This is a genomic window from Pseudomonas sp. MWU12-3103b (assembly GCF_023100615.1).
Classification (GTDB): Bacteria; Pseudomonadota; Gammaproteobacteria; order Pseudomonadales; family Pseudomonadaceae; genus Aquipseudomonas; species Aquipseudomonas putida_A.
The window spans coordinates 1-57,671 of the sequence record NZ_JALMEY010000010.1 but is presented as its reverse complement, the minus strand read 5'-3'; the positions used below and the strand labels follow the sequence as shown (position 1 = coordinate 57,671).

Genomic DNA, 57,671 nt, shown 5'->3' with positions numbered 1-57,671 from the left:
GGATAAATCCCCTCACCACAAGAATTCCCCTCACCATAGTGAGTCGGGGCGACGCTGGACCTGTAGGAGCTGCCGCAGGCTGCGATCTTTTGATCTTTAAACGCAAAAGATCGCAGCCTGCGGCAGCTCCTACGCGGGATTGTATTGTCATGGGGGGAGGGTGTAGATGAGTTCACTGCCCTACGCCTGGGCCAAGGCCCAGCGCATTCTGCTGTGCGACGGTGTGTTGACCGTGTGCCCGTCGACGCCGGGCTGGTCGATCAGCGAGGTGCGGCGGCAGTTCGGTGAGACGTCGCTCAAGCGTGTGCGCGACGACGAACTCGACGGCCTGCTCGCCACGGCCTACGCCGACACCGGCAGCGCCGCCGCTGTGGTTGGCGCAGCAGAAAACGAAGTCGACCTCGACCGGCTGATGCAGGACATGCCGGAAATCACTGACCTGCTCGACACCCAGGACGGCGCGCCGGTGATCCGCATGATCAACGCCTTGCTCACCCAGGCCGCACGCGATGAGGCCAGCGACATTCACATCGAACCGTTCGAAACCCATTCGGTGGTGCGCTACCGGGTCGACGGCACCCTGCGCGACGTGGTTTCGCCGCGCAAGGCGCTGCACGGTGCGCTGGTGTCGCGGATCAAGATCATGGCCCAACTCGACATCGCCGAAAAACGCCTGCCGCAGGACGGTCGTATCGCGCTGCGCGTGGCCGGGCGACCGATCGATATTCGCGTGTCGACCGTGCCCACCGGGCATGGCGAGCGGGTGGTGATGCGTTTGCTCGACAAACAGGCCGGGCGTCTGCACCTGGAAACCCTCGGCATGGACGCGCAGGTGCTGGCGAAACTCGATCACCTGATCCGCCAGCCCCACGGCATCGTACTGGTCACCGGCCCCACCGGCAGCGGCAAGACCACCAGCCTCTATGCCGCGCTGGCACGCCTCGATGCCAGCACCAGCAACATCCTCACCGTCGAAGACCCGGTGGAATACGACTTGCCGGGGATCAGCCAGATTCAGGTCAACGCCAAGATCGACATGACGTTTGCCTTGGCCTTGCGGGCGATTCTGCGCCAGGACCCGGACATCATCATGATCGGCGAAATCCGCGACCTGGAAACCGCCCAAATCGCCGTGCAGGCGTCGCTCACCGGTCACTTGGTGCTGGCGACGCTGCACACCAACGACGCGGTGTCGGCGGTCAATCGCTTGATCGACATGGGTGTCGAGCCGTTTCTGCTCGCGTCGTCGATGCTCGGTGTACTGGCGCAACGCTTGGTGAGACGCCTGTGCAATCAGTGCAAACAAGAGGATCCCGCAGCGCCTGGGACGTGGCGTCCAGTGGGCTGCACCGCCTGCAATCACACCGGTTACAGCGGCCGTACCGGCATCCACGAATTGTTCTGTATCGACGACGACATCCGCACCCTGATTCACCAAGGGGCAGGGGAGCAGGCCTTGCGTGCGGCGGCGGCGAAGGCCGGGATGTTCAGCCTGCGCGAGGACGGCGAGCGCTGGATTCGCAGCGGCGCCACCGCGCCTGAAGAAATCCTCCGTGTGACCCGAGACGCCTGATGAATCGCTATCGTTTTGAAGCCGCCGACGCTACCGGCAAGATCGAGTCCGGGCATCTGGAAGCGGACAGTCAGGGCGCGGCGTTCGGCGTGTTGCGCAGCCGTGGCTTGACCGCGTTGTCGGTGCACAAGGAAAGCAACGTCGCCCAGCATGGCGGCGGAGGTCTGTTCAGTGCGCGTATGTCGGACAACGACCTGGCCTGGGCCACCCGGCAACTGGCGAGTCTGCTCGGCGCCAGCCTGCCGCTGGAAGCAGCGCTCAGCGCGACGGTGGAGCAGGCCGAGAAAAAACACATCGCCCACACCCTCAGTGCGGTGCGCGCCGATGTGCGCAGCGGCATGCGTCTGGCCGAGTCGTTGGCCGCACGGCCACGGGATTTTCCGGAGATCTACCGCGCGTTGATCGCTGCGGGGGAGGAGTCCGGCGATCTGGCGCAGGTGATGGAGCGGCTGGCGGATTACATCGAGGAGCGCAACAACCTGCGCGGCAAGATCCTCACCGCTTTCATCTATCCGGGTGTGGTCGGGCTGGTGTCGATCGGCATTGTGATTTTTCTGCTGAGTTACGTGGTGCCGCAGGTGGTCAGTGCGTTTTCCCAGGCGCGGCAGGACTTGCCGGGGTTGACCTTGGCGATGCTCACCGCCAGCGATTTCATTCGGGCGTGGGGCTGGTTGTGTGCGGCGCTGATCGCCGGTGCTTTCTGGAGCTGGCGCCTGTATCTGCGCAATCCGGCGGCGCGGTTGAGTTGGCATCATCGGGTGTTGAAACTGCCGCTGATCGGACGGTTCGTGTTGGGCCTGAACACTGCGCGATTCGCCTCGACCCTGGCGATTCTCGGCGGTGCCGGGGTGCCGTTGTTGCGGGCGCTGGAGGCGGCGCGGCAGACGCTATCCAATGATCGGCTCAGCCTGAGTGTCAGCGACGCCACGGCCAAGGTTCGCGAAGGGGTGAACCTCGCGGCGGCGTTGCGGGTGGAAAACGTGTTTCCGCCGGTGCTGATTCACCTGATCGCCAGTGGTGAGAAAACCGGCGCACTGCCAGCGATGCTCGAACGTGCGGCGCAAACGCTGTCCCGCGATATCGAACGGCGGGCGATGGGCATGACCGCGTTGCTCGAACCGCTGATGATTGTGGTGATGGGCGGGGTGGTGCTGGTGATTGTGATGGCGGTGTTGTTGCCGATCATTGAGATCAACCAGTTGGTGCAGTAGCTGATTCCGAGGTCGTCTGGTCTGGCCTCTTCGCGAGCAAGCCCGCTCCCACAGGGGACAGAGTTGTTAATGCAATATATGTCACACCGCAAGAACCTGTGGGAGCGGGCTTGCTCGCGAAGGCGCCCGTCAGAACAGCAAATAATTCAGAATTTTTTCCAATACTTCAGCATCACCCGACCCTCAAAAGAACCATCCTCGGGTTCTCCTTTCTGTCATCTGCAACCAGCCTTCAACGGCTGTAGCCTGATTGCGCCAAACCGCTGATCCAGACACCTCGCAATCCCCCGCAAACACCCGAGAAAAGCGTCGGAAAATCAGCGCGCAGCTCCCGAGGTTTTTTCCTTTATCTGTCACCGGAAACTGCGAATTTCTCAGTGCGACTTAACCACGGACCCCGCTTGCGAAGGTCAGCGGTGAGTCTTCCCAGTGTCATGCAAGACCCCTGAAAACCTGTGTTCACAACCATCGTTGAAAAGGAGATTCTTCATGTTCAAGCGCACTCTGATCGCCGCTTCCCTGACCGTCGCCGCCCTGGCTTCCGCTCAAGCCATGGCCGTTACCGGTGGTGGTGCAACTCTGCCAGCCGCTCTGTACAAAGGTTCGGCCGACAGCATCCTGCCTGCCAACTTCAGCTACGCGGCCATCGGCAGCGGCGGTGGCAAGACCGCTTTCCTGACCAACAACCCGGCCGGCTTCAGCACCACCGGCACCGTGCACTTCGCCGGTAGCGACTCGATCCTCAGCGCTGCGGAACTCAGCACCTACAAGAACACTTACAACGCTTCGTACGGCCCGTTGATTCAACTGCCGTCGGTGGCCACTTCGGTTGCCATCCCATACAAAAAAGCCGGCCAGACCGCGCTGAACCTGACCAGCGCTCAGCTGTGCGAAGTGTTCTCGGGCCAGAAAACCACCTGGGGTGCTCTGCTGGGTACTTCCGACGCGACCACGATCCGCGTTGTTTATCGCAACGTTTCCAGCGGCACTTCGGAAATCCTGACTCGTCACCTGAACTCGGTCTGCCCGACTCAGTTTGCGACCAACTCCACCTTCACCAGCGCTCGTATCGGCGGCATCGCTCTGCCTTCGAACTGGGTCGGCGTCGCCAACACTTCCGAAGTTGCCACTGCCGTGAACGCGGTTGACGGTTCCATCGGTTATGTAGGTCCGGACGGCGTCGATGCCACCAGCAACGCTGTTGTTGCTCGCGTCAACGGTGTTCAGCCGACTGCGCTCAACGTGACGCTGGCGCTGTCGTCGGTCAATCCTCCGGCGAATGCTATCGATGCTGCCGATCCGTCCAAGTGGTCGCCAGTGGTTGCTAACCCGGCTTCGGGTTACAAACTGGCTGCCTACACCAACTTCATCTTCGGTCAGTGCTACAAGGATGCAGCCGTGGCCGCGGACGTCAAAGCCTTCCTGACCCAGCACTACAGCAACCCGGGCAACAACACTGCGACTCAGGCTCACAAATTCGTCGCTGTACCTAACGCCTGGAAAACCGCTGTGACCGCCAACTTCATCACCAACACTTCGGGCAACAACCTGGACATCAACAACGCCAGCGTCTGCAACGCTATCGGTCGTCCTTTGTAAGCTCGCGCGGTCGTAACACCGATGACGGCAACCTTCGGGTTGCCGTCATTTTTTTTGGCTCGAATACACGCCGAACATGAAGTTTGTGTGACATCCGTTCGGTCGCGCCCTCCGCCAACGGCCTATGTCGTAACAGCAGGTTTTTGCGCGCCTGCGGCCATATGTGGCAATCAAAAAAGGATCTCGTAGTGATGCCCGCTCGCCCATCCCGTCGTCGTACCCACGTTCAGTCCTTCCAGCGTGATGCCGTGGAGCCGGCGCTGTGGCTGCTCAAGCCATTGGCGCACGCGGTGGCGTTGTGTCTGGTGGCGGGCAGTGCGCAGGCGCAGACGGCGTTCAGTTCGGGCTGGTTTGCGGCAAAGGGCGCAGCGCAACAGGCTGCGGCGGCGCGTCCGAGCGTGGGTGGCTTGCCGGGCATGACACCGCCGCTGGCCCAGCAGCAGAAGGCCAATGCGCAGTTGCAGCGCTCGATTCAGACGCTGAACAACACGGTTGCCGCGATTGCCGCACAACAGGCGGCGCAGGCGGCCGGGAGAGCCGCCGCATTGGGCACGGTGCAGTTCGTGCCGGACGGCCTGGGCGAGGGTGGCTTGAAGGTCGACAACAGCCTGACTCAAGGCTGGCAGAACGCGAAGGGCCCGCAGCAGACCCAGGTCGATGGCAAAACCACAGTGACAATCGAGCAGACCGCCGACAAGGCCATTCTCAACTGGGAAACCTTCAACGTCGGTCGCAATACCACGGTCGATTTCGCCCAGCAGTCGAACTGGGCGGTGCTCAACCGCGTCAACGATCCGAATGCCCGGGCCAGCCAGATCCAAGGCCAGATCAAGGGCGACGGCACGGTGATGCTGATCAACCGTAACGGCATCGTGTTCAGCGGCAGCAGTCAGGTCAACGTGCGCAACCTGGTGGCCGCTGCCGCCAACATCACCGATATCCAGTTTCGCGATCGGGGTCTGTATTTCGACAGCACCGGCACCCAGCCGACCTTCACCGATGCCGCCGGCAAGGTGTTGGTGGAACGCGGTGCCTCCATCGACACCCACAAGCCGGCATCGTCTACCGCTGCCGGTGGTTATGCCTTGCTGCTCGGCAGCGACGTACAGAACGACGGCAGCATCAGCACCGCCAAGGGCCAGACCGTGCTCGCCGCCGGTGACCGTTTCTACATCCGCAAGGGCTCGGGCACCGAAGGCAATGCGCTGTCCACCACATTCGGCAGCGAAGTCATTCCGGGCTTCAAGACCGGTGCCGTGGCGGGCAATGTCACCAACAACGGCTTGATCCAGTCCGCCACCGGCGACATCACAATGGCTGGGCACGAGGTCGTGCAAAACGGCGTATTGCTCGCCAGCACGTCAGTGGCGACGCGGGGCACGATTCACCTCTTCAACCCGAGCACCGATGCTAACGGCAGCGTGACGCTGGGACAGGGCAGTGCCACGGCGATCATGCTCGACAGCAGTGACCTGACCGCCCTCGACAGCCAGCATCAGGCCGCGCTGACGGGCGTCACGGCCAACAACCGGATCCGTGGCGATCAGTCACGCGTCGAGATTCAGAGCGGCGGCAGTGTCGAGTTCCAGAATGGCTCGATCACCCTGGCCACCGGCGGCCAGATCGCGGTCAATGCACAACGCCGCAGCCTGGTGCGCGACGGCGCAATGATCGATGTATCTGGTGCCCTCGGCGTCAAAGTGGCGATGGAAAACAACAGCATCAAGATCAACGTGCAAGGCAATGAGCAGCGCGATGCCTCGGTCAACCGCGAGAAAGGCGCGCTCAACAGCAATGACATCTGGGTCGATGTGCGCGATCTGGTGTATGTGCCGGCCGGCACCAACGGCTACGCCACGGATCGCTGGTACACCGCCGGTGGCCTGTTGGAAGTCGGTGGTTATCTCGGCACTCAGGGCCACAGCGTCGGCGAATGGATGGCTCAGGGTGGCACGGTGAGTTTTGCCGGCAACGACGTGGTCACGGAAAAAGGTTCGTTGATCAACCTGTCCGGCGGCACCCTGGATGTGCAGAGCGGCGAGATCCGCCAGAGCTGGCTGCGTGGCGCCGACGGCAAGTTGTATGAAGTGTCGCGCGCGCCGGGGGACCTGCTCTACACCGGCCTCTACAAAGGCTATGAAGACAGCAGTCAACGCTGGGGCCAGACCCGTTATTACTACAGCCCGCTGATTGCCCCGCGTTCACGTTTCGAGTCGGGTTACACCGTGGGTCGTGACGCCGGACAACTGGTGATCGCCACGGCCAACGCCGTTCTCGACGGGCAAATGATCGGCGAGGTGTATCAGGGCGAACGGCAGAACCAGGCGCCGAAACCGGTGCTCGACGGCTATCAGCAGAGCCAGAGCGCGTTGGCCCGGCGTGCGCAGTTGATCGTCGGCAGTTACGACCCGACCTTCGTCGCGGCGTCGAATGGCCTGCTCTACACCCTCAATCCGACGCTGGATCAGGTGCAGATTGGTGGCGAGCGTCCGCTCGCCGGCAGTGATCTGAACCTGAGCGCCGCAGTGTCCGAGTCGCGCAAGGGCAAGTTGTATCTCGATAACGATCAACTCAACGGCGTCCGTCTGGGTGCCCTCAAGGTTGCAGCCAGGGATCAGGTGGTTGTTGACGGCGCGCTGACGGTCGATAACGGTGGTGACATCACCCTGTATTCCCCGGATGTGCAGATCGGCGCCGACCTGAGCGCGCGTGGCGGTAGCCTGCGTCTGGGCAACGTGCTCAATCAGTTTCTCAGTAGCGACACCGCTGACACTCGGCTCACGGCGAAGGTCGGCAAGGCGACGCAGGTCAACGTGGCCGACGGTGTGCAACTCGATACCCGTGGCGTGTGGAGCAACCTGCGCACCAACCCGGACGATGGTGCGAGTCTGGCGTACCTCAATGGCGGTTTGCTGTCGATCCGCAGCAGTGGCGACATCGATATGGGCGCAGGCAGTCTGCTCGATGTGTCCTCCGGCGGCGCTGTGCTGGCCAACGGCAAGACCCGGGGTGGCAAGGGCGGCGACCTGACGCTGGAATCCAGTGCGATTTCGGCGCCCGGTGAAACCCACCTGAACCTTGCGGGCGATCTGCGTGGCTACGGTGTCACTGGCGGCGGCACGCTGACGGTACAGGCCAACAGGATTCTCATCGGTCAGACCGACAAGGCGCTGGCTGACAATACCCTGCAGCTGTCTGCCGATCTGTTGCGCAAGGGCTTTTCCGCCTACAACCTGATTGGCCTGAATGGGCTGGGCGTTGCTGAAGGTACGGCGATCGATGTGCACATGCCGGTGTACCGTTTCGCTGATGCCGCGCCGAATCAGGTCAGTGGTGTCGATCCGCAAACGGCGCTGGAGCTGTGGACGCCGACGCTGTTCCAGGAAAACCCGACCAAGGGCCTGCTGACTCAACGTGCCGGCGCCAGCCTGACCTTGCAGGGCGGGGCCAGCCTGATCGGTCTGATCGATGCCGCCAACAGCACGTTGACGCTGGGCCGCGGTTCGCGGATCAGCGTCGATCCGGGGCAGAGCATCAAACTGCGCGGTGCCGGGCAGATCACCGTGGAAGGTGAACTGAATGCCTGGGGCGGTACGATTGATATCCGGCAGCAGCAGTTTGGTTCGAACAAACCGGCGACCTCCATTGTCGTGGCCGATCCGAACGCGCATGACCGTTCCATCTGGATCGGTGAACAGGCTGTGCTGGATGTCGCCGGACGCGCCACTACGGCAGTCGATGCGCTGGGCCGCACTTACGGTCAGGTCGGCAAGGGTGGCAGCATCATCCTCGGCGGTGAAATCGATGCGAAACTGGCCACCGCCACGGCCGCCGATGCCTATGTGATCGTGCGTCAGGGCGCCCGGCTGGATGCCTCGGGCACCGAGGCTGTTCTGGATATCGCCGGTCAAGGCCCGACGCGTATCGCAACGGACGGCGGGCGCATCAGTTTGAGTTCTTATAACGGTCTTTTCGTTGAAGGCAACTTGCGTGCGGCGGCGGGTGGCGTCGGGGCGGCCGGTGGTCGTCTGGAACTGGCGCTGGAGACGCCGTTGTATTCCGATTCGGCGAGCAACGCGGTGCGCTCGCCGAGGGAAATGATCATTGGTCAAGCGGCAGAAAACGAGCTGCTGCCCGCGAACCTGCAACCCGGCGAAGGCGCCGATGGCTTGCGTTACGGTCAAGCCCGTCTGAGTGCCGATGGCTTGATGACGGGCGGTTTCGACAATCTCAGCCTGCTGAGCAACGGTCTGTTGTCGTTTGACGGTGACGTCAATCTGCGCATGAATCAGAGCCTCAGTCTCTTCGCCGCAGCTCTGTCTCTCGCCGAGGATTCCAAAGGCTCGGCACGGGTTGATTTGAGTGCTCCATACCTGCGTCTGTCAGGGGTGGGCACCTACTTCGCCGGCTTCAACATGATGCGTCCACGGTTGCTCCCTGGCCCGACGGCCCGATCGTCCGATGCAACGTTCAATGCCTCCGCGAATTTGTTGGACGTGGGCAATGGCCTGTCCTTCGGGACTCAGGGTTCGATCCTGCAACGGCAGGCGCCGGCCGTTGAATACAGCCGTCGGGCTTTCGGTCTGGTGAGCCTCGACAGCAGCGGCGACCTGCGCTTCCTCGCGCCGAATGATGGTGCGGAGAAAACCAGGCTGTGGACGCCGGGCGACTTGAACCTCGGTGCGGCGCAGATCTATCCCGCCACCGGCATTCAGGCTGAGGTGCGTGCCGGTTATCAGGGCGCCGTCCCGGTTTCCGAACACACCTTGCGGATCAGCGGCCACGGCGCGGCACCGACTGCGGTGCCGTATTCGGCATTCGGAAAGCTGATTTTTTCCGCCGCGTACATCGAACAGGGCGGTGTCTTGCGTGCACCGCTGGGCAAGATCGTATTGGGTGACGATTTGCTCAGCACCACTCAGGAGGTTCGTCTTCTGCCGGGCAGTCTGACTTCGGTCAGCGGTGCCGGTCTGGTCATGCCGTACGGTGGCACCACGGACGGTATCGACTATCGCTATAACGGCAAATCCGTGGTGCTCAACGGCATCTCCGGCGAAACATCAGGCGTGTCGATCGGCACGCAGTTCGCCGATGTGCAAAGCGGTGCGGTCATCGACCTGTCCGGCGGTGGCGATCTGCGTGGCGCCGGTTTCGTGTCCGGTCGCGGGGGTTCCACCGATGCACGTTTCAACCCGCTGGTGCGCACTGCGACTGACGGCACCTTCAGCCTGCCGGGGCTGGCGAGCAACCCGGTGTATGCCATCGTGCCCGGCAACCAGAGCAGCTACGCGCCGATGCTGGCCGAAGCGGGTGCGGGCGATCCGCGCATTGGCCAGCAGATCACTATTGGCGCCGGTGTGCCGGGGTTGGCGGCGGGTACTTACACACTGTTGCCGTCAACGTTTGCCCTGATGCCTGGTGCGTTCCGGGTTGAGGTAAACGGTCAGGCAGCACCCGGCGTGACAACGGGGGCGTTGCCACTGCGCAATGGTTCATGGACCAGCAGCGGGCAGATGTCGATTGCCAATACCGGCCTGCGTGACAGCCTGGCCAGTCAGTTGATTCTCACGTCAGCCGATGTGTTGCGTCGTTACTCGCAGTACAACGAAACCGGTTTCTCTCAATTCATCCAGAGCGACGCCGCCCGGCGCGGTGTGCCGCGTGCGCTGGCACCCATGGACGGCAAGACACTGGATCTGCGCCTGGCCTCCGGCGGCAAGCAAGACATCGCTTTGCAGTTCAACGGGCGCACGCTGTTCGAGGCTGCCGAGGGCGGCATGGCCGGCACAGCGGTGGTACGTGGCGGCAACGCCGGGAGCAGCTTCGAGATACTGGGTGCGGGCCGTGCATCGACACCGGGTTTCAACGGTGTGTCGCTGTACGCCGACACGCTCAACAGCCTCAACGCGGGGCGGCTGACCATCGGTGCGATGCCGAATGTCTTGTACAACACGACCGCTAACATCATCGGCTTCCTGGGCGCGAGTGAAAGTATTGTCTTGCGTGAAGGGGCGATTCTGTCCGCGCCGCAAGTCTTGCTGCGCACCACGTCAACGCTTGGCGGGATCACCGTCGAGGCGGGGGGCGGGATCAATACGCTGGGCCGTGGCAACGTGGCATACGACTCGCTGGCCGGTTACGTTTATGAGCCGAAAGGCTCCAGCCTGCTGCTGGTTTCCAACGGTTGGGCGCAGGTACTGGCACCGGAACGGGCCAGTGGAATCAGCGGCGCGGGCAGCATCCGGATCGGCACTTGCGCAGCGAGTGCGTGCAACAATCCGGCCCTGCTGTATTCGAACGGCAGTATCACGGCCGCTACGGATAACCAGTTCGAACTCGGTGAAGCGGTGCGTTTCGGCACCCGTCATCTGGCATTGTCGGTCGGCTCGGTCAATACCGGCAGCGCCGAAGCACTTGCAGCGGCGGGCAGCCGCGTGCCCGCCGGCCTCACGCTCAACCAGAACGTACTCGACCGCTTGCTGCGCGGTGATACGCAGTTTGCCGCGCCGGCCCTGGAAACCCTGAGCCTGACCACTCGCGACGCCTTCAATTTCTACGGCAGCGTGAGCCTCGACACGATCGATCCACAGACCGGTCAGAGCAAACTGCAGAACCTGGTGCTGGTCACCCCGGCGATCTATGGTCTGGGCGATGCCAACGATGTGGCGAGTATCCGCACGGCCAACCTGATCTGGAACGGCGCGACGCAAAGCGCCGGCAGCGTCATTACCGGTGGCGCCGGTACGGGCAGCGGCACGCTGGACATTCAGGCCCAGCGGATCGAGCTGGGTTACGGCCCGATGCCTCAGGCCAGCGGACTGGATCAGAACAATCGTCTGGCGCTGGGTTTTGCCAACGTCAACCTGAGCGCCAGCGAACGCATCACCGCCAATCACAAGGGCAGCCTGGCGGTGTATCAGGAGCAGGGCGCCTACGATCCGCTCAAGGGTTACAGCTACAGTGGCGGCAATCTGAACCTGCGCACGCCGTTGCTCACCGGTGAGGCGGCATCGGTCAGCCTGCTCAAGGCCGGCAACAGCCTGACGCTCAGCGGCGCCGGGGCTGCCGGGGTGGCCAATGCCTTGGGGGCGGAGTTGAACCTTGAAGCCCGCAATGTCGTGCTCGATAGCCGTATCGCCTTGGCCAGCGGCAAGCTGACCGTCAAGTCCGAGGGCGATTTGACGCTGGGCACTAGTGCCGTGCTGGACATGGCCGGGCGGACCTTGCCGTTCAACGATGTCAGCAAATACAGCTGGGGCGGCGACGTATCGCTGTACAGCGCCAACGGCAATATCCGTCAGGCCGCGGGCTCGCGGATCGATCTGTCGGCGAAGAATAATCAGGCCGGTAATCTCAGCGTCGTAGCCTTAGCCGACGCGGCCGGGATGGTCGATCTGCAAGGCGAGATTGTCGGCGGCAGCAGCGGTTACTACGACGCCGGGGGCACGTTGGTGCCGTACAAAGCCGGTGGCGTGGACATTCGCGCGCAACGCCTGGGCGGTGACGCCACTGAGCAGTTTGCCGCGCTCAACCAGCGCTTGAATGCCGGGCAGGTTTACGGCAGCCGCAGCCTGCAGCTCAAGCAAGGCAACCTGGTGATCGGCGACGGCCTCAAGGCCGGTGAGGTCAATGTGTCGGTGGACAATGGCAGCCTGACGGTGGCTGGTCTGATCGACGCCAGTGGCGAACGTGTCGGCAGCATTCGTCTGTCGGCGAAAAATGGCCTGACGCTGACTGGCAGCAGCGTGCTCGATGCCCATGGTCGCGTGCTGCGGGTCGACAGCTACGGCAAGATCATCGATGCGCCGAACCGCGCCACGGTCGAACTGAGTTCCGGTGATGGCTTGCTCACGCTGGGCAGCGGCGCGCGCATCGACCTGCGCCACGGCACCGATGCCGTGCCCGGTTTCCTCGCGGGGCAACACGATGGAATGCTGCGCGGTACGCTGGAGCTGAACGCGCCGCGCCTGGGCAGCAATGACATCGCCATCGACGCCAGCGGTGCGTTGACCATTCAGGGCGTACGCTCCATCGGCCTCAACGGTATGCGCCGCTACACCGATGCCCGCGATGGTGTCGATCCGGCGGTCAGTGGCCGAGCGTATCAAGTCATCGATCAGGCCATGCTCGAGCGCATTCATGGCGACAGCAACGACTTTATCAACGCCGCACTGGGCAACAACGATCTGCTGCAACGCAAGCTCGCCGGGCTGAATAACGCCACGTATGCCGATGCGTTCCATTTGCGGCCCGGTGTGGAGATCGCCAGCAAGACTGCCGACGGTGATCTGGTGGTGGAGGGTGATCTGGACCTTTCAGGTTATCGCTATGCCAGCCTCAATCCGCACACGCAGTTGAACCCCTCCGTATATGGTTCCGGGGAAGCGGGCAGCCTGGTGATTCGTGCCGGTGGCAACCTCGATATTTACGGCAGCATCAATGACGGCTTCGCGCCGCCACCGGAAACCCAGGATGACGCCGGGTGGAAACTGATTGCCGGTGTGCAGCCGTTCGGCGGCGATCTGATCGTGCCGGGCAGTGGAGTGACGCTGGCCGAGGGCACGCAGTTTCCGCTGGGGGCTACACTCAATTACGACGTGATGATTCAACCAGCGGTTCTGGCCAGTGGCACGTTGCTGCCGACTCAAGCTGTGCTGAACGAGGCGTATACCTTCAGCGCCGGCACCGTGCTGGCGGGGGCGATCCACGACAGCAACGGTCATCTGCTGTACGCCGCCGGTACGCTGCTCAGCGACAGCGTGACGTTGCCTGCCGACACTCGCCTGGGTGCCGGGATCCGTTTGAACAAGGCCACCGCCCTGCAAGCGATGAACTGGCCCAAGGGTGTGCCGTTACCCAGCGTTTACGATGCAGATCTGACGACCTCCTCCGGGGTGAAATTAAAGGGCGAGCTGGCCTTGTTGCGCGGTTCGCTGATTCCGTCGATGACCGATGTGAAGCTCGCCGAAGGCACTTCGCTGATCGAGTTGCGGCCGTTCAACGGCACACAACAGGGCAAGAACTGGGCGCTGGCCAGCATGCTGCCGTCGGGCAGTGCGTCGTGGTCGATGCGCGTGGTCGCCGGTGCAGATCTGGCTGCGGCCGATAGTCGCGCGGTCAAACCGCTGACCCCGGAAGGCAATCTGCGGCTGGCGGACAGTCATTACGGCGTCAACATCACCACCGCTGCGGGCAAGCTGGTCTGGGCTCCGGATAATCCGTTCTTTACGCCCTACGAGCCGGTCCCTGATGACATGCTCGAGTACTGCCAGCAGATTGCCGACTTGTGCGTACCCATGGCCCGTTGGGTCTGGGCGCCAGGCAGTGGAATGGGGCCGGACTACGAACCGGTTCCCGAGGAGGCCCAATTCATTTGTGATCTGCAGCCGGAACTGTGCATCGGCAACAATCCCGGGAAAACGGCCAAGGCCCATACGCAGATGTTCAGTGTTCTGCGTACCGGCACGGGTGATCTCGACCTGATCGCCGCAGGCAATCTGAGCATGGATTCACCGTTCGGCGTTTACACCGCCGGCACCCAATCAGCGAATATCGATCCGCTCTATAACCTGCCGCGCGGGCATCTTTCGGATAACAATTCGGTGTTGGGCAGCGCCGGTGCCGCTTATGAAAAATGGGTCGACGGTGGCAGCGACAGCCTCTATCAGGCCTGGTATCCGCAGATGGGGGGCAACCTGACAATCAATGCCGGTGGCTCGGTTTCCGGTGATTCGGTCGGGACGAAAGCCCAATCGACAGCGAGCGGGTTCCGCGAGCAGATGGCCAGTGTGGCAGTGGGCAACTGGCTGTGGCGTCAAGGCACGGGAAACCCGGATGTGCCCACGGCCTGGTGGATCAACTTCGGCAGTTATTCCACCCAAATGAACTCAGATCGGGTGATCAACACTGAACCCTACCTGGTGGGTTTCACCGGTTTCGGTACCTTGGGCGGTGGCAATATCAGCCTGCGGGCTGGTGGTGATGCCGGCATGCTCAAACCGGTAGGCGATGCCGTTAACTACCCGCGAGGTCAGGGGCTGATCGTCGCGGTAGGCAGCACCGGTCGAGTCGCCAGCGATGGCAGCGTGCAGATGACCGGTGGTGGTGACATGGACATTCGTATCGGCGGCACGCTCAACCCTTCGCTGCAAGCGCGGGCCGGAGAAACCGGCTTCGGCCAACCGAATCATGATCTGCAGGGCGCGCTGATCAACCTGCGCGGCGCGGCACACATGACGGGTGGAGCACTCGGCGGCATCAACCTGCAGTACGGCGCCGGCGCCGTGTTCAATGATCTTCGGGAAACCCGCGCACTTGATCCGTTTACCTCGACCACCGGTAGTGCTTCCGGAGGCGTGGTGCTGATTCCGGGTGACTCGGGCATGAGCCTGAGCAGCCGCGGTGATCTGGTGTTGGGCGGTGCCGCGGATCCTGGGCGAGTGAGTCTGATGAACGCCAGCCCGATCATGGCGGCCGACGCAAGCGTTGAGCAGGGCGGTATCCTCAGTGGCTTTTCATTGTGGACTGACCACACGGCAATCGATCTGTTCTCGGCTGGCGGGAACCTGACGCCGGGCACACAGATAGCAGAATTCAGTACATCCAACGGCCTGATCACGGGCCGCAATACCTCGCCTACCGACGGCCGATTTGTCTACCCATCGATTCTGCGCGCGGTGGCGGGCCAAGGGTCCGTTTATGCAGGGCCATCCGCGACATTCATTGGCGTAAACAACTACCCGCTGCAAGGTTACTCACTGCTTCTGGCGCCGTCGAAGTCGGGGCAGCTTGAACTGCTGGCAGGTGACTCTATCTACGCCGGTGGCTATGCGATCAACCAGTCGGGGGCCAGCCCGATGGCCGTGGCTACCCCGTTCAACCCGGCATTCAATGCTTACACCAACAGCAACGCCGGAAAACCGCTGCGCACCAACTACAGCGACGATGGCGTGGCGGCAGAGGGCAACGTGCGATATCCGCTGTTTGCCTATGGTCCCAACAGCTACTCGGGATCGAACGACGTACAGGGGCCGGCGCGATTCTATGCGCTGACGGGGGACCTGGTGGGCATTCGCAGTGGCGAAACGTTGAGCTTTTCCACTTCCAGACGCACCTGGTACGAAGCGGCGGGGCCAGTGTGGATGATCGCCGGACGCGACATCGTTGCCTCTGGCACTGCCCTGGGGCAGCCTGCGACCGTGCCGACAGTGGAAATGAGTAGCGGCAAGGAGGACATTTTTTCCACCGGCAACCTGTTCGTCCACAATGACCTGCGAGATGTATCGCGCGTCTCGGCGGGCCGCGACATTCTCTACAGCAGCTTCGATATCGCCGGACCTGGAACGCTGGATATCAATGCCGGGCGCAACATCCTGATGGAAAACCGCGCCAGCATCACCAGTCTCGGCTCGATAGTGGCCGGGGATCTGCGGCCTGGTGCCAGCGTGGTATTGCAGGCGGGCGCAGGCGCGCAGGGGCCGGATTACACAAAGTTCATCGCGCGTTACCTGAATCCGCAGAACCTTGCCAATCCGAATGCCTCTCTCAACGGCCAGCCGGGCAAAGTGGTCAAGACCTACCTCGACGAGTTGCAGAGCTGGCTGACGCTCGGCTACGGCTTCAGCGGCAACGCAGAGCAGGCACAGGCGTTCTATGCCGCGCTGCCAAGTGCCGAGCAGGCGATCTTCGCTCGCCAGGTGTACTTCGCCGAACTGCGCGCCGGCGGCCTGGAATACAACGACGCTGACGGCCCGCGCAAGGGCAGTTATCTGCGCGGTCGCAACGCCATCGCCGCACTGTTCCCGAGCACCGATGTGGCGGGCAATCCACTCCGTTACGACGGCGACATCACGCTGTATGGCGGAGCAGGGGTCAAGACGCTGTTCGGCGGCGATATCCAGATGCTCACACCGGGTGGTGGTCAGGTGTTCGGCATCGAAGGCGCGGCGCCACCGTCCACGGCAGGGATCATTACGCAGGGGGCGGGCAACATTCAGCTCTACTCGCAGGGCAGTATTCTGTTGGGGCAGAGCCGGATCATGACCACCTTCGGCGGCTCGATCCTCGGCTGGTCGGCCGAGGGCGACATCAACGCCGGTCGCGGCTCGAAAACCACCGTGGTCTACACCCCGCCGAAACGTGTCTATGACACTTGGGGCAATGTAACCCTGTCGCCTTCGGTGCCGAGCACCGGTGCCGGTATCGCCACCCTTAACCCGATTGCCGAAGTGGCGCCGGGAGACATCGACCTGATCGCGCCGCTGGGCACCATTGATGCGGGCGAGGCGGGCATTCGCGTCTCGGGCAACGTCAACATCGCCGCGCTGACCGTGGTCAACGCCGCCAACATCGCCGTGCAAGGCAAGACCAGTGGCGTACCGGTGGTGGCTGCGGTGAACACCGGGGCGATCACCTCGGCCAGTTCGGCGGCATCTTCGGCAACCCAGGCCGCTGAGGACGTGGCGCGTCAGCAGCAAGCAGCAGCGCGGCAGAACCAGGCGTCGGTGTTCACCGTGCAGGTGCTGAGCTTCGGCAACGAACAACTGGCGCCGAGCCGTGATGGTGCCAGTCGTGCGCCGGCGCCGGGTTACAACCCGAATAGCCCGGTGCAGGTACTGGGTGCCGGCGCGCTGGATGAACAGGCCAAGCAGCAGTTGACCGAGGAGGAGCGGGGGCAACTGACGCTGTAAAAGACTCTCGTGTAGTACTTTGGGCGACCGGTTGGTCGCCCTTTTTTTGTGTAGGCGGGAAGGTTCAGGGATACCCTTGTCGAGCATGCAATACGTTCAGGATTTCGATCCGCTCGGTCACCCGATAAACCACGACGTAGTTGGGATGGATAACGATTTCCCGGGTGCCGGCGACCTTGCCGAAGCGATAAAGGTAGGGGTGAAGTGGGAGGGCGGAGATAGCCGCTTCGATGGCGGCGTTCAGTTGACTGGCCGCAACGGCGTTACGGTCAGCGATGTAGTTCAGGGTTTGCCAGAGTTGAGTGCGAGCTTCAGGTCGCCAGTCAACCCGCACTGTTTTTGTTGAGTTTCGATTCGATGAGGGCGCGCATCTCGGCCATCACCTGCTCGTGGGGGATGTTGGGCCGCGGATCATCCATCGAGGACTGTACCTGTGCCCGGAACCAGCGATCGTAGCTGGCGGCCTGCTCTGGGGTTTCAAAGTCTGAAACGATAAGGGAAAGTTCGGCGCTCATAGTGACCTCCATGATCAATGTGAAGCAGTCTAAGGGGGATGTGGCTCGCTGTCGTCACTGGCAAGACGAAGTGCGAAGTATCCATTGGTGCGAGCGATAACGCAGTCAGACGTTTCCGTGGATCAAGTGGGCATTTCCACGGGGTCTGTAGGCTTCATCACACCTGTGGGAGCGGGCTTGCTCGCGAAAGCAATCTGTCAGTAACCAATACGTTGCCTGACACGGCGCTTTCGCGAGCAAGCCCGCTCCCACATGGCATGGCGGCGCAGGTCAGAAGGCGTAGGGGATGCTGACCTTGGCCCAGAGCATGTCGCCTTCCGGCCGGTTCTCCACGTCAAACTCCTTGGCCCAGCGAATCTCCGCGCTGGCGTATTTGAGAAAGGTGAAATGCAACGCCGGGCCGATCGCGAATACCTGGCCGCGCACGCCGTCGTCCACATCCTGCCCGGCGAACTGCACGGTGTGGCCGTACTGTTTGTCGTCGGTGGTCTGCTTGAGGTAATAGCCGTTAAGGCCGAGCATCACATCGTCGGTGATCTTGTAGCTGGCCGAGTAATCGAAGTGGAAGATCTGCCCGGACTTGTAGTCGGTGTCCTTGTTCTTCTCGTTGAAGCTGTAAGTGGTCTTCATCGACACTTCGGTCTTGTCGGTCGGCAGCCAGGTGAAGGAGAACAGCGGCTTGTAGGTGTAGAAATTGTTGCTGGTGTTGGCCAGCCGATCGACGCTGTATTCGCCGGTGGGCACGGTGATCTCCACGGCAGCACCCAGGGTCAGGTTCTTGCCCATGTCCCACAGGATGATCGGCGCAACGGTGGTGTCGCCCATGCCTTCGCGGGTATCGCTGAGGCCGAATACCGAGACTTCCTGCTTCAGCCAGGGCTGGGCGATGTAGCCGGCCAGACGTCCGCCGAACACGCGCACCGGGCTCAGGTAATCAATACGCGGGATCACCGCCGTGGATTCGATTTCGACATTCGGCACCTTGCCGCCCAACGAGCTGATGTTGAGCTTGGTCGACTTGTAATGGTTGTAGTAGAGGTTGAACGCGACCATGTTCTGCGGAAGGCTGTCGACTTCCAGCGGCAGCATGAAGAATCCGTCGGTGCCGGGGCCGATGTTGTCGACGCCGGCTTCGGTGGCCAGGGCCGGCAGGGACGCGGTGCATCCGAGCAAAGTCAGTGCCAGACGCAAGGGGAAAGTGGCGCGGTTCGGGCTCATGGCTGTCCTCATTATTATTGTGGTGGGACGTGGCGCCGGTACGCAGAACGTCCGGCACCATAGAAATAAGCGCTTGGCGCCCGCCGGGGCAGGGTATTGGCGGACAGTTAGGGGGACTTCTGCGGACAGTCGGCCAACCCTGTGCTAACTTCTTTCGACATAACCGGTTACAAAAATAACAATCAAGCGTGATCCGGAATGTCAGCCCCCATGAACGTAAAAGTCCAAGACCCCACTTTTGAATTGGCGCTGGTCTCGCCGTTTCTCCTGCAAACCCTCGCTGAAGTCGTGCACAACAAAGGCATCGACCCTGAAAGCCTGTGTCGTGGCCTGGGTTTCACCCTTGAAGATCTGCAGGATCCGGCGCAGCGGATTTCCTACCGCCAGGCCGTGGCGATGATCCAGCGTGCGCTCAAAGTACTGCCAAATCAGGGCCTGGGGCTGTGGGTCGGCGCGCAGAATGTGTTGGGTACGCTGGGGCTGCTCGGCCACGTACTGTCGCTATGCAAGACCTTGCGCGATGCCTTTGCCCTCGGCATCCGCCACCAGCACACCTCCGGCGGAATCGTGGTGTCCAGCGTCGATGTGATCGGCGATCAGGTGCACCTCGATGCCGAATGTCGCTTACCGTTTGCCGATGTGCAGGTGTTCGCGGTCGAAGAGTTTTTCGCCAGCCTGCTGGTGTACGGCCGGGCCTTGGCGGGCCATGAGTTCAAGGCGATCGCCGTGGAGTTTGTGCACGCTGCACCGGATTATCTGAGCGAATACCACCGCTTGCTCGGGCCCGATGTGCGCTTCGGCTGTCTGCACAATCGCATGCTGATCGATGCCCGATGGCTGGACGTCAACCTGCCCAATCACCATTCGCTGGCGCTGCGTCAGGCGGTTGCGTTGCTGGAGCTGGAAGCGGCGCAGGTGCATCAGAAACTCGATCTGATTCAAGCAGTGGAGCGGGCGATTGCCCGGGACTTGAGCAGAGGCAGCCATATCGAAAAAATCGCCGGCGACCTGAACATGAGCAGCCGCACCCTGCGCCGCCGTTTGACCGAGCATGCGCTGACCTTTGAAGCGCTGCTGGAACAGGTGCGTCAGGCGCGGACCATGAGTCTGCTGGCCAATCCTGAGATGCCGATTGAACGTATCACCGAAGAGGTTGGCTACAGCGACGTGCGCAGTTTTCGCCGGGCGTTCAAGCGCTGGACCGGGATGAGCCCGAGTGCGTGGCGGCATGACACAAACCCTCACCCCAGCCCTCTCCCGGAGGGAGAGGGGGCCGACCGAGGTGTGTCGCGTCATACATCGACCTGAAAGATTTTTGTCGATTATGGATTCGGTACATCATTTTCAAGTCGGCATATCTCTACAGCTTCCCCCGTTCAGTTCCCTCTCCCTCTGGGAGAGGGTTAGGGTGAGGGGTTTTTAGCATTCTCCAAACCCACACAAACCCTCCGGCCACAGGTAAACTCCCGCGCACTTTCCCAAGGAGTTCACATGAGTTACTACCAGCCGGGCATTCTCGCCACCCCTGTTCCTGCGCAAGCACGTCACCTGTTTTTTGCCCTTGCGTCGGTTGAAGCACTGCCGCAGGCGATCGACAACCTGATGAATCTGGTGGACGGCAAGTCGGCTGTGATCGGTTTCGGTGAATCCCTGACCAAAGCCCTGAACGTGCAGATCGACGGTCTGCGCAGCTTTCCGGCCATGAGCGGCGTCGGCGTGGAAAACCCGTCGACCCAGCACGCGCTGTGGGTCTGGCTGCACGGGGTCGACCGTGGCGAACTGCTCAATCGCAGCCACGCTTTCGAAGCCGCGCTGGCCCCGGCGCTGCGCCTGGTAGACATGCAGGAAGCCTTCCGCCACAAGGACGGCCATGACCTGACCGGCTACGAAGACGGCACCGAGAATCCGCACGATGACGCCGCGATTGCCGCCGCGTTGCTGGGCGAGGGCGCTGATGGTCTGGTCGGTGGCAGCTTCGCCGCGATCCAGCAGTGGCAGCACGACCTCAAGGGGTTCCATAAGCTGTCCGCCGACGACAAGGACAACATCATGGGCCGTCGCCTCAGCGACAACGAAGAGATTGACGACGCGCCAGTCTCCGCCCACGTCAAACGTACCGCCCAGGAAAGCTTCGCCCCCGAAGCGTTCGTCGTGCGCCGTTCGATGCCGTGGATCGACGGTGATCGCGCCGGCCTGATGTTCCTCGCCTTCGGTTTTTCGCTGGACGCCTTCGAGGCCCAACTGCGGCGTATGAGCGGTCTGGAAGACGGCATCACTGACGGTCTGTATCGCATCAGCCGACCGATCACTGGCGGCTACTACTGGTGCCCGCCGCTGAAGGACGGCCACCTCAATCTGCGCGCGTTGCGCATCGGCTGAGTGTTTCAAACACAGGGAGTTGAGCATGGATGTGGTGCGGTGGGGCATGATCGGTTGCGGCAGCGTCACTGAACGCAAGAGCGGGCCGGCCTTTTACAAGGCGCCCGGTTCGGCGTTGGTGGCGGTGATGGGCCGCCGCCTTGAAGCGGTGAACGATTACGCGGCGCGCCACGGTATCGCCCGGGCCTACACCGATGTCGATGCGCTGATCAACGATCCCGAGGTGGACGCGGTGTACATCGCCACGCCACCCGACAGCCACTACGCCTACAGCCTGAAAGTCGCCGCCGCCGGCAAGCACTGCTGTGTCGAGAAACCGATGGCGCTCAACGCCGGACAAAGCCGCGAAATGCAGCAGGCGTTTGCCGACGCCGGTCTGCACTTGTTCGTGTCGTACTACCGCCGTTCGTTGCCGCGCTTTGCCCAGGTTCGGCAATGGCTGGCGCAGGGCCGCATCGGCGAGGTGCGGCACCTGAGCTGGACGCTGACCAAGGCCCCCTCGGCGGCGGATCTGGACGGCAGCGCCAACTGGCGAACCGACCCGAGCGTGGCCGGCGGAGGCTACTTTGCCGATCTGGCCAGCCACGGTTTTGACCTGTTCCAGTACCTGCTCGGCGATATCGTCGAAGTCGCCGGTTTCACTGCGCGTCAGGCCGGTTTGTATGCGGCGGAAGACGCGGTCAGCGCCAGTTGGCGGTTCGCCTCTGGAGCGCTGGGCATGGGATGCTGGAGCTTTGTTGCGGATCGGCGTGAGGACCGGGTGGAGATTATCGGCAGTCAGGGGCGCATTGCGTTCTCCGTGTTTGACGAGCATCCGGTGCAGCTGTTCGCCGATGAGCAGATCAGCCTGGAAATCCCCCATCACGAGCACATTCAGTGGCATCACGTGCTGGGCATGAATGCGCATATTCGTGGCGATTCGCAGCATCCGGCCGTCGCCGAACAAGCCCTCAAAACCGATTGGGTGATGGACCAGATCCTCAAACGGCACTGATCCTCCAGACCACAACACCATTTCCTTGTGGGAGGGGGCTTGCTCCCGAAGAGGCCGGCATTGCTGGTATTTCCATCGCCTGACACACCGCCTTCGGGAGCAAGCCCCCTCCCACAAGGGTCTGTGTGTCGTCGTGTCTAAGGTTATGCCCAAACAATATTTCTCAAGCTTGTCATAACGTCTCTAAGATCACGTCATAACTCGTTATAACAAGTGATCCCTGATGACCGATAACGTCCTGTCCCTCAGTAGCGTCCCATTGCACACCCAACTGCGCGACGTCCTGCGCGCACGCATTCTCGACGGCGAATACCCGCAAGACAGCCAGATGCCGTCCGAAAGCGAACTCGGCACGCTGTTCAAAGTCAGCCGCATCACCGTGCGCCAGGCGCTGGGCGATCTGCAGAAAGAAGGGCTGATCTTCAAGATCCACGGCAAAGGTACCTTCGTCGCCAAGCCGAAAACCTTTCAGAACGTCAGCAGCCTGCAAGGCCTCGCCGAGTCCATGACCGGGCGCGGTTACGAGGTGATTAACCGCCTGCGCAGTTTCAAATTCATCCCCGCCGACAAACGTGTCGCCGAGCGCTTGCAGGTGGCCGAAGGCGAGACCGTGGCGCAGATCAAACGCGTACGCCTGATCAACCGCGAACCGATCTCGCTGGAAATCACCTACCTGCCCAAAGCCGTCGGCGAACGGCTGGAGAAGGCCGATCTGGTGACTCGCGACATCTTCCTGATTCTGGAAAACGACTGCGGCATCGCCCTCGGCCACGCCGATCTGGCGATTGACGCGGTGCTGGCCGACAGCGATTTGACCCAGGCGCTGAACGTCGAAGCCGGCTCGCCGATCATGCGCATCGAGCGTCTGACCCACGATGCCCACGGCCAGCCGCTGGACTTCGAACACCTTTACTACCGTGGCGATGCGTTCCAGTACCGCCTGCGGATCGACCGGCAAAAAGGGGAGCAAGCATGACGCGCAACACCTTGGAACAGGAATACGACATCGTCGTGATCGGCGGCGGCACTGCCGGGCCGATGGCGGCGATCAAGGCCAAAGAGAAGAACCGTGATTTGCGCGTGCTGCTGGTGGACAAGGCCAACGTCAAACGCAGCGGCGCGATCAGCATGGGCATGGACGGCCTGAACAACGCGATCATCCCCGGGCACTCGACGCCGGAGCAGTACACCAAGGAAATCACCATTGCCAATGACGGTATCGTCAACCAGGTGGCGGTGTATGCCTACGCCACTCACAGCTTCGAAACCATCGAGCAACTGGATCGCTGGGGCGTGAAGTTCGAGAAGGACGAGACCGGCGATTACGCGGTGAAAAAAGTCCACCACATGGGCGCCTACGTGCTGCCGATGCCAGAAGGGCACGACATCAAAAAGGTGCTTTATCGCCAGTTGAAACGCGCGCGGGTAAGCATCACCAATCGTCTGGTCTGCACCCGTTTGCTCACCGACGAGGAGGGCGCGGTCAACGGGGTGATGGGCTTCGATTGCCGCAGCGCCGATTTCCATGTGATCAAGGCCAAAGCGGTCATTCTTGCGTGCGGCGCGGCCGGTCGCCTCGGTCTGCCGTCCTCGGGTTACCTGATGGGCACCTATGAAAACCCGACCAACGCCGGCGACGGCTACGCCATGGCCTATCACGCCGGGGCCGAGCTGGCCAACCTCGAATGCTTCCAGATCAACCCGTTGATCAAGGACTACAACGGCCCGGCCTGCGCCTATGTCACCGGCCCGCTGGGCGGCTACACCGCCAACAACAAGGGCGAACGCTTCATCGAGTGCGACTACTGGAGCGGGCAGATGATGTGGGAGTTTCACCAGGAACTGGAAAGCGGCAACGGCCCGGTGTTCCTCAAACTCGATCACCTGGCCGAGGAAACCATCCAGAACATCGAAGAGATCTTGCACAGTAACGAGCGCCCGAGTCGTGGTCAGTTCCACGCCAATCGCGGCACCGATTACCGCACGCAGATGGTCGAGATGCACATCTCGGAGATCGGTTTTTGCAGCGGCCATTCGGCGTCCGGGGTGTGGGTCAACGAGCGGGCCGAGACCTCGGTGAAAGGCTTGTACTCGGCGGGTGACATGGCCGCCGTGCCGCACAACTACATGCTCGGCGCGTTCACCTACGGCTGGTTTGCCGGGCACAACGCGGCGGATTTTGTCGCCGGGCGCGAGTTCTCGACGCTGGATGCCGCGCAGATCGAGAAAGAACAAGCGCGGGTCTATGCGCCGCTGGATCGCGAACAGGGTCTGCCGCCGGCGCAGGTCGAGTACAAGCTGCGGCGCTTCGTCAACGACTACCTGCAACCGCCGAAAGTGACCAAAAAAATGCAGATCGGCTTGCAGCGCTTCAGCGACATCGAACGCGACCTCGATCAGATGAAGGCCAACAACGCCCACGAACTGATGCGCGCGATGGAAACCAGTGTGATCCGCGATTGCGCGGAAATGGCTGCGCGCGCCTCGCTGTTCCGCGCCGAGAGCCGCTGGGGCCTGTACCACTACCGCGTCGATCACCCGCAGCGCAATGACAGTGATTGGTTCTGCCACTGTCATTTGAAGAAGGGCGAAGACGGCCGGATGACCAGTTTCAAGAAACCCGTCGAGCCGTACATCATCCCGCTCGATGCCGAAGAAATGCAGGCCTATGACCGCTTGCGGGTGGGCGCGTTCGCCGCTTGATGCATCACCAGAGAGAGTCCGAACCATGGCCTATCAAGCCCAGGAAATCTTCTTCCGCTCCAATGCCCCGGTCACTGTGGACGAGGACAAATGCATCGCCGAAAAGGGCTGCACCGTGTGCGTCGATGTCTGCCCGATGGACCTGCTGGCGATCAACCCGGCCACACAGAAGGCCTACATGGCGTTCGATGAATGCTGGTACTGCATGCCGTGTGAGAAGGATTGTCCGACTGGCGCCGTCAAAGTCGACATCCCTTATCTCCTGCGTTAAACGCTTTCCCCTGTAGGAGTGAGCCTGCTCGCGATAGCGGTGTGTCAGACAACACATCGACATCCAATACACCGCTATCGCGAGCAGGCTCACTCCTACAGAGATCTACGACACCCTAAAGCTACCCGGAAACCCCGGACGCTAATTTACAGACCCCCTCGTTTCCCACCGCCCTGATCGCGGCGGAGACGAACATCCAATAAATGATTCGAGGGGAAACACACCATGTTGCGTGCAGCAATTGCCGGTCTGGTACTGGCTTCATTGACCCTGTCGGCCTCGGCCGAAACCATCCGCATCGCCATCGGCACCCAGGACACCACCATCAATTGCGCCGCCGGCGGCCTGTTGATTCGTGAACTCGGCCTGCTCGACAAATACCTGCCGCACGACGGCGCCTACAAAGACGCGAAATACGATGTGCAGTGGAAGAACTTCACCAGCGGTGCGCCGCTGACCAACGAGATGGTCGCCGGCAAACTCGACTTCGGCGCCATGGCCGATTTCCCCGGCGCGTTCAACGGGGTGGCGTTCGAAACCGCCGGCAAGCACAGCCTGTTCATCAGCGTGCTGTCGGGCAGCATCAAGGGCAGCGGCAACGGCATCGTGGTGCCGAGCGCGTCCGGGGTGCAGGCGCTGAGTGAGCTCAAGGGCAAAACCATCTCGGTGCCATTCGCTTCGACCGCCCACGGCATGTTGCTGCGCGCGGTGGCGGAGCAGGGCTGGGACCCGCTCAAAGACGTGAACATCATCGCTCAGCCGCCGGAAGTCGCAGGCTCTGCATTGCAGGCCGGCAAGATCGACGCCCACGCCGATTTCGTGCCGTTCGCCGAACTGTTCCCGAGCCGTGGTTTCGCCCGCAAGATTTACGACGGCGCTCAGGCCAACGCGCCGACTTTCCACGGTGCACTGGTGGATCAGGCCTACGCGAAAAAATACCCGGAAATCGTCGTCGCCTACCTGCGGGCGAGCATCGAGGCCAATCAGTTGCTGGCTGCTGAGCCTGAGAAGTACAGCGAGCTGATCGCCAAAGTCACCGGCGTCGATGCCGAGGTCAACTACCTGTTCCACGGCCCGCTTGGCGTGCAGACCCGCGACCTGAGCTGGAAGCCGGAATACCGTCAGGCGGTGGGCACCGCGATCGACACCCTGAAGCTGCTGAAGAAGGCCGATCGTGGCCTCGACCTCAACACCTTCATCGATGATCAGTACATCCGCGCCGCCTTCAAGGCCTCGAATCTGGACTACACCGCGCAACTCGCCAACTACGCGCAAACGCCGTTGAAAGCGCTGGATGCGGTGACCGGCAAAGCCATCACCGACTTCAGCCACGTCGCCGAAATCTGGGTGCGGGGCGAAGACAAAGTACGCCAGTACGCCTCCGCCGAATCGGCCTTCACCGCGTTGGCCGCTCTGAAACAGGAAGGCAAAAACATCCGCGCGGTGTATGCCCAGGCCAGTGACAGCGGGATCAAGCTGCTTGCTGATCAGGCGTGGTTCGCCAGCGATGCCAAGGGCCGCTTGAGCGCGTTTCTGCTCAAGGGCCAGGCCCAGCAATATGCGGCGGCGCAGGGTGGCAAGGTCTTCGACTTTACTGACGCCACGACCCAGGCCGTGGCTGCCCGCTAATTGAAGATCAAAAACTCACCCTCACCCTAGCCCTCTCCTGGAGGGAGAGGGGACTGAACGAGGTGTTTGCGGGAGCTAAGCCGACCTGAAATATCGAGCCGAACTCAGTTTTTGAAAATCATGAATATCTGCTCGCTAGCGAGCCGAACCGAGATTTTGAAAGGCTTGAAGATCTGCTCCCTTTCCCCCTCGCCCCCCTGGGGGAGAGGGCTGGGGTGAGGGGGGCGATCTCAGCCATCACACCGCTCCAAACATGGAAACCCGATTCATGAAAATCCCAAAACCCCGCTGGATCACCAGAGCAACCTCCATAGCGCTCTGCCTGCTGTTCTGGCAACTCGCCGCGAGCCACCACTGGAACCTCGGCCTGGTCACCTTCGCCAACGTGCCAACCCCGTTGGCGGTGATCGAAGCGGCGTTGGGCCTGGGCGACTCCGGCAAGCTGCTGCAGCACCTGAGCGCGAGCCTCGGCCGCGTGTTCGCTGGCTATCTCGCGGCATTGATCATCGGCATTGCCCTGGGCCTGGCCATCGGCCGCTCGAAATGGGCCGAAGACCTGCTGCTGCCACCGCTGGAAGTACTGCGGCCGATTCCGGCGGTGGCGTGGATTCCGCTGGCGATCCTGATGTTCCCGTCCTCGGAACTGTCGATGGTGTTCATCACCTTCACCGGTGCGCTGTTCCCGATTTTGCTCAACACCGTGCACGGGGTGGAGGGTGTCGACCCACGGCTGATCGCCTCGGCAAAAAGCCTCGGTGCAGGGCGCCGGGCGATCCTGCTGGAAGTGATTTTGCCGGGTGCCGCCCCGAGCATCATCACTGGCCTCGCCATCGGCATGGGCACCTCGTGGTTCTGTCTGGTTACGGCGGAAATGATCTCCGGCCAGTTCGGCATCGGCTACTACACCTGGGAGTCCTACACCATTCAGAACTACGCCGACATCGTCGTCGGCATGCTGCTGATCGGTGTGCTGGGCATGGGCAGCAGTCTGCTGATCAAGCGCCTGGGCGGGCTGTTCACGCCCTGGCATCGACCACGAGGAAAAGCCTGATGAGCGCAATGCAAACCCCGGAAGGGCGAATCGATATTCGCCAGTTGTCGATCGTTCTCGGTGAGGGGCAGCAAGCCTTCGAAGCCGTGCAGGGGCTGGATTGCCAGATCGAACCGGGCCAGTTCGTGTGCATTCTCGGCCCGTCCGGTTGCGGCAAATCGACCTTGCTCGGCGCACTCGCCGGACACTTGAGCGCCCATACCGGCAGCCTCAAAGTCGATGGCGGCGAGGTGTCCGGGCCGTCGCCACAACGCGGCATGGTGTTCCAGCATCACACGCTGTTTCCGTGGCGCACGGTGCGCGACAACGTGGCTTTCGGCCTGAAGATGCGCGGCATCGGCAAAACCGAGCGCCAGCGTGAGGCCGATGAAATGCTCAAACTGGTCGGCCTCGACGGTTTTGCCGAGCGCTGGCCCTATCAGCTTTCCGGCGGCATGCAGCAACGGGTGGAAATCGCCCGGGTGCTGGTCAACCGTCCGCGTCTATTGCTGATGGACGAGCCGTTCGGCGCGCTGGATGCCTTGACTCGCTTGAACATGCAAGAACTGCTGCTGGACATCTGGACACGGATTCGCACCACCGTGGTGTTCGTCACCCACGACATCGACGAGGCGCTGTTCCTCGCCGATCGGCTATTGGTGATGAGCGCACGCCCTGGGCGAATCATCGAAGACCTGCGCCTGGACTTCCCGCGCCCGCGCACCACTGAGCTGGTGACCAGCGCCGAATTCTCCCGCCTCAAGCGCCATTGCCTCGACCTGCTGCGCCACGACAACCCCCGCCCGCTGCCGCGCCTCAACCCGCTCGGCCTGCCTCCCGAAAACCCTTTGCCGCGATTTGCCCTATGACCTCATTTTTTGCTGTGACCGATAACGACGACATCCTCGCCCTGCAACCGCGTCTGACCGCAGACGATGCCGGTGTGCGACGTATTGCCCTGATCGAACTGGCGGATCTGGAGGAGCCAGACGGATTGCTGTGGCTGGTCGAAAGACTGAGCGAAGATCCGGCCGAAGAAGTCCGCGCCGAAGCCGCGCGGCTGCTGGAAGCCTGGGAGGACGAACCGGTGGTGGCTGCGCTGTGCCGGGCGCTGACCGATCCGTCTCCGGTCGTGCAGGCGGCCGCCGCGCAAAGCCTGAGTCTGCTCAAAACCGAAGCGGCAGGCCGGGTGATTCTGCCGTGGACCGATCACGCCGAAGTCAGTGTACGAATCGCCGCGTTTCGGGCTCTGCGCGAGTTGCGTTTTGCCGATGCCGCGCCGGCAGCTATCACCGCATTGAGCGATGCCGATGCCAATGTGCGTCGCGAAGCCGTCGGTGTGCTCGGCTGGCTCAAGCAGCTCGACGCACTGCCGGCGTTGGCGCGACTGGCCAGCGCCGACCCGGACACCGAAGTGCGCCGCGCCGCCACCGGCGCCCTCGGTCTGGCGTCCGGCGCCGACGTGCTGCCAGCCTTGCGTCAAGCGCTGCAGGACGATGCCTGGCAAGTGCGCGAAGAAGCGGCCACGACGCTGGGCAAGGTCGGCCACAGCGACGCTGGTCCGGCGTTGATCGCAGCCCTCGGCGATGACTACTGGCAAGTGCGCCTGCGTGCTACCCGCAGCCTCGGTCGCTTGCGTTTTGCACCGGCGCTGGACGCCTTGATCGAGACCCTCGGCCATCGCATCAGCAACCTGCGCAAGGAAGCCGCGCTGGCCCTCGGTGAGTTGCATGATCGCGGCGCGGTGGCGGCGTTGCAGGCGGCGCAGGATGACGGCGACCCGGAAGTGCGCAAAGCAGTGCGGATTGCCTTGAGTCAGTTGCAATGAACCCGCTGTCAGTCGGCAATTCGCAGAGCCAGCGGACGCTGCGCCTGAGCTGGCCGGACGGCCGCGAATCACTGTTCAATCACGCCGAACTGCGCCGCCAGTGCCCGTGCTCGCAGTGCCGCGCGTTTCGCCTGAAAGGTGTGACTCCGCTGGTGGATGAGCGTGTTCGCCTGATCGAGATCAACCCGCAGGGCTACGGCGTGCAACTGGTGTTCAGTGACGGCCATCAACGCGGGATCTACCCGTGGGACTATTTGGCCCAACTCGATTCTTAGGTTCACCACCAACTGTGGGAGCGGGCTTGCTCGCGAAAGCGGTGGATCAGTCGCCACCAATATTGACTGAACCACCGCTTTCGCGAGCAAGCCCGCTCCCACAGGGATTTGTGCAATATCCGGGTTACTGCCCAGCCGTCATGGTTGGCCGGCACCCGCGAAACACATCCAGCCCCGGCTGATACAGCGCGGTCTTCACCTCAAACAACCCCAGCACCGAATGAAACAGGTTGTCATGGCTCAGGTCCGGCTGCCCGGTCTTGCCTTGCAGGCAATCGCGATCAATGCCCAGTTGCGCCAGGGTATTGTTGCCAAACCACATCACCATCGGCACATGGGTCTGCGCTTCCGGCGCCAATGCATACGGCGCCGCATGCAGGTACAAACCGTTTTCACCCAGCGATTCGCCGTGGTCGGAGACATACAGCATCGAGGTATCCAGCGTGTCCTGATTACGCTTGAGCAATTCGATGACCTTGGCGAGGAAGTGGTCGGTGTAGAGGATCGTGTTGTCGTACACGTTCACCAGTTCATCGCGGCTGCAACTGCCCAACTGGTTGGTTTGGCAGATCGGCTTGAAGCGTTCGAGCGCTTGCGGATAACGCTCGTAGTATTCCGGGCCGTGGCTGCCGTCGGCGTGCAACACGATGATCGCGTGGCCCTTGAGGCTGTCGATGTAGCTTTGCAGGTCGGCCAGCAGCGCCTCATCGAGGCAGTTGTTGCCGTCGCAGAACGGCCCCGGCTGGTTCTTCGCGATGTCGCGGTGCGGCACGCGCAGGCAGGTGCCCTTGCAGTCGCTGTTGTTGTCCAGCCACAGCACCTGCACACCGGCGCGTTGCAGGATATCCAGCAGGCCTTCGTAGGTTTTGCCTTTCTTGTCGCTGTAGTCCTCACGCGGGAACATCGAGAACATGCACGGCACCGACACTGCCGTGGACGTGCCACAGGAGTGCACCTGGGTGAAGTTGAGGATGTCCAGTTTGCTCAGCTCGGGATTGGTCTCGCGCGCATAGCCGTTCAGCGAAAAATGATCGGCGCGGGCGGTTTCGCCGACCACAAACACCATCAACGACTTCTTCTCGCGGCTGGTCGCTTTGGCGCTCATCACCGCGTCTTCACCGATGGCCTGCACCACAAAGTGCTTTTTGATGCCCAGGCGCTGCTTGGTGTATTTGCTGATGGCGTAAATGTAGTTGGTCGGGTTGATGAAGTGGGTGAGCTTGTCTTCTTCGCGGAAGATCGGCGCGTAGGTCGAATAGAACGCGCCCACCGAGGCGCCGATCAGCAGCACGCAGGCGGCGATCACCAACAGCTTGTTGAGCAGGCCACGGAAGAACGGCCGATAACTCACCGGCCAACGCCAGATCAGCGCCGCCGGCAGCACGCCGAGCAGCAACACGTAAGCCAGCAGCTTGCCGTTGAACAGCGCAGCGGCTTCGCCCGGGTTGGTTTCGAACACGTTCTGGATCATCACCGTGTCGATGGTGATCCCGTATTCGTTCATGAAATACGCAGCGCAGGCCGAGAGCAGGGCCACCACAGTCAGCGCCGGTTTCAGCGTCCAGCGAAACGAAACGAGGGTCAGCAGCAGGGTGATCGCCGCCCACAGGAACAGGCCGAACGAAGCGAAAAACGCCAGTTTGTGTGCACCTTGCAGGGTGATCAGCGTACCCAGCGCCTTCCAGGTCGCCAGGTTGTACAGCGCCACCAGTGCCAGGGAAAACAGCAACACCAGCCGGGTGGAAGTGATGGACGGTAAACGCAGTCCTTTGCCCAAAGCCATTACAGACATTCCTCTACTCGAATAGATCACGCGCGGAAACGCGCGTAACTGTAGAAGAACAATAGTAAAAAATTCGTAAACATCCTGTAACAAACACTCATGTCAACGCAAAACCCTGTAGGAGTGAGCCTGCTCGCGATAGCGGTGGGTCGGCCGACATCGTTGTTGAATGCCACACCGCCATCGCGAGCAGGCTCACTCCTACAGTGGGTACTTTGGTGGGTCAGAAGGATTTGCTCACGCTCGCGACCACCGTCGCCGTGCACACATCCTTGAACCCCCAGTTGCTCAGGCACTGGCTCTGCGACAGATCGGTATCGATATAGCTCAGGCCCAACACCACCCCGGCCAGGTTGTGCGTCAGCTTGACCTCCCATTCACGGTAACTGTCCTCGCCATGCCCGGACGCCGAGTACAGGTGCGGGTCCTTGAAGTCCATGTTGCCGTAACGCAGTTTCAGCCCCGAATCGAATGGCAGCCCGGTTTCATAACCGACATAGGTGTAGAGCGAGCTCTGCTTGCTGTCGATCCCCGGCGCATCGCTGGAGTAATACGCCGCCAGCTTCACCCCGTAGACACCGAGAATCCCGTAGACCTCGCTCTGGTTGAACTGGCTTTCCCTGGGGTAGGCGTACTTGAGGTAACCCAGATCGAGGCTGACATCCTCGGTGGCCTGCCACAGCCAGCCGGCGTAGTAATCGACTTCCTGCCGGGTTTTCAGGCCACCGCCAAAATCGACGTTGGAGCTCCAGGCACCCACGTACAGGCCGCTGCTATGGGCCAGGGTCAGACCGGCCTGCACGGCCGGGTCATTTTGGGTTTGCGAGATGCCGCGGGTGCGATAGTCGCTGGCGAGGGTTAGGTCGAGCAGCACGGCGAAATCGTCGTTCAGGGGGATCGCGTAGCTGCTGAGGGGCAATAGGCTCAAGGAACTCAGGGCGAGCAAGGGCAAGGCTTTCATGTGAAGTCCCGGTGTTGTGATTGTTTTAGGGGCTGGAAAATGCAGTGGAAATGCTTGGGTAGGGTGAAAGTCCCTGTGGGAGCGGGCTTGCTCGCGAAGACGATGGGTCAGGTATCGAAATGTTTGCTGACCGGACGCCTTCGGGAGCAAGCCCCCTCCCACAAAAGCGAGGGGGGATCCTGTTGTTATGGGCTGGCGGTGTAGACCTGACGCCCACCAAACCAGGTTTGCAGCACCTGGGTGTCATGCAGGGCTTTTTCGTCGACGCTGAACACGTCGCGGTCGACCACGATGAAATCAGCCTGTTTGCCCGGCGTCAGTGAGCCGATCTGCTGGTCCAGGCCTATGGTTCGCGCCGCGTTGGCGGTATAGGCGTAAAACATGCTTTCGCGATCCAGACGCTCGTCGGCATTCAGCACGCCCAGCGGGCCGACGCGGGTGATGGCCTGGGCCATGGCGTTGAACGGGTTGGGCGACGACACCGGCCAGTCGCTGGCACCGGCAATCGTCGCGCCCTGTTTCAGCAGCGAGTGCGCCGGGTATTGATAACGGAAGGCGAGGGCGCTGACGTAGGGCTTGATCATGTCGGTGGTGTAGTCATCGGCACTGGCCCACAGCAATTGCATCGAGGCGATCACGTTCAGCGGCTTGAAGCGGGCGAACTCTTTCGGATTGACCATCTGCAGGTGCGTGATCGAGTGAGTGATGCCGCTCTGCCGATCCTTGCGCGCACGTTCGATGCCATTGAGTGATTCACGCACCGCACGGTCGCCGATGGCGTGGATGTGCACCAGCCAGCCGCGCTGGTCGATGGCGCTGACCAGCTCGCCGAAATGTTTTGGATCGATCAGCAGTTCGCCCTGTTTGTGCGAGTTGCTGTACGGGTCGATCATCGCCGCGCTCTGCGCCGGGTACTCGATCACGCCGTCGGCGAAGATCTTGACCCCGGGCAGGGTCAGGTTAGGGATGCCCTGAAACTGCTGGCGCACCTTATCCAGCGTGTCGAGGTCGGCGGGCAGGCTTTTCGGGTTGGCTACCAGCAGCGCGGCGACGTGCACGCTCATGTCGCCGCTTTCCGACAGCGCTTTGTAGGCCGGCAGCACGCCGACGGTTTTCTCAGTGGGTTTGAGGGCGAAGACCGGTTCGCCCGGTGCGGCGTTGGCGGCGGGGTCCATCCACGCGGTGATGCCGAGGCTGTTGTTGAAACGCACGGCGGATTTGGCCGCGGTGAGCATATCGGCCGGGCTCGGCACCGGCATTTTCGCGGCCATCCGGTCCCAACCGGCATCGACCAGAAAACCGTTGGGCTCGCCGCTGGCCAGTGCGCCGATCGTGTCTTGTTCCGCAGCGGGCAGGGTCTTGAGCAACGCCGCGTCGATACCGGCGCGCTTGAGCATCACGTTGTTGGCCCACGCGGTGTGGTGATCGCTGCCGGTGAACACCACCGGCACGTCAGCCCATTCGCCGTGGTTGAAGGTCTTGCCCAGCGCTTCGGCCTGCGCCCAGTACGCTGAACTCATGCCGGCAATGCTCAGCACATCGCCATGTCTGGCCTTGCCGTCGTCACGCCAGGCGCGCAAGCGTTTTTCCAGTTCGTCGAGGGCGACGACTTCGTCTTCCATGTTGGCCGAGACCATTTCCAGGCCACCGAAAATCGCGTGGGAATGGCTGTCGATCAAGCCTGGCATCAGCGTCTTGCCGCCGAGGTCGATCACCTGCGTGCCGGGTTCGATCAGCGCCTTGATCTGCGCATCGCTGCCGACTTTCAGCACCTTGCCGTTTTCCACGGCCAGCGCCTGCACCTTTGGTTGCGAGCGGTCGGCGGTGAAAATCATGCCGTTGACCAGTACCAGATCGGTGGCGGCCATGGCTTCCATCGAGGCAAAACTTACAGCGCTCACCAACAGACTCGGGATGAATCTTTTCATTGAAGATTTCCTTGTTATTGCGTCTGATGGCCAGATTAGTGGCTGACACTGGCCGACAGAACGCCTCCCTCACGAAAAACGTTTTTGCCTGAATGGAAAAAGCATGGACAAGCTGGGTGCACTGAAAATGTTCGTGGTTACCGCGCAACTCGGCAGTTTCAGCCGCGCGGCGGAGCAACTGGGCAAGACCCCATCGGCCCTGACCAAAGCGGTCAATCATCTGGAGTCGGAACTTGGCGCGCGGCTGTTCGAACGCAGCACGCGGCGGATTCTGCTCACCGAAATCGGCCGGGTTTATCTGGAAACCGCGCGGCTGGTGTTGCAGCGACTGGAGGAGGCCAGCGAGGAAATCGAGCAGTTGCAGCACGGTCTGCGCGGCAGCCTGAAAATCACCGCACCGCTGGCGTACGGGCGGGCGTTTCTCGATCAGGTGTGTGACGGCTTTTTGCAGCAATACCCGCAGATCAGCCTGCAAGTGGATCTGTGCGACGCGTTCGTCAATCTGCTGGAAAGCGGCTATGACCTGGCCTTGCGCGAGGGCCATGACGACCTGCCGGGGCTGATCGCCCGGGTGGTCGGCAGCAATCGCCTGGCCTTGTGCGGCAGCCCGGACTATCTGGCGCGCAAGGGTTTTCCGGTCACCCCACAAACCCTCGAACAGCATGAATGGCTGCTGTATCAGCACCCGTTGCTCAGCCGCGAGTTCTGGTGGGCCGAGCGCGACGGCCAGCGGCTGAGCCTGCCACAGCCGACGGCGCCGCGCTTGCGCAGCGACAATTACGACCTGCTGCTGGCCAGCGCATTGGCCGGACGCGGCTTGCTGCACACACCGCTGTGGAGCGCCGCGCCGTACATTGCCGACGGACGTCTGGTGCGGGTCATGGCTGATTATGAAATCGACCCGGACAGCTTCGGCCCGCACATTCTCGCGGTGTACCCGAGCCATCGGCGAGCCACGGCCAAGGTCGTCGCATTCATCGATTACATCTCGGCATTTCTGGCCGAGCGTGGATTGAACTGACTGGCGGTCATTGCCAGCAAAAATGCGAAAGAGTACAAATGTACTCCATGACCAATCTGACTCCCCGCCGTACCGCCATCCTGACCTTTATCCGCGAACGCATCGCCGAACACGGTCAGCCCCCAAGCCTCGCTGAAATCAGCGAGGCTTTTGGTTTTGCCTCGCGCAGCGTGGCGCGCAAGCACGTGCTGGCGCTCACCGAAGCCGGGTATATCGAGGTCAATCCGCACCAGGCCCGGGGCATTCGCCTGCTCGGGCAACCCGCGCGGCCGGAGCTGCTGGACATTCCGGTGCTCGGCCGGGTGGCTGCCGGTGCACCGATCGGTGCCGATGCCGACATCCATAACCGCTTGATGCTCGACCCGGCGCTGTTCTCCCGCACTCCTGACTACATGCTGCGGGTGCAGGGCGATTCGATGATCGAGGACGGCATTCTCGACGGTGATCTGGTTGGAGTGAAGCGCAATCCCGAAGCGCTCAACGGCCAGATCGTGGTGGCGCGACTCGACGGTGAGGTGACGATCAAACGCTTCGAGCGTGTCGGCGCTACGGTGCGCCTGCTGCCGCGTAACCCGGCGTACCAGCCGATTGTCGTGCGCGACGATCAGGATCTGGCCATCGAAGGCGTGTTCTGCGGTCTGGTGAGGCAAGGCTGATGGGCGCCGTCGTTGCACTCGATACGCTGTTCAATGGCGGCCAGGTCTGGAAGGGCCGGCCTGCGCCACCGGCGGCCAGCCCGCAACCCACCGGGCATGCCGCGCTGGATGCGGCACTGCCCAGCGGTGGCTGGCCGGAAGCGGCGCTGAGCGAAATCCTCCTGGCCGGCCCCGGGGTTGGCGAGTTGCAACTGGTGTGGCCGACGCTGGCGCGGCTGTCGGCGGCGGGCGAGCGCATCGTGCTGGTGGCGCCACCGTTCGTGCCGTACCCGCAGGCGTGGGCGAACGCCGGGGTCGATCTGCGCCAGTTGTCGGTGATTCAGGCCAGCGAACGCGATGCCTTGTGGGCGGCGGAACAATGCCTGCGTTCCGGCAGTTGCGGCGCGGTGCTGTGCTGGCCGCACAAGGCCGATGACCGTGCGTTGCGGCGTTTGCAGGTAGCGGCAGAAACCGGCCAGACCCTGGCGTTTGCCTGGCGCCCGCTGAGCGAGGCGATCAACCCGTCGCCGGCCGCGTTGCGCATTGCCATCGACGCCAGACCGGCCCAGTTGCGCGTGCTCAAGTGCCGTGGCGGACTGGCGCGCACGGCGCCGATTGCCTTTGCCGTGGGGCACTGAGGTCGTCATGCGCTGGGTGTGTATTCTGTTCCCGCAATTGGCCCTCGACGCCGTGCTGCGTCAGCGTGCCGATCGCGATGAGCCGTTGGTGCTGCTCAGTGGCCCGGCCCAGCGCCGGGTGCTGCAAGCGGTGAATGCAGCGGCGCGCCAGCTCGGCTTGCGCGCCGGCCAGTCGATGACCGCCGCGCAGGCCCTTAGCAAAGGCTTTGCCACCGCCGATTACGACCTCGCCGAGGTCGAGCACTGGCAGCAGTTTCTCGCCGCGTGGGCCTATCGTTTCAGCGCGCAGGTCAGCGTGCATTATCCGCGTACCGTGGTGTTCGAGATCGAGTCGAGCCTGGGCCTGTTCGGCTCCTGGGCGCAGTTCGAAGCGCGGCTGCGCAAGGAGCTGACCGAGCTGGGTTTCCGCCATCGCATCGTCGCCGCACCGAATCCGGTGGCGGCGCGGGTGCTGGCCAACGCCTACGACGGTCTGGTGGTACCTGACGGTGAGGCCCTGCAGCATCACCTCGGAAAGTTGCCCGTCGACCGTGTCGGGCTGGAGCCGCAGGTCGCCACCGCGCTGACGCGCATGGGTCTGCGCAATCTGAACCAGCTGCAGAGCCTGCCGCGTCAGGCCCTGGCCCGGCGCTTCGAAGCGTCGATGCTCAAGCATCTCGACACGTTGTTCGGCGCACGGCCGCTGGCCTTGGCGTTCTATCTGCCGCCGGATCGTTTCGATGTGCGCATCGAACTCAATTTCGACGTGCAATCCCATCAGGCGCTGCTGTTTCCGTTACGCCGCTTGACCGCTGACCTGTCGGCATTCCTCTGCGGACGTGACAGCGGCGTGCAGCGTTTCGACCTGCATCTGGAGCACGCCGGGCTGCCGGACACGCTGATCAAGGTCGGCCTGCTCAGCGCCGAGCGCGATCCGGCGATGCTCTTCGAACTGGCCCGTGGGCGACTGGAACAAGTCCAGGTCGAGGCCCCGGTGCGCGGCTTTCGCCTGCGCGCAGAAGACCTGCCGAGTTTCGTCCCGCAGTTTCAGGAACTGTTCGATGACCGTCCGCAACAGACCTTGCCCTGGGAGCAATTGCGCGAACGCCTGCGTGCACGGCTCGGCGATGACGCGGTGCAGGGCCTGCGCTTTCAGGCCGACCACCGCCCCGAATGTGCCTGGCAGAACGGCGTCGACAAGCAGCGTTGCAGCGGTTTGCCGAGCGTGCAGCGTCCGGGTTGGCTGCTCGGCGAACCGCAGAGCGTCGCCGAAGGTTCGGCGCGGATTCTCATGGGCCCGGAGCGCATCGAATCCGGCTGGTGGGACGGTGACGATGTGCGCCGCGATTACTACCTGATCCAGAACCGCGCCGGTCAGCAGGGCTGGGCCTATCGGGCCGTGGGCGAGGGCGGTCCGTTGTGGCTGCAGGGCTGGTTTGCATGAACCACGACTATGCCGAGCTGCACTGCCTGTCGAATTTCAGTTTCCAGCGCGGTGCCTCCAGTGCCCTTGAGCTGTTTCAGCGGGCGAAAAAACACGGTTATCAGGCGCTGGCGATCACCGACGAGTGCACCCTGGCCGGGATCGTCCGGGCCTGGCAAGCGGCGAAATCGGTGGAGCTGCCGCTGATCATCGGCAGCGAAATCCGCATCGATAACGGCCCGAAACTAATACTGCTGGTGGAGAACCTTGCGGGCTATCAGGCCTTGTGCGGCTTGATCACTCAGGCCCGGCGGCGTACGCAGAAGGGCCAGTACCAGGTGCTGCGCGAGGACTTCAACGAGCCGTTGCCGGGGTTGTTCACCGTGTGGGTGCCGGACAGCATCGATGACGTGGAGGAGGGCCGTTGGCTGAAGCAGACTTTCGGCGAGCGTCTGTATCTGGCGGTGCAGTTGCATCGCGGGCAAGACGATCAGCGGCGGCTGGCGGCACTGCTGGGTCTGGCCGAGCAACTGCAGATCGCCGCCGTGGCCAGCGGCGACGTGCACATGCACGCCCGTGGGCGGCGCGCCCTGCAGGACACCATGACCGCGATCCGCCATCACGTCCCGGTGGCCGAGGCCGGATTGCGCCTGCACCCCAACGGCGAGCGGCATCTGCGTAGCCTCGAGGTGTTGCGCGAGTTGTATCCGCCGGCGCTGCTCGACGCCTCGGTGCAACTGGCGCGGCGCTGCACTTTCGAGCTGAGCGAGTTGCGCTATCAGTATCCGAAGGAGCTGGTGCCGCAGGGGCACACCGGCAGTTCTTGGTTGCGCCAACTGACCGAAGAAGGCATTGCCTGGCGCTGGCCAAAAGGGCCGCAGGCCAAAGTGCTCAAGCAAATCGACGATGAGCTGAAACTGATCGCCGAGCTCGGCTACGAAAGCTACTTCCTCACCGTGCACGACGTGGTGCGCTTTGCCCGCGATCAGCAGATTCTCTGTCAGGGCCGCGGTTCGGCGGCCAATTCGGCGGTGTGTTTTGCCTTGGGTATCACCGAGATCGACCCGGATCGCACCACGCTGCTGTTCGAGCGTTTCATGTCGAAAGAGCGCAACGAGCCGCCGGACATCGACGTCGACTTCGAGCACGAACGCCGCGAAGAAGTCCTGCAATACGTGTTTCGCCGTTATGGCCGGCGGCGTGCGGCGTTGACGGCGGTGGTCAGCACTTACCACGCTGCCGGGGCGGTGCGTGACGTGGCCAAGGCCCTTGGGCTGCCGCCGGATCAGATCAATGCACTGGCCGATTGCTGCGGCCACTGGAGCGACGAAACACCGCCGCTGGCGCGCTTGCTAGAAGGCGGCTTCGACCCCGACAGCCCGGTGCTGCGTCGAGTGCTGAGCCTGACCGGGCAACTGATCGGCTTCCCCCGACACCTGTCGCAGCACCCCGGCGGTTTCGTGATTTCCGAACAGCCGTTGGACACGCTGGTGCCGGTGGAAAATGCCGCCATGGCCGAGCGCACGATCATTCAATGGGACAAGGACGACCTCGATGCGGTCGGGCTGCTCAAGGTCGATATCCTCGCCCTCGGCATGCTCAGTGCGATCCGCCGTTGCTTCGATCTGCTGCGTCGTCATCGCCATCTCGATCTGAGCCTGGCGACGATTCCAGACAAAGACAAACCGACCTACGAGATGATCAGCCGCGCCGACACCATCGGCGTATTCCAGATCGAATCACGGGCGCAGATGTCGATGCTGCCGCGCCTGAAACCGGCGAAGTTCTACGATCTGGTGATCGAGGTGGCGATCGTCCGCCCGGGGCCGATTCAGGGCGGGATGGTCCATCCGTACCTGCGCCGACGCAACAAGGAAGAGCCGACAACCTATCCCTCGCCGGAACTGGAAGTGGTGCTCAAACGCACCCTCGGCGTGCCGCTGTTTCAGGAACAGGTGATGCAGATCGCCATCGTCGCCGCTGACTACAGCCCCGGCGAGGCCGATCAGTTGCGTCGCTCTATGGCCGCGTGGAAACGCCATGGAGGCTTGGAGCCGCACAAGGAACGCCTCGCCGCCGGCATGAAGAAAAACGGCTACACCGAGGAATTCGCCGCGCAGATCTTCGAGCAGATCAAGGGCTTCGGCAGTTACGGCTTTCCCGAATCCCACGCTGCCAGTTTTGCCTTGCTGACCTACGCCAGTTGCTGGCTCAAGTGCCACGAACCGGCGGCGTTCGCCTGCGCGTTGATCAACAGTTGGCCGATGGGCTTCTACAGCCCGGATCAGATTCTGCAGGACGCGTGCCGGCATCAGTTGCAGATCCGTCCGGTGGACGTGCGCGCCAGCGACTGGGATTGCAGTCTGGAACCGATCAGCGGCGCGCAACCGGCGATTCGCATGGGCCTGCGGATGATCAAGGGCTTTCGCGAGGACGACGCCCGGCGCATCGAGGCGGCGCGGGCGCGCGGGGCGTTTGCCGATGTCGCCGATCTGGGCGAGCGGGCCGCGCTCGACAGTCGCGCCCAAGCGTTGCTCGCCGATTCGGGGGCGTTGCGTGGGATGGCCGGCCATCGGCATCGTGCGCGTTGGGAAGTGGCCGGGGTGCAGAAACAGCTGGGCCTGTTTGCCGGTTTGCCAAGTCAGGAAGAACCCGATGTGCTGCTACCCAAACCGAGTGTCGGCGAAGATCTGCAGGCCGATTACGCGACTATCGGCACCACGCTGGGGCCGCATCCGCTGGCGCTGCTGCGTGGCGAACTCAAGGCCCGGCGTTGCCGCAGCTCTCAGGAGTTGCTGGACGTCGAGCATGGTCGGCCGGTGAGCATCGCCGGGCTGGTCACCGGGCGGCAGCGACCGGGCACTGCCAGCGGCGTGACCTTCGTCACCCTCGAAGACGAGTTCGGCAACGTCAACGTGGTGGTCTGGCGCGATCTGGCCGAGCGCCAGCGTCAGGTGCTGGTCGGTTCGCAATTGCTCAAGGTCGATGGCCGCTGGGAGCGGGAGGGCGAAGTTCGACACCTGATCGCCGGGCGATTGAGCGATCTGACTCCGCTGCTCGACGGCATCCGCGTACAAAGCCGCGACTTCCACTAAACCCCAGAACACCACATATCCCCCCTGTGGGAGCGGGCTTGCTCGCGAAGACGGTGTGTCAGTCAGCACAGATGTCTCTGACAGAACGCCTTCGCGAGCAAGCCCGCTCCCACAGGGGGGATTTGTGCGTGCCCAAATTAGCCAATCCATTGGCGTCAAAAATATCTGTCGAGAATGATGGCACTTTGTCATAATGCCGGCCCTTTTCCGCTCCCCACTGCCTTGCCGTGCTGGGACACACCGTTTTTTTCAGAAGGAATGCACAGTGAGAATGATCTCCCGGATGTTGGTCTCAGGCGTTGCGATTGCCGTGCTCGGCACCCTCGCCAGCTCCCTTGCCGGGTGCGCCACCGAAAGCTCCCGCGCACTGCCGGTGGCCAAGGTCGAGAGCGCCACGCAAGTCTGGACCGGTGCTCGCGTGCCGATGGCGGTGGGCAAGTTCGATAACCGCTCCAGCTACATGCGCGGGATCTTCTCCGACGGCGTCGACCGTCTCGGCGGCCAGGCCAAGACCATCCTGATCACTCACTTGCAGCAGACCAACCGTTTCTCGGTACTGGATCGCGACAACATGGGCGAGATCCAGCAGGAAGCGGCGATCAAGGGCCAGGCCCAGCGCCTCAAGGGCGCCGATTACGTGGTCACCGGTGACGTCACCGAGTTCGGCCGCAAGGAAACCGGCGACCACCAGCTGTTCGGCATTCTCGGCCGTGGCAAGACCCAGGTCGCCTACGCCAAGGTCAACCTGAACATCGTCAATATCAGCACCTCCGAAGTGGTGTATTCGACTCAGGGCGCTGGTGAATACGCCTTGTCCAACCGCGAAATCATCGGCTTCGGCGGCACCGCTGCGTACGACTCCACCCTCAACGGCAAAGTCCTCGATCTGGCCATGCGCGAGGCGATCAATCGTCTGGTCGATGGCATGAACGCCGGTGCCTGGAAACCGGCTAACTGATCGTTATTCATTGCAAGGAGCAACACCCATGAATCTGACTTTGTCGCGGTCGCTGCTGGCCCTGACGCTGGCCGCCAGCGCCTTGCTGGCCGGTTGCAGCAGCCCGAAAACCCTGTACCAGTGGGAAGATTACCAACCGCAGGTTTACGAATACTTCAAAGGCGAAGAGCCAAAAGAAGCCCAGGCCGAAGTGCTGGAGCGCGACCTGCAGAAGATCCGCTCCACCGGCAAGGCGGTGCCGCCGGGCTACCACGCGCACCTGGGCCTGCTGTACCTGAGCATGGGCAAGGACGATCAGATGGTGCAGCAGTTCCGCACCGAGAAAGCGCTGTTCCCCGAGTCCGGCCCATACATGGATTTTCTGCTTAAAAACGCCAAGACCGGAGACGCCAAATGATCTCGCGCACCCTGAAACTGCTGGCCGCCGGTTTGGCCCTGACCGTGCTCGGTGGCTGCGTCGCGCCGAAAACCGTGGATTACTCGGCGTACAAACAGGCACGGCCGAAGACCATTCTGGTGCTGCCGCCGCTGAACACCTCGCCGGACGTCAAGGCTTCCTACAGCTTGCTGTCGCAGGTGACGTTCCCATTGGCCGAAGCCGGTTACTACGTGCTGCCGATCACCCTGGTGGACGAAACCTTCCGCCAGAACGGCCTGACCACCCCGGATGACATCCATCAGGCGCCGGCCAACAAGCTCAAGGAAATCTTCGGCGCCGACGCTGCGCTGTACATCACCGTGACCGAGTACGGTACGCGCTACATGGTGATCAGCAGCGAAACCGCGGTAACCGCCACCGCCAAGCTGGTCGATCTGAAATCCGGCACCACGCTGTGGACCGGTTCGGCACGGGCGTCGAGCGAAGAGGGCGGCAATAACAGTGGTGGCGGCCTGGTCGGCATGCTGATCACCGCCGCGGTGAAGCAGGTGATCAACAGTTCGACCGATGCCGGGTATCCGATTGCCGGCGTGGCGAGCAATCGCCTGTTGTCGGCCGGTCAGCGCGCAGGCCTGTTGTACGGCCCGCGTTCGCCGAAATACGGTACGGACTGACAATTACCGGCACGCCTGAAATCCTCTGTGGGAGCGGGCTTGCTCGCGAAGACGGTGTGTCAGTTGGCAAATAAGTGGCTGACACACCGCTTTCGCGAGCAAGCCCGCTCCCACAAGGGGAAGGCGTTTCGCAGCCGATTTATTTGGCGACCGCCAAAACCGCTCGCCACCGCCCGCTGCTTCCGTCCACGCTTGCAATGAGCGGGTCGGCAAATCGAAATCATCCCGCCGACCAATCGTATCCAGACCCTGCATCTCGACGCCGAAGGCGATATCCTGCGCCACACTTATCTGCGCAAACGGCGAATAACGCTGCAACACCGTGTTTGCCCGAGGCTAAAGGAGTGTTCGAATGACCGAGAAGAAACTGGAAACCACGGTCGACCGCGTCTACCAAGGGGTTTACCAGGCGATCAGCAAGCGTTCGCTGCGTCCGGGCATGAAGCTGGGCGAAGCGTCCCTGGCCGAACTGTTCAATGTCAGCCGCACGTCGGTACGCGCCGCGCTCAAGCAACTGGAAGCCGAGGGGCTGGTCACCACCGAGCCGAATAAAGGTGCATCGGTGTCGCTGCCGAGCAACGAAGAGATCCGCTCGCTGTTCGAAACCCGGCGGCTGATCGAAATCGGCATGGTCACCGAACTCTGTCGGCGCAAGGACACCGCCGCCATGCAGGTCTTGCGCGAGCACCTGCTACTGGAGGACGCAGCCCACGCGGCAGGCGATCACGAGCAACTGATTTACCTGCTCGGCGAGTTCCACCTCAAACTGGCGCGCAGCCTCAACAACCCGGTGCTGCTCGACTGGTTCCAGAAGCTGATTTCCCGCGCCTCGCTGTATGTCGCTGCACTGGATGACGACAGCCATGAAGCCTGCCGTGACAACGAACATCTGCGCCTGATCGAATACATCGAGGCGGGCGACCAAAGCGCCGCCATCGAACTGACCTGCACGCATTTGAACGGCATCGAGAAGGCGATTCTCGACGTCGCGGCGAAGATGAAAACTGGCTACCATCCGCTCAAGCACCTGATCGGGGTCTGATCCGGGCCTGGTCTGAAATCGGCTATACCTCTAATGAAACCATTACGGCCGATGAGGCTCGAAACAGACGGGCGTCGCGGCGTTCTGCCGTCGCGATGTATCGGGCAAACACCACAGGACACCGAGTCAATCGATGCAGTTTTTATCCGATAGCCACGGTTGTGACGGCTGGAAAGGCGAGATGGCCGAACGCATTTGCGCGTTCGACTGGCGCCTCACCGAACTCGGCCCGCTCGACACCTGGCCTGCGAGCTTGTGCAGCACCGTGCAATTGATGCTGGCCTCGCCCTTGCCGATGGTCATGCTCTGGGGCCACGCCGGCTACATGATCTACAACGACGCCTACTCGCAGTTTGCCGGTGGCCGCCACCCCTATCTGTTGGGGGTGCCGGTGGAGCTGGGCTGGCCGGAAGTCGCCGAGTTCAACCGGCATGTGGTCGACACCTGTCTGGCGGGCGGCACCTTGTCCTACCGCAACAAGGAACTGGTGCTGTTGCGCGATGGCGTGCCCGAAGATGTCTGGATGGATCTGTATTACAGCCCGGTGGCCAACGATGACGGCGTGCCTTCCGGAGTGATGGCGATGGTGGTCGAGACCACCGAGTTGGTGCGCTCCGAGCGCCTGCGTCAGGCGGCAGAAGACGCTTATCGGGCCGACAACGAACGGGTGCGTCTGGCGCTGAATGCCGGGGCCTTGCTTGGCTCGTTCGTCTGGGACGTGAAGAACAATGTGCTGTCGGCCGACGAGCGTTTCGCCCGGACCTTTTGCTATCCGCCGGAGCAGGATCTGAGCAACCTGCCGCAATCCTTGACTGAGTCGCGGATCCACCCGGACGACCTGGCGTGGGTGCATGATCGGGTCAGTCATTCGCTGCAGACCGGTGAGCCGTACAACGCTGAATATCGCGTGCGGCGCGCGGACGGCAGCTACCTGTGGGTGCTCGCCAGTGGCGCCTGCGAGTTCGACGAACACGGCGCGCCGTTTCGTTTTCCCGGGGTGTTGATCGACATCCATGAACGCAAGATTGCCGAAGAATCCCTGCTCAAATTCACGCGCAACCTGGAGCAGCGGGTGGCTAACGAAGTGGATGCCCGGCTGGCGGCGGAAGAGCAATTGCGTCAGTCGCAGAAGCTTGAAGCCATCGGCGGACTGACCGGCGGCGTGGCCCACGACTTCAACAACCTGCTGCAGGTAATTGCCGGCAACCTGCATTTGCTGGCGCGGCATGAACCGGACAATGCCAACGTGCAACGCCGGGTCAGCGCCTCGCTGGCGGCGGTCGAGCGCGGCGCCAAGCTGTCGTCGCAACTGCTCGCTTTTGCCCGGCGCCAACCGTTGTCACCGGCGGTGTGCGATCCGCGGCAGATCTTCGACGGCGTCGGAGAATTGCTACAGCGCGCGTTGGGCGAAACCATTCAGATCGACGTGCAATTGCCGCAGGACCCGTGGCATATCAACGTCGACCGCAATCAACTGGAAAACGCCATTCTCAATCTGGCGATCAACGCCCGGGACGCGATGAAAGGCGAGGGCACGATTGTTCTCAGTGCCATTAATACTCGGCTGGACAGCACTTTTTGCGCGGGCAAAGGCATCGTCGCCGGCGATTTCGTGCGGGTGGTGGTCGGCGATACCGGCGTCGGTATTGCGCCGCAAATGCTCGAGCAAGTGTTTGAGCCATTCTTCACCACCAAGGCCGACGGCCAGGGCACCGGGCTCGGTCTGAGCATGGTGTTCGGCTTCGTCAAACAGAGTGGTGGCCACGTCGAGATCGACAGCACCGTGGGCGAAGGCACGCGGGTGCAACTGTACTTTCCGCGCAGCCTGCGTCCGGTTCTCGATGAGACGCCGAGCGTCGACCTGCAACAGGGCGGCGGCCACGAAACCATTCTGGTGGTTGAAGACAACGACGCGGTGCGCGCCTCGGCAGTGGAGTTGCTGCGCGAGGAAGGCTACCGCGTACTGACTGCGAGCAATGGCGACGTGGCAATGCAGTTGCTGCTGGACGGCGCGCAAGTGGATCTGATTTTCACCGACGTGGTGATGCCGGGGCTGATCAAAAGCTCTGATCTGGCGGCGTGGGCCAAGGTGCAGACGCCACCGGTGGCGGTGCTGTTCACCTCCGGTCACACCCGCGACATCATTTCGCGCAACCACCAGTTGAGCCCGGACACGCACTTGCTGGGCAAACCGTATGGCCCGGAGGCGTTGTTGCAGATGATTCGCTCGGTGCTGAGTGCCTAACTGGCGAATTCCCGATTCCCTGTGGCGAGGGGATTCATCCCCGATGGAGTGCGCAGCACTCCCCAGCATTTTTCCAGCTATATGGAATTTGCAGTGACTGCGCCGGCTGCGCCGCCGATCGGGGATAAATCCCCTCACCACAGGGTTCAACTTCGCCCCCCATTTTTCTGCAGGGACCGCCCAATGACTTCCAAGCGTAATTCCAAAGCACCCGCCGGCATGGTCCGGGTGCGTGGCGCCCGCGAACACAATCTGAAGAATGTCGACGTCGATATCCCCCGCGACGCGCTGGTGGTGTTCACCGGGGTTTCGGGTTCGGGCAAGTCGTCGCTGGCCTTTTCGACCTTGTACGCCGAAGCCCAGCGGCGTTATTTCGAATCTGTGGCGCCGTATGCGCGGCGACTGATCGATCAGGTCGGGGTGCCGGATGTCGACTCCATCGAAGGCCTGCCGCCCGCCGTGGCCCTGCAACAGCAGCGGGGTACGCCGAGCACGCGTTCGTCGGTGGGCAGCGTGACCACCTTGTCGAGCCTGATCCGCATGCTCTATTCCCGCGCCGGCAGTTACCCGCCGGGGCAGCCGATGCTCTATGCCGAGGATTTTTCGCCGAACACCCCGCAAGGCGCGTGCCCGGAGTGCCACGGTCTGGGCCGGGTCTACGAGGTGACCGAGGCACTGATGGTGCCTGATCCGAACCTGACCATCCGCCAACGCGCCGTGGCCTCCTGGCCGCTGGCGTGGCAAGGGCAGAACCTGCGCGACATCCTCGTGACCATGGGCATCGACGTCGACATCCCCTGGAAGAAACTGCCGAAAAAGCAGCGTGACTGGATTCTGTTCACCGAAGAAACCCCAACCGTGCCGGTGTACGCCGGGCTGACCCCGGAGGAAACCCGGGTCGCCCTCAAGCGCAAGATGGAACCGAGTTATCAGGGCACCTTCACCGGCGCCCGCCGTTACATCCTGCACACCTTTACCCACTCGCAAAGTGCGCTGATGAAGAAGCGCGTTTCGCAGTTCATGCTTGGCAGCCCGTGCCCGTTGTGCGACGGCAAGCGCCTGAAGCGTGAAGCGTTGTCGGTGACCTTTGCCGGTTACGACATCGGTGAACTGTCGCAGATGCCACTGCTGCAAGTGGCCGAAGTATTGAAGCCCGTGGCTGCGGCGACCTATCTGCAGCAGGCCGAAGAAAGCGGAGAAACCCTCAGCCATGCGCAAACCCGCGAGGCGCGCCAGCAGCGCGTGGCCCACGGTGCCAGCGGCCACGCCAGTGCGCCGGACGTGCGCCACACGCCGAACCTGTCGCTGGAAAAACGTCTGGCGGCGCAGCGGATTGCCGAGGACTTGCTGGAGCGGGTCAGCACCCTGACCGATCTGGGCCTCGGTTATCTGGCGCTGGAGCGCAGCACGCCGACGTTGTCGTCCGGCGAGCTGCAGCGCCTGCGCCTGGCGACGCAATTGGGCTCGCAACTGTTCGGCGTGATCTACGTGCTCGACGAGCCATCCGCCGGTCTGCATCCGGCCGATGGCGAGGCGCTGTTCGAAGCCTTGCAGCGCTTGAAGACCGATGGCAATACGCTGTTTGTGGTCGAGCACGATCTGGAAACCATGCGCCGCGCCGACTGGCTGATCGACGTCGGCCCGGCGGCGGGTGAGAAGGGCGGACAGGTGTTGTACAGCGGCCCGCCGGCCGGGCTGGCCGAGATCGACGAATCGCAGACCCGCGCCTATCTGTTTGCCGAGAGCCAGCGGCAGACCCGCACCGCGCGCAAGCCGAGCGGTTGGCTGAAACTCGATGGCATCAGCCGCAATAACCTGCACAACCTCAGCGCTGAATTTCCCTTGGGCTGCTTCACCTCGGTCACCGGGGTTTCCGGTTCGGGCAAGTCGAGTCTGGTCAGTCAGGCGTTGCTCGAACTGGTCGGCGCGCAACTCGGGCGGCCGCTGGTTGAGGACGAGCCGGAAGAGCTCAGCCTCGAAGACGATGCGCCGCAGGCCAGCAGCGGTCAGGTGACGGCGGGGCTGGAGTCGATCAAACGCCTGGTGCAGGTCGATCAAAAGCCCATCGGCCGCACGCCACGTTCGAATCTGGCGACCTACACCGGGCTGTTCGACAACGTGCGCAAACTGTTCGCCGCCACGCCCGAGGCACGGGCGGCGGGGTATGACGCCGGGCAGTTTTCCTTCAACGTCGCCAAGGGTCGTTGCCCGACCTGCGAGGGTGAAGGTTTTGTCAGCGTCGAGTTGCTGTTCATGCCGAGCGTGTATGCGCCGTGCCCGACCTGTCATGGCGCGCGCTACAACCCGCAGACCCTGGCGATTCAGTGGCAAGGCTTGAGCATTGCGCAGGTGCTGCAACTGACCGTGGAAGAGGCGGTAGAAGTGTTCAACGAGCAGCCGGGGATTCGTCGTTCACTGGAGGTGCTGCGTGACATCGGCCTCGGTTATCTGCGGCTCGGCCAACCTGCCACCGAGTTGTCAGGCGGTGAGGCGCAACGGATCAAACTGGCCACTGAGCTGCAGCGCAATCAGCGCGGCGCGACCCTGTATGTGCTGGATGAACCGACCACCGGACTGCATCCGCGGGACGTCGATCGGCTGCTGGAGCAGCTGGACAACCTGGTCACGGCAGGGCACACGGTGATCGTCGTCGAGCATGAAATGCGCGTAGTCGCACAGAGTGACTGGGTGATCGACATCGGCCCGGGGGCTGGTGATCAGGGCGGCAAAATCGTCGCCGCCGGCACGCCGCAGAAAGTTGCCGCGAGCAAGAAGAGCCGCACGGCACCGTTTCTGGCCAGGGCCTTGAACCAATAACCGCGGCGATCCCACTGGCCCCATCGCCAGCAAGCTAACTCCCACAGGTTTGCGGTGTGCACAAGGCTGGTGATCACCACAGCCCCAATGTGGGAGCGGGCTTGCTCGCGAAAGCGGTGTGTCAGGCAATAGAGATGCTGGCTATACCGACGCCTTCGCGGGCAAGCCCGGCTCCCACAGGTTTTGCGGTGTGCACAAGGCTGGTGATCAACACAGCTCCAGTGTGGGAGCGGGCTTGCTCGCGAAAGCGGTGTGTCAGGCAACGAGATGCTGGCTATACCGACGCCTTCGCGGGCAAGCCCGGCTCCCACAGGTTTTGCGGTGTGCAAAAGGCTGGTGATCACCACAGCTCCAGTGTGGGAGCGAGCTTGCTCGCGAAAGCGGTGTGTCAGGCAACGAGATGCTGGCTATACCGACGCCTTCGCGGGCAAGCCCGGCTCCCACAGGTTTTGAGGTGTACAAAAGGCTGGTGATCAACACAGCTCCAGTGTGGGAGCGGGCTTGCTCGCGAAAGCGGTGTGTCAGGCAATAGAGATGCTGGCTATACCGACGCCTTCGCGGGCAAGCCCGGCTCCCACAGGTTTTGCGGTGTGCACAAGGCTGGTGATCACCACAGCCCCAATGTGGGAGCGGGCTTGCTCGCGAAAGCGGTGTGTCAGGCAACGAGATGCTGGCTATACCGACGCCTTCGCGGGCAAGCCCGGCTCCCACAGGTTTTGCGGTGTACAAAAGGCTGGCGATCAACACGCCCCAATGTGGGAGCGGGCTTGCTCGCGAAATCGGTGTGTCAGGCAACGAGATGCTGGCTATACCGACGCCTTCGCGGGCAAGCCCGGCTCCCACAGGTTTTGCGGTGTGCAAAAGGCTGGTGATCACCACCAATCCAGTGTGGGAGCGGCTTGCTCGCGAAAGCGACGGGTCAGGCACCATCAAGCGTGCGGCGGACCTTGTCCAGCAGTTCGCTGATCTGGAACGGTTTGACCAGCATTTCCATGCCGCTGCCGAGGAACACCTGGCGATTGATCGCGGTCTCGGCATAACCGGTCATGAACAGAATCGGCAGGCTTTCACGCCAGCCCCGCGCCACGTCCGCCAGTTCCCGGCCGCTCATGCGCGGCAGGCCGACGTCGCTCAGCAGCAGGTCGATCGTCGGGTCATTCTGCAAGCGCTCCAGCGCGGTTTCGATATCCGCCGCCTGCGTGCAGCGGTAACCCGCGTCTTCCAGCACTTCGGTGACGAACATACGCACTGCCGGCATGTCTTCGACAATCAGGACATGCTCGCCGGCACCCTGCGGATCCACCTTCGGCGCCGGGATGTCGGCGCCGGTCGGATCGTTCGTCGCCGGCAGCATGATGGTCACTTCGGTGCCACGCCGTGCCACGCTGCGGATGTGCGCATCGCCACCGGACTGGCGGGCGAAACCGTAAATCGTCGACAACCCCAGACCAGTACCCTGGCCCAGCGGTTTGGTGGTGAAGAACGGGTCGAACACCTTGTCGATCACACTGTGCTCGATACCGGTGCCGTCATCGCGCACCGACAGCGCGACATACGCACCATCGGCCATGTTCGGGTCGCCGTGGGAATACGCGGCATAGGTGTTGACCCAGATATTGCCGCCTCGGGGCAGCGCATCCCGGGCGTTGATGACCAGATTCAGCACCGCGCTTTCCAGCTGCACGGGATCGACCAGGGCAATCGCCGGTTTGTTGGTCAGTTCAAGCTTGAGAGTGATGCGTTCGCCGATGGTGCGCACCAGCAATTCTTCCAGCGAGCGCACCTGCTCATTGATGTCCACCGGCCGGGTATCCAGTGGCTGTTGGCGGGCGAAGGCCAGCAGACGATGAGTGAGCGAAGCCGCACTCATCGCTGAATTCAGCGCTGCTTCAGCATAGAGCTGCACTTTGTCGGGCCTGGCATCGGCCATGCGTTTCTGGATCAGTTCGAGGCTGGTGATGATCCCGGTCAGCAGATTGTTGAAGTCGTGGGCGATGCCTCCGGTGAGCTTGCCCAGTGCGTCCATTTTCTGCACTTGCAGCAACTGCGATTCGGCGCGCACCCGCTCGGCGACTTCTTTGGCCAGTTGTGTGGTGGTGTCGTCCAGCTGTGCCAAGTGCGAGCGTTCGCGGTGGCGATGCTCGGTGACGTCTTCGACGAATACCAGGCTCAGCTGCGGCGTGCGGTACGGCGAAATCTGCCACTCGGTTTCGCGGACCTCGCCCTGTACGCGCATGTTCAACGTGCCTTTCCAGCGCTCGCCATCGACCAGCCGCAGGCGCAACTCGTTGAGGATCGCGCCCTGGTCTTGGTCAAAGCACTCGCTGAGAGTTTCCGGGTTGCGGTTGTCCTGAATCATCTGCGCGAAGGCGTGGTTGCACTCGTGCACCTTCAGGTTGGCATCAAGCACGGCAATCGGCGCCGAGACATTGACGAAAATCTCGCGGAAGCGGGCCTCGCTCTCGCGCAGCGCGTTTTCGGTATCACGTACCCGCAGCAGAGTGCGCAGGGTCGCCAGTAGCACGTCCGGGTCTACCGGGTGAATCAGGTAGGCGTCGGCCCCGGCGTTCAGGCCGGTGATGATGTCGCCGGTCTGGATCGACGCCGCAGACACGTGGATCACCGGCAGCAGCGCGGTGCGTGCATCAGCACGCAAGATGCGCACGATGTCGAAGCCGCTCATGTCCGGCAGGTTGACGTCGAGGATCAGCGCATCGAGTGGCTCGCTCGCGATCAGCGCCAGGCCTTCGCTGCCGGTGCCGGCCTCCAGCACCTCGTAGTCATGGCGCTCCAGGCGCCGGCGCAAGGCGTAGCGGGTGGCGGCGTTGTCGTCGACGATCAATAGACGGATGTCACGTTTCATCGACGTTCTCCAAGGCGAGCGCCAGCGGAATGATCACGAAAAAGGTCGAGCCGACCCCCGGCGTGCTGTCCATCCCGACCTCGCCGCCGAGCAGGGCAGCGAAGCGCTTGCACAAGGACAAGCCGAGGCCGGTGCCGCGCAGACGTTTCTGCAGCGGCGAGTCGACCTGGGAGAAGTCCTCGAACAATGCACCGTGCAGCTCCGGCGCGATACCGATCCCGGTGTCGCTGACGGCAAAACGTACTTTGTCCGAGCCTTCCAGGCGCGCCGAAACCCGCACTTCACCGCGGGTGGTGAATTTCAGCGAGTTGGAAATGAAGTTGCGCAGAATCTGCCCGAGTTTTTTGTCGTCGGTGTACAGGCGTGGCAGGCCGACCGGCTCTTCGAAAATAAGGTCCACCGCCGACGCATCGACGATCGGCCGGAACATCCCGCGCAGGGCGGAGAACAGGTCGAACATGTCGAACCATGCCGGGGAAATAGTGATCCGCCCGGCTTCGATCTTCGCCAGATCGAGCAAGTCATCGACCATGTCGCTGAGTTCACGCGCGGCGCTGCTGACGAACGCCACCTGCTTGTGCTGCTCGGGGCTGAGCGGGCCGTCGAGTTCGTCAGCCAGCAGGCTGTTGATGCTGAGGATCGAGCCCAGCGGGGTGCGGAACTCATGGCTCATGTACGACAGAAAGCGGCTTTTCAGGTCCGAAGCCTGCCTCAGTTCTTCCGCCTGGGTGTCGAGTTCGGCGTAGAGCGCCAGCACGCCCTGGTTGGTCTCGTCGAGTTCTGCGCGCAGGGCGGCGGTCTCGCTCTGCAATCGGGCGATCAGCGCAGCCTGTTCGGCGGCATTCAGGGTTGGCGACTCAGCCATGGGCGGCCTCCAGGGCAACGACCAGTACTGTGACGTCGTCGCGCCCGCGACAGAAGTCACGGTGCAGGACGCTGGCTATCACCGCCGGATGGCGGTGCACCAGACCGGGGTAGTCTTGAATATTCCAACGGGACTGCAAGCCGTCGCTGTACATGATCAATAGATGTCCGTTCACGTGAGCATAGTCAAAAGGCTGGGCTTTCCGGTATTGGCCGCCGACGATGCCCGGGTGCGAGGCCAGGCCCCGCGACTTGTCGGCGGTGATCAGGCTGGCGCCGATGTTGCCCACGCCAGTAAAGGTCAGGCCGTCGCGGGCGGCATTGAACTGGGCGAACGCGGCGGCGCCGCCACGGCTGCCGATCATGTCGCGGTGCATATCCTCCATCAGCAGCACCGGACTGGCGAACGGGGTCTCGGCGAACACCCGTTCGCCGGCCTTGGCCGCGCGTTCGGCATCCTCACCGTGGCCGAGGCCGTCGATCACCAGCGCACTGACATTCGCGCCGTTGTACGCCAGGTGCCAGGTGTCGCCGCACGCCGGGTCGTTGTGCAACGAGTGCTGGCTGACGCCGTAGCGCAAGTCCGGTTGGCGGTCGCCGCGCGGATATAGACGCGCCAGCAGCACCGCGCCACGGGCGTCGGCGTGCACGTCAAACACTTCGGTCTGGCGCGCCACCGCACCCAGACCGATGCCCTGTGTGCCGCCGGTGGAAAAACCGTCGGTCAGGCAGGCGTCCAGGTCAAAGCCCTGGGCGCGATCGATCGCGAGCATTTCGATGCCGAATCCACCGGGACGCGGCAACAGACGCAGGTGAACTTCGCCGCGGCTGGCATGTTTGAGCACGTTACTGGCCAGTTCGGTGGCGACCAGCGCCACCCGCCCGGCATCGGTTGCATCAAAGCCGTGTTGCTCGGCGAGCCGCTGCGCGGTGCGCCGGGCATGGCCGATCTGGCTGCTGTCTTCGATCAGCAGCACCTGGGTCAGTGACCCCGCGATATTCATGTCCATCGGGTGATCGTTATTCGGGTGCCCTTGCCAGGCTCGGTGTCCAGTTCGAACTCGTCCACCAGCCGCTTCGCGCCGGTCAGGCCCAGACCCATGCCGCTGCCGGAGGTCCAGCCGTCGGTCATCGCCAGTTTGATATCGGCAATACCGGGGCCTTCGTCACGGAACGTCAGGCGCAGACCGACCTTGTGATCTTCATCGAGAATCTGCCAGTCCATGTCGCCGCCGCGACCGTACACCATGGTGTTGCGGGCCAGCTCGCTGACCGCCGTGACCATTTTGGTCAGGTCGATAAGGCGCATCCCGCATTCGGTGGCGAGTTTGCGGGCGGTCTGGCGTGCGAGCACGACATCCTGCTCGATATGGATGGGTTGAGTACCGCTGCTGCGTACGGTCATTGCCGGTCTACTCGTTCCTGCAGCAGTTTCATCCCGCGCTCGACGTTCAGTGCGGTGCTGACGCCGGGCAGGGTCAGGCCGAGTTCGACCAGGGTGATCGCCACGGCCGGCTGCATGCCGACCAGCATGGTTTCGGCGTCCATGATTTTCGACAGCCCGGAGATGGTGCTGATCATCCGGCCAATGAACGAGTCGACCATGTCCAGCGCCGAGATATCGATCAGCACACCGCGAGCCGAAGTGTTGCTGATGCGCTCGGACAAGTCGTCCTGCAACGTGAGGGCGAGTTGGTCGTGCATGTCGACCTGAATGGTCACCAGCAGGAACTTGCCCATTTGAAGAATCGGGATACGTTCCATCGGCTCAGACCGCTTTGCCGAGGCTGATGCCCAGGCGGGAGAGGGCGAGCTTCAGTGCATCGGCAAGATTGGCCTTGGTCACCACGCCTTGCAGGTCGAGGCCCAGGTGGACGATGGTCTGAGCGATTTGCGGACGCACGCCGCTGATGATGCAGTCGGCGCCCATCAGGCGAATCGCGGTCACGGTTTTCAGCAGATGCTGGGCAACCAGGGTGTCGACGGTCGGGACGCCGGTGATGTCGATGATGGCGATTTCCGAACCGGTGTCGACGATGCGTTGCAGCAGCGATTCCATCACCACTTGGGTGCGTTGCGAATCGAGGGTGCCGATCATCGGCAGCGCCAGGACGCCGTCCCACAGTTTGACCACCGGCGTGGAGAGCTCCAGCAGTTCTTCCTGTTGGCGTTTGATCACCGCTTCACGCGACTTCTGGAAGGTGCGGATGGTGTGCATGCCGAAGGCGTCGAACAGTTCGGAGATTTCCCAGAGTTGTTCGGCGAGCAGCGCTGGCTGTTCTTTATAGTGCGCTTGCAGCAGGGCAAACAGCGGGCCCTTCAGGGCGAAGATGAAACTGGCAGTCTGCTGCGAATCCTGACCGAGCTGGGCACGGCTGTGGGAGAGCTTTTCGAGGAACTGGCGGGTGACTTCCCAACCCGGCGCATTGATGTTGGTGCCGTTGTCATCCTGCAGGCCATTGATCACCAGTTGCAGGAATTCGCTGGTCTGTTGTTGCAGGTCATGGTCTTTGAGATTGCGGGTGGCGCCGCTGGCTTCCAGGCCGTTGATCCATTCGCTCAGCAGTTGTGGTTGTTTGTTTTTCATCGCATCGAATGTGCTGTTCTGCAGTGCTGCCATGTGCCTGTTGCTCCGTAGCGTATTGGGGCCGGTTCTGTAAAAAGTGACCGGTGCGAAGTCAGTGACCTTTGCCGTTCGAAATAGTTGTTCGGTTGCTCAGGGATATTTTTGATCCGGCGCAAGGAATGCCCCGATAACTCTAGTCGGCGCCCCTGAACTCAGCGATGTTTTGAACGTTGGCACCGTAGCGGCTTCGAATATACGAGGCCGACGGGTCTGAGTCGCGCCAGCATTGAAAAACGAGGTGGCTATGAACGAGCAATCGCAACAGCAGCAGAAACCGGACGCCGAACCGATCAATCGCAACGACCCGGCCATCGATCCGCAAGTGCCGGGGCAGAACCCGCCAACGCAACCCTCGGGTGGCACCGAGCAGGCGCAGAGCGCCGATCCGGTGGTGGACCAGAAGAACAAACACACCGATAACGACAACGAATTCAGCCCCGGTTTCGAACCTGAGCCCGATCGTCCGAAGCCCGGTGAAGAAACCGATGCCGACATCGATACTGACGGCGGTTGATCGCGCTGAAACGAAAAAAGGCCGCATTAATCAATGCGGCCTTTTGCTGTACAGCGCCCGGGTTACTTGCTCGGGTGCTTGGCTTGCAGCTCTTTGGCCGCGGTCAGGTGTTTTTCCAGCGCCGGCAACATTTTCTGTGCGAAGGCCTTTAGTTCGGGAGCGCCTTTGACTTTGTCGTCGGTGACGGTGTTGGCTTCTTTCTTGAACAATTCGATGGTTTCTTCGTGGGCCTTGACCTGGTTGTTGGCGTAGGCCGCGTCGAAGGATTCATCGCGCATGTCGAGGATCTTTTCCTTGGCCTGCTTGACCAGAGTCGTGGTGTCCGGGACTTCGATGTCATTGGCCTTGGCAATGCTGGCCAGCTCATCGTTGGCCTTGCTGTGGTCGGTGATCATCATGTTGGCGAACGCCTTGATGTCGGCCGACTGACTTTTTTCCAGGGCGAGGCGACTGGTCTCGATCTCCGCGATGCCACCGGCAGCGGCGTTGTCGACGAAGTCGTTGGAAGTGGCGGCGAAGGCACTGCCCATGCCGCTGCTCAGAGCGACAGCCAGAACGAGATGACGCAGGTTGAATCCGTCCATTGATGTATCTCCACACAGGTTTTTGTTGACGTTATGCAATGGAGGGAGCACAGCGGAAAAAGGTTTGATCGCGTTTCCGACAGGGCGACGAACGGCAACCGCTGGTCTGACAGGTGGTCGACAGAACGGCCCGACCAAGGCCATTCTGATAACTGCCAGCGCAATCGGTCGCGTTGGTTGCCGATCAACTGACGGAGGTGTTCCATGCCGGTGACTCATGACCTGTATCAGGACTTGAAGCTAACGAAGGAAGAGGTCCAGCAAAAACGCACCGAGGATCCATTTCTGGATGCACTGATCAACAAGTATTCCCAGGCGGACGCCGAAGTAGTCAAGGCCGAGACGGCGACCTCGGATGCACCCAGCGATGACACCCTGAAGAAACTCAAAGAGAAACGCTTGCAGGTCAAAGACAAGATCGTCGCGCAGTTGCAGGCTCGATCCTGACCGTCAGTCGCTTCACCGCTTCAAAATGGTGAAATGACTGAACGCCGCCCCTGACCGGCACCTCGAATGTACAGAGTCTTCACTCAGTGACTCTTTGCGAGGTGCCACATGAACACACCCAGATTCCCCAGTGAAGAGCAGGGCGGTTTCGACCCGGTTCCTACTCACCCTGAGCCCAACAGCCCGGCACACACCACCACTTTTCCTGAAGAGCCGGACGAAGATCTTCCTGAAGACGAAGATCCGGACAAATTCGACAGATCCGGTAACTGACAGTCCGA

The 57,671-nt window shown here is 62.3% G+C and carries 42 protein-coding genes and 1 pseudogene; 29 read left to right on the top strand and 14 right to left on the bottom strand.

Going from position 1 to position 57,671, the window contains the following annotated elements; genetic code table 11:
• Positions 1 to 166: 166 nt before the first annotated feature.
• The 4 genes from gspE to M0808_RS16395 all read left to right on the top strand — a co-directional run bounded on the left by gspE (position 167) and on the right by M0808_RS16395 (position 17,072).
• Complete coding sequence (gspE, locus tag M0808_RS16410) at positions 167 to 1,573, top strand: type II secretion system ATPase GspE (RefSeq protein WP_247841885.1); 1,407 nt, start codon at positions 167 to 169, stop codon at positions 1,571 to 1,573.
• A complete protein-coding gene (gene gspF / locus M0808_RS16405) occupies positions 1,573 to 2,784 on the top strand; it encodes a type II secretion system inner membrane protein GspF (RefSeq protein ID WP_247841884.1) in 1,212 nt (403 codons plus the stop codon). The genes gspE and gspF overlap by 1 nt, the downstream gene beginning before the upstream one ends.
• 489 nt (positions 2,785 to 3,273) lie before the next feature.
• Entirely contained in the window at positions 3,274 to 4,383 is a 1,110-nt protein-coding gene (locus tag M0808_RS16400) for a substrate-binding domain-containing protein (RefSeq protein ID WP_135295954.1), read from the top strand.
• Between the two features lie 191 nt (positions 4,384 to 4,574).
• Positions 4,575 to 17,072 (top strand): filamentous hemagglutinin family protein, encoded by a 12,498-nt coding sequence (locus tag M0808_RS16395; RefSeq protein WP_247841883.1) that lies wholly within the window; start codon positions 4,575 to 4,577, stop codon positions 17,070 to 17,072.
• Positions 17,073 to 17,136: 64 nt separating this feature from the next.
• Here the strand turns inward: M0808_RS16395 and M0808_RS16390 are convergent, their stop codons facing one another.
• From M0808_RS16390 to M0808_RS16380, 3 genes are all read right to left on the bottom strand, one after another.
• Positions 17,137 to 17,406, bottom strand: a complete 270-nt coding sequence (locus M0808_RS16390; protein ID WP_098964236.1) for a type II toxin-antitoxin system RelE/ParE family toxin — start codon at positions 17,404 to 17,406, stop codon at positions 17,137 to 17,139.
• Positions 17,396 to 17,587, bottom strand: coding sequence for an antitoxin (locus M0808_RS16385; RefSeq protein ID WP_139053738.1), 192 nt, complete (start codon positions 17,585 to 17,587; stop codon positions 17,396 to 17,398). The genes M0808_RS16390 and M0808_RS16385 overlap by 11 nt, the downstream gene beginning before the upstream one ends.
• A gap of 270 nt (positions 17,588 to 17,857) precedes the next feature.
• Complete coding sequence (locus M0808_RS16380) at positions 17,858 to 18,805, bottom strand: transporter (RefSeq protein WP_247841882.1); 948 nt, start codon at positions 18,803 to 18,805, stop codon at positions 17,858 to 17,860.
• A 210-nt stretch (positions 18,806 to 19,015) separates the two neighbouring features.
• Here M0808_RS16380 and M0808_RS16375 point away from each other — a divergent pair, with 210 nt between their 5' ends.
• The 11 genes from M0808_RS16375 (at position 19,016) to M0808_RS16325 (ending at position 29,914) form a co-directional block, all read left to right on the top strand.
• Positions 19,016 to 20,113: an AraC family transcriptional regulator gene (locus M0808_RS16375; protein ID WP_247841881.1), complete on the top strand. Its 1,098-nt coding sequence runs from the start codon at positions 19,016 to 19,018 to the stop codon at positions 20,111 to 20,113.
• A gap of 183 nt (positions 20,114 to 20,296) precedes the next feature.
• Positions 20,297 to 21,184, top strand: a complete 888-nt coding sequence (locus tag M0808_RS16370) for a Dyp-type peroxidase (protein ID WP_247841880.1) — start codon at positions 20,297 to 20,299, stop codon at positions 21,182 to 21,184.
• Between the two features lie 25 nt (positions 21,185 to 21,209).
• A complete protein-coding gene (locus M0808_RS16365) occupies positions 21,210 to 22,178 on the top strand; it encodes a Gfo/Idh/MocA family oxidoreductase (RefSeq protein ID WP_247841879.1) in 969 nt (322 codons plus the stop codon).
• 223 nt (positions 22,179 to 22,401) lie between these two features.
• The gene (locus tag M0808_RS16360) at positions 22,402 to 23,154 is read left to right on the top strand and encodes a GntR family transcriptional regulator (protein WP_247841878.1); all 753 of its coding nucleotides are present in this window, start codon (positions 22,402 to 22,404) and stop codon (positions 23,152 to 23,154) included.
• Entirely contained in the window at positions 23,151 to 24,881 is a 1,731-nt protein-coding gene (locus M0808_RS16355) for a fumarate reductase/succinate dehydrogenase flavoprotein subunit (protein WP_247841877.1), read from the top strand. The genes M0808_RS16360 and M0808_RS16355 overlap by 4 nt, the downstream gene beginning before the upstream one ends.
• Before the next feature lie 25 nt (positions 24,882 to 24,906).
• Positions 24,907 to 25,152: a ferredoxin family protein gene (locus M0808_RS16350; protein WP_003225615.1), complete on the top strand. Its 246-nt coding sequence runs from the start codon at positions 24,907 to 24,909 to the stop codon at positions 25,150 to 25,152.
• A 225-nt stretch (positions 25,153 to 25,377) separates the two neighbouring features.
• A complete protein-coding gene (locus M0808_RS16345; RefSeq protein WP_247841876.1) occupies positions 25,378 to 26,781 on the top strand; it encodes an ABC transporter substrate-binding protein in 1,404 nt (467 codons plus the stop codon).
• A gap of 268 nt (positions 26,782 to 27,049) precedes the next feature.
• Positions 27,050 to 27,832, top strand: a complete 783-nt coding sequence (locus M0808_RS16340) for an ABC transporter permease (RefSeq protein WP_134786556.1) — start codon at positions 27,050 to 27,052, stop codon at positions 27,830 to 27,832.
• Positions 27,832 to 28,680, top strand: coding sequence for an ABC transporter ATP-binding protein (locus M0808_RS16335; protein ID WP_247841875.1), 849 nt, complete (start codon positions 27,832 to 27,834; stop codon positions 28,678 to 28,680). Before M0808_RS16340 ends, M0808_RS16335 begins: the two co-directional genes overlap by 1 nt.
• Positions 28,677 to 29,639 (top strand): HEAT repeat domain-containing protein, encoded by a 963-nt coding sequence (locus M0808_RS16330; protein WP_247841874.1) that lies wholly within the window; start codon positions 28,677 to 28,679, stop codon positions 29,637 to 29,639. Before M0808_RS16335 ends, M0808_RS16330 begins: the two co-directional genes overlap by 4 nt.
• A complete protein-coding gene (locus M0808_RS16325; RefSeq protein ID WP_135295945.1) occupies positions 29,636 to 29,914 on the top strand; it encodes a DUF971 domain-containing protein in 279 nt (92 codons plus the stop codon). Before M0808_RS16330 ends, M0808_RS16325 begins: the two co-directional genes overlap by 4 nt.
• Positions 29,915 to 30,038: 124 nt before the next feature.
• Here the strand turns inward: M0808_RS16325 and M0808_RS16320 are convergent, their stop codons facing one another.
• From M0808_RS16320 to M0808_RS16310, 3 genes are all read right to left on the bottom strand, one after another.
• A complete protein-coding gene (locus tag M0808_RS16320; protein WP_247841873.1) occupies positions 30,039 to 31,697 on the bottom strand; it encodes a phosphoethanolamine--lipid A transferase in 1,659 nt (552 codons plus the stop codon).
• A 223-nt stretch (positions 31,698 to 31,920) separates the two neighbouring features.
• Entirely contained in the window at positions 31,921 to 32,658 is a 738-nt protein-coding gene (locus M0808_RS16315) for a TorF family putative porin (protein ID WP_247841872.1), read from the bottom strand.
• A 185-nt stretch (positions 32,659 to 32,843) separates the two neighbouring features.
• Positions 32,844 to 34,586, bottom strand: a complete 1,743-nt coding sequence (locus tag M0808_RS16310; RefSeq protein ID WP_247841871.1) for an amidohydrolase — start codon at positions 34,584 to 34,586, stop codon at positions 32,844 to 32,846.
• 103 nt (positions 34,587 to 34,689) lie between these two features.
• On the opposite strand from M0808_RS16310, the gene M0808_RS16305 reads away from it, so the two are divergent.
• The 8 genes from M0808_RS16305 (at position 34,690) to M0808_RS16270 (ending at position 43,388) form a co-directional block, all read left to right on the top strand.
• The gene (locus M0808_RS16305) at positions 34,690 to 35,607 is read left to right on the top strand and encodes a LysR family transcriptional regulator (RefSeq protein ID WP_247841870.1); all 918 of its coding nucleotides are present in this window, start codon (positions 34,690 to 34,692) and stop codon (positions 35,605 to 35,607) included.
• 38 nt (positions 35,608 to 35,645) lie between these two features.
• Complete coding sequence (lexA, locus tag M0808_RS16300; RefSeq protein WP_247841869.1) at positions 35,646 to 36,263, top strand: transcriptional repressor LexA; 618 nt, start codon at positions 35,646 to 35,648, stop codon at positions 36,261 to 36,263.
• Positions 36,263 to 36,880: a translesion DNA synthesis-associated protein ImuA gene (gene imuA, locus M0808_RS16295; protein ID WP_007968686.1), complete on the top strand. Its 618-nt coding sequence runs from the start codon at positions 36,263 to 36,265 to the stop codon at positions 36,878 to 36,880. Before lexA ends, imuA begins: the two co-directional genes overlap by 1 nt.
• Positions 36,881 to 36,887: 7 nt before the next feature.
• Positions 36,888 to 38,303, top strand: a complete 1,416-nt coding sequence (locus tag M0808_RS16290) for a DNA polymerase Y family protein (RefSeq protein ID WP_247841868.1) — start codon at positions 36,888 to 36,890, stop codon at positions 38,301 to 38,303.
• Complete coding sequence (locus tag M0808_RS16285) at positions 38,300 to 41,377, top strand: error-prone DNA polymerase (protein ID WP_247841867.1); 3,078 nt, start codon at positions 38,300 to 38,302, stop codon at positions 41,375 to 41,377. The genes M0808_RS16290 and M0808_RS16285 overlap by 4 nt, the downstream gene beginning before the upstream one ends.
• 271 nt (positions 41,378 to 41,648) lie before the next feature.
• The gene (locus M0808_RS16280; RefSeq protein ID WP_177325722.1) at positions 41,649 to 42,335 is read left to right on the top strand and encodes a CsgG/HfaB family protein; all 687 of its coding nucleotides are present in this window, start codon (positions 41,649 to 41,651) and stop codon (positions 42,333 to 42,335) included.
• Between the two features lie 28 nt (positions 42,336 to 42,363).
• A complete protein-coding gene (locus M0808_RS16275; protein ID WP_003225593.1) occupies positions 42,364 to 42,732 on the top strand; it encodes a DUF4810 domain-containing protein in 369 nt (122 codons plus the stop codon).
• The gene (locus tag M0808_RS16270) at positions 42,729 to 43,388 is read left to right on the top strand and encodes a DUF799 domain-containing protein (protein ID WP_134786548.1); all 660 of its coding nucleotides are present in this window, start codon (positions 42,729 to 42,731) and stop codon (positions 43,386 to 43,388) included. Before M0808_RS16275 ends, M0808_RS16270 begins: the two co-directional genes overlap by 4 nt.
• A 153-nt stretch (positions 43,389 to 43,541) precedes the next feature.
• On the opposite strand, the pseudogene M0808_RS16265 reads toward M0808_RS16270, so the two are convergent.
• Positions 43,542 to 43,616: pseudogene (locus M0808_RS16265) on the bottom strand (flavin reductase family protein); the annotation flags it as partial.
• A 124-nt stretch (positions 43,617 to 43,740) separates the two neighbouring features.
• Between M0808_RS16265 and M0808_RS16260 the strand changes: the two are divergent.
• From M0808_RS16260 to M0808_RS16250, 3 genes are all read left to right on the top strand, one after another.
• Positions 43,741 to 44,430 carry a GntR family transcriptional regulator gene (locus M0808_RS16260; protein ID WP_027613675.1) on the top strand — a complete coding sequence of 230 codons (690 nt, stop codon included), beginning with the start codon at positions 43,741 to 43,743 and terminating at the stop codon, positions 44,428 to 44,430.
• A gap of 133 nt (positions 44,431 to 44,563) precedes the next feature.
• Positions 44,564 to 46,675 (top strand): hybrid sensor histidine kinase/response regulator, encoded by a 2,112-nt coding sequence (locus tag M0808_RS16255; RefSeq protein ID WP_247841866.1) that lies wholly within the window; start codon positions 44,564 to 44,566, stop codon positions 46,673 to 46,675.
• Between the two features lie 183 nt (positions 46,676 to 46,858).
• The gene (locus M0808_RS16250) at positions 46,859 to 49,492 is read left to right on the top strand and encodes an excinuclease ABC subunit UvrA (protein WP_247841865.1); all 2,634 of its coding nucleotides are present in this window, start codon (positions 46,859 to 46,861) and stop codon (positions 49,490 to 49,492) included.
• A gap of 919 nt (positions 49,493 to 50,411) precedes the next feature.
• Here the strand turns inward: M0808_RS16250 and M0808_RS16245 are convergent.
• From M0808_RS16245 to M0808_RS16220, 6 genes are read right to left on the bottom strand one after another with little or no spacing between them, the layout of a single operon-like run.
• Complete coding sequence (locus tag M0808_RS16245; protein ID WP_247841864.1) at positions 50,412 to 52,355, bottom strand: response regulator; 1,944 nt, start codon at positions 52,353 to 52,355, stop codon at positions 50,412 to 50,414.
• A complete protein-coding gene (locus tag M0808_RS16240; RefSeq protein ID WP_027613679.1) occupies positions 52,345 to 53,220 on the bottom strand; it encodes an ATP-binding protein in 876 nt (291 codons plus the stop codon). The genes M0808_RS16245 and M0808_RS16240 overlap by 11 nt, the downstream gene beginning before the upstream one ends.
• Positions 53,213 to 54,223: an ATP-binding protein gene (locus tag M0808_RS16235; protein WP_247841991.1), complete on the bottom strand. Its 1,011-nt coding sequence runs from the start codon at positions 54,221 to 54,223 to the stop codon at positions 53,213 to 53,215. Before M0808_RS16235 ends, M0808_RS16240 begins: the two co-directional genes overlap by 8 nt.
• Positions 54,220 to 54,624 (bottom strand): anti-sigma regulatory factor, encoded by a 405-nt coding sequence (locus tag M0808_RS16230; protein WP_139053718.1) that lies wholly within the window; start codon positions 54,622 to 54,624, stop codon positions 54,220 to 54,222. Before M0808_RS16230 ends, M0808_RS16235 begins: the two co-directional genes overlap by 4 nt.
• Positions 54,621 to 54,983, bottom strand: a complete 363-nt coding sequence (locus M0808_RS16225) for an STAS domain-containing protein (protein ID WP_095136273.1) — start codon at positions 54,981 to 54,983, stop codon at positions 54,621 to 54,623. Before M0808_RS16225 ends, M0808_RS16230 begins: the two co-directional genes overlap by 4 nt.
• 4 nt (positions 54,984 to 54,987) lie before the next feature.
• Positions 54,988 to 55,839, bottom strand: coding sequence for an STAS domain-containing protein (locus M0808_RS16220; RefSeq protein ID WP_247841863.1), 852 nt, complete (start codon positions 55,837 to 55,839; stop codon positions 54,988 to 54,990).
• 250 nt (positions 55,840 to 56,089) lie between these two features.
• On the opposite strand from M0808_RS16220, the gene M0808_RS16215 reads away from it, so the two are divergent.
• The gene (locus M0808_RS16215; RefSeq protein WP_134786542.1) at positions 56,090 to 56,359 is read left to right on the top strand and encodes a hypothetical protein; all 270 of its coding nucleotides are present in this window, start codon (positions 56,090 to 56,092) and stop codon (positions 56,357 to 56,359) included.
• 62 nt (positions 56,360 to 56,421) lie between these two features.
• Here the strand turns inward: M0808_RS16215 and M0808_RS16210 are convergent, their stop codons facing one another.
• A complete protein-coding gene (locus M0808_RS16210; protein ID WP_097087254.1) occupies positions 56,422 to 56,943 on the bottom strand; it encodes a DUF4142 domain-containing protein in 522 nt (173 codons plus the stop codon).
• 204 nt (positions 56,944 to 57,147) lie between these two features.
• Between M0808_RS16210 and M0808_RS16205 the strand changes: the two genes are divergently transcribed.
• Positions 57,148 to 57,390, top strand: coding sequence for a DUF465 domain-containing protein (locus M0808_RS16205; protein ID WP_027613686.1), 243 nt, complete (start codon positions 57,148 to 57,150; stop codon positions 57,388 to 57,390).
• 108 nt (positions 57,391 to 57,498) lie between these two features.
• The gene (locus M0808_RS16200) at positions 57,499 to 57,663 is read left to right on the top strand and encodes a hypothetical protein (RefSeq protein ID WP_166495921.1); all 165 of its coding nucleotides are present in this window, start codon (positions 57,499 to 57,501) and stop codon (positions 57,661 to 57,663) included.
• Positions 57,664 to 57,671 lie beyond the last annotated feature (8 nt).

Bases quoted from the DNA above. Each gene is read 5' to 3' on its own strand.
- M0808_RS16365 (WP_247841879.1), top strand. From the start codon at position 21,210: ATGGATGTGGTGCGGTGGGGCATGATCGGTTGCGGCAGCGTCACTGAA.
- M0808_RS16305 (WP_247841870.1), top strand. From the start codon at position 34,690: ATGGACAAGCTGGGTGCACTGAAAATGTTCGTGGTTACCGCGCAACTC.
- gspE (WP_247841885.1), top strand. From the start codon at position 167: ATGAGTTCACTGCCCTACGCCTGGGCCAAGGCCCAGCGCATTCTGCTG.
- imuA (WP_007968686.1), top strand. From the start codon at position 36,263: ATGGGCGCCGTCGTTGCACTCGATACGCTGTTCAATGGCGGCCAGGTC.
- M0808_RS16220 (WP_247841863.1), bottom strand. From the start codon at position 55,839: ATGGCAGCACTGCAGAACAGCACATTCGATGCGATGAAAAACAAACAA.
- M0808_RS16375 (WP_247841881.1), top strand. From the start codon at position 19,016: ATGAACGTAAAAGTCCAAGACCCCACTTTTGAATTGGCGCTGGTCTCG.
- M0808_RS16235 (WP_247841991.1), bottom strand. From the start codon at position 54,223: ATGAATATCGCGGGGTCACTGACCCAGGTGCTGCTGATCGAAGACAGC.
- gspF (WP_247841884.1), top strand. From the start codon at position 1,573: ATGAATCGCTATCGTTTTGAAGCCGCCGACGCTACCGGCAAGATCGAG.
- M0808_RS16285 (WP_247841867.1), top strand. From the start codon at position 38,300: ATGAACCACGACTATGCCGAGCTGCACTGCCTGTCGAATTTCAGTTTC.
- M0808_RS16240 (WP_027613679.1), bottom strand. From the start codon at position 53,220: ATGGCTGAGTCGCCAACCCTGAATGCCGCCGAACAGGCTGCGCTGATC.
- M0808_RS16340 (WP_134786556.1), top strand. From the start codon at position 27,050: ATGAAAATCCCAAAACCCCGCTGGATCACCAGAGCAACCTCCATAGCG.
- M0808_RS16215 (WP_134786542.1), top strand. From the start codon at position 56,090: ATGAACGAGCAATCGCAACAGCAGCAGAAACCGGACGCCGAACCGATC.
- M0808_RS16210 (WP_097087254.1), bottom strand. From the start codon at position 56,943: ATGGACGGATTCAACCTGCGTCATCTCGTTCTGGCTGTCGCTCTGAGC.
- M0808_RS16400 (WP_135295954.1), top strand. From the start codon at position 3,274: ATGTTCAAGCGCACTCTGATCGCCGCTTCCCTGACCGTCGCCGCCCTG.
- M0808_RS16320 (WP_247841873.1), bottom strand. From the start codon at position 31,697: ATGGCTTTGGGCAAAGGACTGCGTTTACCGTCCATCACTTCCACCCGG.
- M0808_RS16360 (WP_247841878.1), top strand. From the start codon at position 22,402: ATGACCGATAACGTCCTGTCCCTCAGTAGCGTCCCATTGCACACCCAA.
- M0808_RS16395 (WP_247841883.1), top strand. From the start codon at position 4,575: ATGCCCGCTCGCCCATCCCGTCGTCGTACCCACGTTCAGTCCTTCCAG.
- M0808_RS16330 (WP_247841874.1), top strand. From the start codon at position 28,677: ATGACCTCATTTTTTGCTGTGACCGATAACGACGACATCCTCGCCCTG.
- M0808_RS16245 (WP_247841864.1), bottom strand. From the start codon at position 52,355: ATGAAACGTGACATCCGTCTATTGATCGTCGACGACAACGCCGCCACC.
- M0808_RS16270 (WP_134786548.1), top strand. From the start codon at position 42,729: ATGATCTCGCGCACCCTGAAACTGCTGGCCGCCGGTTTGGCCCTGACC.
- M0808_RS16200 (WP_166495921.1), top strand. From the start codon at position 57,499: ATGAACACACCCAGATTCCCCAGTGAAGAGCAGGGCGGTTTCGACCCG.
- M0808_RS16230 (WP_139053718.1), bottom strand. From the start codon at position 54,624: ATGACCGTACGCAGCAGCGGTACTCAACCCATCCATATCGAGCAGGAT.
- M0808_RS16345 (WP_247841876.1), top strand. From the start codon at position 25,378: ATGTTGCGTGCAGCAATTGCCGGTCTGGTACTGGCTTCATTGACCCTG.
- M0808_RS16250 (WP_247841865.1), top strand. From the start codon at position 46,859: ATGACTTCCAAGCGTAATTCCAAAGCACCCGCCGGCATGGTCCGGGTG.
- M0808_RS16370 (WP_247841880.1), top strand. From the start codon at position 20,297: ATGAGTTACTACCAGCCGGGCATTCTCGCCACCCCTGTTCCTGCGCAA.
- M0808_RS16290 (WP_247841868.1), top strand. From the start codon at position 36,888: ATGCGCTGGGTGTGTATTCTGTTCCCGCAATTGGCCCTCGACGCCGTG.
- M0808_RS16350 (WP_003225615.1), top strand. From the start codon at position 24,907: ATGGCCTATCAAGCCCAGGAAATCTTCTTCCGCTCCAATGCCCCGGTC.
- M0808_RS16310 (WP_247841871.1), bottom strand. From the start codon at position 34,586: ATGAAAAGATTCATCCCGAGTCTGTTGGTGAGCGCTGTAAGTTTTGCC.
- M0808_RS16225 (WP_095136273.1), bottom strand. From the start codon at position 54,983: ATGGAACGTATCCCGATTCTTCAAATGGGCAAGTTCCTGCTGGTGACC.
- M0808_RS16385 (WP_139053738.1), bottom strand. From the start codon at position 17,587: ATGAGCGCCGAACTTTCCCTTATCGTTTCAGACTTTGAAACCCCAGAG.
- M0808_RS16260 (WP_027613675.1), top strand. From the start codon at position 43,741: ATGACCGAGAAGAAACTGGAAACCACGGTCGACCGCGTCTACCAAGGG.
- M0808_RS16325 (WP_135295945.1), top strand. From the start codon at position 29,636: ATGAACCCGCTGTCAGTCGGCAATTCGCAGAGCCAGCGGACGCTGCGC.
- M0808_RS16255 (WP_247841866.1), top strand. From the start codon at position 44,564: ATGCAGTTTTTATCCGATAGCCACGGTTGTGACGGCTGGAAAGGCGAG.
- M0808_RS16205 (WP_027613686.1), top strand. From the start codon at position 57,148: ATGCCGGTGACTCATGACCTGTATCAGGACTTGAAGCTAACGAAGGAA.
- M0808_RS16335 (WP_247841875.1), top strand. From the start codon at position 27,832: ATGAGCGCAATGCAAACCCCGGAAGGGCGAATCGATATTCGCCAGTTG.
- M0808_RS16315 (WP_247841872.1), bottom strand. From the start codon at position 32,658: ATGAAAGCCTTGCCCTTGCTCGCCCTGAGTTCCTTGAGCCTATTGCCC.
- M0808_RS16380 (WP_247841882.1), bottom strand. From the start codon at position 18,805: ATGAGCCCGAACCGCGCCACTTTCCCCTTGCGTCTGGCACTGACTTTG.
- M0808_RS16280 (WP_177325722.1), top strand. From the start codon at position 41,649: ATGATCTCCCGGATGTTGGTCTCAGGCGTTGCGATTGCCGTGCTCGGC.
- lexA (WP_247841869.1), top strand. From the start codon at position 35,646: ATGTACTCCATGACCAATCTGACTCCCCGCCGTACCGCCATCCTGACC.
- M0808_RS16355 (WP_247841877.1), top strand. From the start codon at position 23,151: ATGACGCGCAACACCTTGGAACAGGAATACGACATCGTCGTGATCGGC.
- M0808_RS16275 (WP_003225593.1), top strand. From the start codon at position 42,364: ATGAATCTGACTTTGTCGCGGTCGCTGCTGGCCCTGACGCTGGCCGCC.